This is a genomic window from Pseudomonas sp. D47 (genome assembly GCF_045447305.1).
Taxonomy (GTDB): Bacteria; Pseudomonadota; Gammaproteobacteria; order Pseudomonadales; family Pseudomonadaceae; genus Aquipseudomonas.
On record NZ_JBJGXU010000027.1, the window covers coordinates 1 to 55,133 of the forward strand.

The 55,133-nt window shown below is 59.0% G+C and carries 57 protein-coding genes and 5 tRNA genes (1 of these 62 running past the window's edge); 25 read left to right on the forward strand and 37 right to left on the reverse strand.

Annotated features, from left to right (window positions below):
• Positions 1–214 (reverse strand): hypothetical protein (locus tag ACI77I_RS18160; RefSeq protein WP_406998102.1); only part of this gene is annotated, 214 nt, incomplete at its 3' end.
• A gap of 1,203 nt (positions 215–1,417) precedes the next feature.
• Between ACI77I_RS18160 and ACI77I_RS18165 the strand changes: the two genes are divergently transcribed.
• From ACI77I_RS18165 to ACI77I_RS18175, 3 genes are all read left to right on the forward strand, one after another.
• Entirely contained in the window at positions 1,418–2,347 is a 930-nt protein-coding gene (locus ACI77I_RS18165) for a site-specific integrase (protein ID WP_406994409.1), read from the forward strand.
• 35 nt (positions 2,348–2,382) lie between these two features.
• Positions 2,383–2,682, forward strand: coding sequence for a hypothetical protein (locus tag ACI77I_RS18170; protein WP_406994408.1), 300 nt, complete (start codon positions 2,383–2,385; stop codon positions 2,680–2,682).
• 769 nt (positions 2,683–3,451) lie between these two features.
• Positions 3,452–4,174, forward strand: a complete 723-nt coding sequence (locus tag ACI77I_RS18175) for a leucine-rich repeat domain-containing protein (RefSeq protein ID WP_406998103.1) — start codon at positions 3,452–3,454, stop codon at positions 4,172–4,174.
• A gap of 322 nt (positions 4,175–4,496) precedes the next feature.
• On the opposite strand, the gene trfA is transcribed toward ACI77I_RS18175, so the two are convergent.
• The 6 genes from trfA to ACI77I_RS18205 all read right to left on the reverse strand — a co-directional run bounded on the left by trfA (position 4,497) and on the right by ACI77I_RS18205 (position 8,392).
• Positions 4,497–5,384: a plasmid replication initiator TrfA gene (gene trfA / locus ACI77I_RS18180; RefSeq protein WP_406998104.1), complete on the reverse strand. Its 888-nt coding sequence runs from the start codon at positions 5,382–5,384 to the stop codon at positions 4,497–4,499.
• 2 nt (positions 5,385–5,386) lie between these two features.
• Entirely contained in the window at positions 5,387–5,590 is a 204-nt protein-coding gene (locus tag ACI77I_RS18185) for a helix-turn-helix transcriptional regulator (RefSeq protein WP_406994324.1), read from the reverse strand.
• 116 nt (positions 5,591–5,706) lie between these two features.
• The gene (locus ACI77I_RS18190) at positions 5,707–6,456 is read right to left on the reverse strand and encodes a hypothetical protein (RefSeq protein WP_406994323.1); all 750 of its coding nucleotides are present in this window, start codon (positions 6,454–6,456) and stop codon (positions 5,707–5,709) included.
• Positions 6,453–7,673: a tyrosine-type recombinase/integrase gene (locus ACI77I_RS18195; protein WP_406998105.1), complete on the reverse strand. Its 1,221-nt coding sequence runs from the start codon at positions 7,671–7,673 to the stop codon at positions 6,453–6,455. Before ACI77I_RS18195 ends, ACI77I_RS18190 begins: the two co-directional genes overlap by 4 nt.
• A gap of 168 nt (positions 7,674–7,841) precedes the next feature.
• Positions 7,842–7,914 (reverse strand) — tRNA-Thr (locus ACI77I_RS18200).
• Between the two features lie 64 nt (positions 7,915–7,978).
• A complete protein-coding gene (locus ACI77I_RS18205; protein ID WP_406998134.1) occupies positions 7,979–8,392 on the reverse strand; it encodes a pilin in 414 nt (137 codons plus the stop codon).
• Positions 8,393–8,595: 203 nt separating this feature from the next.
• Here ACI77I_RS18205 and ACI77I_RS18210 point away from each other — a divergent pair, with 203 nt between their 5' ends.
• Genes ACI77I_RS18210 through yacG form a run of 4 tightly spaced genes read left to right on the forward strand, consistent with a single transcriptional unit; the run spans position 8,596 to position 11,484 of the window.
• Positions 8,596–9,804 carry a type II secretion system F family protein gene (locus ACI77I_RS18210; protein WP_406998106.1) on the forward strand — a complete coding sequence of 403 codons (1,209 nt, stop codon included), beginning with the start codon at positions 8,596–8,598 and terminating at the stop codon, positions 9,802–9,804.
• Complete coding sequence (locus ACI77I_RS18215; RefSeq protein ID WP_277933789.1) at positions 9,801–10,667, forward strand: A24 family peptidase; 867 nt, start codon at positions 9,801–9,803, stop codon at positions 10,665–10,667. The genes ACI77I_RS18210 and ACI77I_RS18215 overlap by 4 nt, the downstream gene beginning before the upstream one ends.
• Complete coding sequence (coaE, locus tag ACI77I_RS18220; protein ID WP_094948944.1) at positions 10,664–11,287, forward strand: dephospho-CoA kinase; 624 nt, start codon at positions 10,664–10,666, stop codon at positions 11,285–11,287. Before ACI77I_RS18215 ends, coaE begins: the two co-directional genes overlap by 4 nt.
• Complete coding sequence (yacG, locus tag ACI77I_RS18225) at positions 11,284–11,484, forward strand: DNA gyrase inhibitor YacG (RefSeq protein ID WP_094948943.1); 201 nt, start codon at positions 11,284–11,286, stop codon at positions 11,482–11,484. The genes coaE and yacG overlap by 4 nt, the downstream gene beginning before the upstream one ends.
• On the opposite strand, the gene ACI77I_RS18230 is transcribed toward yacG, so the two are convergent.
• The 3 genes from ACI77I_RS18230 to ACI77I_RS18240 form a co-directional block, all read right to left on the reverse strand.
• Positions 11,481–11,696: a hypothetical protein gene (locus tag ACI77I_RS18230; protein ID WP_406998107.1), complete on the reverse strand. Its 216-nt coding sequence runs from the start codon at positions 11,694–11,696 to the stop codon at positions 11,481–11,483. The genes yacG and ACI77I_RS18230 overlap by 4 nt on opposite strands.
• A gap of 66 nt (positions 11,697–11,762) precedes the next feature.
• Complete coding sequence (locus tag ACI77I_RS18235) at positions 11,763–12,452, reverse strand: energy-coupling factor ABC transporter permease (RefSeq protein WP_406998108.1); 690 nt, start codon at positions 12,450–12,452, stop codon at positions 11,763–11,765.
• Positions 12,449–12,916 carry an FAD/FMN-containing dehydrogenase gene (locus tag ACI77I_RS18240; protein WP_094948942.1) on the reverse strand — a complete coding sequence of 156 codons (468 nt, stop codon included), beginning with the start codon at positions 12,914–12,916 and terminating at the stop codon, positions 12,449–12,451. Before ACI77I_RS18240 ends, ACI77I_RS18235 begins: the two co-directional genes overlap by 4 nt.
• Positions 12,917–13,016: 100 nt before the next feature.
• On the opposite strand from ACI77I_RS18240, the gene ACI77I_RS18245 reads away from it, so the two are divergent.
• The 3 genes from ACI77I_RS18245 (at position 13,017) to ACI77I_RS18255 (ending at position 15,268) form a co-directional block, all read left to right on the forward strand.
• Positions 13,017–13,646, forward strand: a complete 630-nt coding sequence (locus ACI77I_RS18245; RefSeq protein WP_083360208.1) for a DUF1780 domain-containing protein — start codon at positions 13,017–13,019, stop codon at positions 13,644–13,646.
• A gap of 89 nt (positions 13,647–13,735) precedes the next feature.
• Positions 13,736–13,909: a DUF3094 family protein gene (locus ACI77I_RS18250; RefSeq protein WP_048724181.1), complete on the forward strand. Its 174-nt coding sequence runs from the start codon at positions 13,736–13,738 to the stop codon at positions 13,907–13,909.
• 60 nt (positions 13,910–13,969) lie between these two features.
• Positions 13,970–15,268, forward strand: a complete 1,299-nt coding sequence (locus ACI77I_RS18255; RefSeq protein ID WP_065900570.1) for an NAD(P)/FAD-dependent oxidoreductase — start codon at positions 13,970–13,972, stop codon at positions 15,266–15,268.
• A gap of 59 nt (positions 15,269–15,327) precedes the next feature.
• Here ACI77I_RS18255 and ACI77I_RS18260 read toward each other — a convergent pair whose 3' ends face one another.
• The 9 genes from ACI77I_RS18260 to rluD form a co-directional block, all read right to left on the reverse strand.
• On the reverse strand, positions 15,328–16,215 hold the full coding sequence (locus ACI77I_RS18260; protein WP_176462880.1) for a LysR family transcriptional regulator: 888 nt from the start codon (positions 16,213–16,215) through the stop codon (positions 15,328–15,330).
• Between the two features lie 31 nt (positions 16,216–16,246).
• Positions 16,247–16,981, reverse strand: coding sequence for a cysteine hydrolase family protein (locus ACI77I_RS18265; protein WP_406998109.1), 735 nt, complete (start codon positions 16,979–16,981; stop codon positions 16,247–16,249).
• A gap of 164 nt (positions 16,982–17,145) precedes the next feature.
• A tRNA-Pro gene (locus ACI77I_RS18270) sits at positions 17,146–17,222 on the reverse strand.
• 94 nt (positions 17,223–17,316) lie between these two features.
• A tRNA-Lys gene (locus ACI77I_RS18275) sits at positions 17,317–17,392 on the reverse strand.
• 5 nt (positions 17,393–17,397) lie between these two features.
• A tRNA-Pro gene (locus ACI77I_RS18280) sits at positions 17,398–17,474 on the reverse strand.
• A 10-nt stretch (positions 17,475–17,484) separates the two neighbouring features.
• Positions 17,485–17,560: transfer RNA gene (locus ACI77I_RS18285), tRNA-Asn, on the reverse strand.
• Positions 17,561–17,863: 303 nt separating this feature from the next.
• Positions 17,864–20,428 carry an ATP-dependent chaperone ClpB gene (gene clpB / locus ACI77I_RS18290; RefSeq protein ID WP_083360211.1) on the reverse strand — a complete coding sequence of 855 codons (2,565 nt, stop codon included), beginning with the start codon at positions 20,426–20,428 and terminating at the stop codon, positions 17,864–17,866.
• Between the two features lie 147 nt (positions 20,429–20,575).
• Complete coding sequence (gene pgeF, locus ACI77I_RS18295) at positions 20,576–21,301, reverse strand: peptidoglycan editing factor PgeF (protein ID WP_406998110.1); 726 nt, start codon at positions 21,299–21,301, stop codon at positions 20,576–20,578.
• On the reverse strand, positions 21,298–22,260 hold the full coding sequence (rluD, locus tag ACI77I_RS18300) for a 23S rRNA pseudouridine(1911/1915/1917) synthase RluD (protein WP_005784662.1): 963 nt from the start codon (positions 22,258–22,260) through the stop codon (positions 21,298–21,300). Before rluD ends, pgeF begins: the two co-directional genes overlap by 4 nt.
• A gap of 149 nt (positions 22,261–22,409) precedes the next feature.
• Between rluD and ACI77I_RS18305 the strand changes: the two genes are divergently transcribed.
• Positions 22,410–23,435, forward strand: coding sequence for an outer membrane protein assembly factor BamD (locus ACI77I_RS18305; protein ID WP_094948938.1), 1,026 nt, complete (start codon positions 22,410–22,412; stop codon positions 23,433–23,435).
• A gap of 125 nt (positions 23,436–23,560) precedes the next feature.
• On the forward strand, positions 23,561–23,794 hold the full coding sequence (locus ACI77I_RS18310; RefSeq protein WP_406998111.1) for a PP0621 family protein: 234 nt from the start codon (positions 23,561–23,563) through the stop codon (positions 23,792–23,794).
• Here the strand turns inward: ACI77I_RS18310 and thiO are convergent.
• The 5 genes from thiO to pilV all read right to left on the reverse strand — a co-directional run bounded on the left by thiO (position 23,781) and on the right by pilV (position 27,093).
• Positions 23,781–24,890 (reverse strand): glycine oxidase ThiO, encoded by a 1,110-nt coding sequence (thiO, locus tag ACI77I_RS18315; RefSeq protein ID WP_263274488.1) that lies wholly within the window; start codon positions 24,888–24,890, stop codon positions 23,781–23,783. The genes ACI77I_RS18310 and thiO overlap by 14 nt on opposite strands.
• Positions 24,891–24,952: 62 nt before the next feature.
• On the reverse strand, positions 24,953–25,354 hold the full coding sequence (locus ACI77I_RS18320) for a type IV pilin protein (RefSeq protein WP_263275082.1): 402 nt from the start codon (positions 25,352–25,354) through the stop codon (positions 24,953–24,955).
• Positions 25,355–25,365: 11 nt separating this feature from the next.
• A complete protein-coding gene (locus tag ACI77I_RS18325) occupies positions 25,366–25,857 on the reverse strand; it encodes a PilX N-terminal domain-containing pilus assembly protein (RefSeq protein WP_406998112.1) in 492 nt (163 codons plus the stop codon).
• A gap of 46 nt (positions 25,858–25,903) precedes the next feature.
• A complete protein-coding gene (locus ACI77I_RS18330) occupies positions 25,904–26,611 on the reverse strand; it encodes a PilW family protein (protein WP_406998113.1) in 708 nt (235 codons plus the stop codon).
• Positions 26,608–27,093, reverse strand: a complete 486-nt coding sequence (pilV, locus tag ACI77I_RS18335; protein ID WP_406998114.1) for a type IV pilus modification protein PilV — start codon at positions 27,091–27,093, stop codon at positions 26,608–26,610. The genes ACI77I_RS18330 and pilV overlap by 4 nt, the downstream gene beginning before the upstream one ends.
• Positions 27,094–27,299: 206 nt before the next feature.
• Between pilV and ACI77I_RS18340 the strand changes: the two genes are divergently transcribed.
• Positions 27,300–27,881 carry a GspH/FimT family protein gene (locus tag ACI77I_RS18340; RefSeq protein ID WP_094948931.1) on the forward strand — a complete coding sequence of 194 codons (582 nt, stop codon included), beginning with the start codon at positions 27,300–27,302 and terminating at the stop codon, positions 27,879–27,881.
• On the opposite strand, the gene ispH is transcribed toward ACI77I_RS18340, so the two are convergent.
• From ispH to murJ, 6 genes are all read right to left on the reverse strand, one after another.
• Complete coding sequence (gene ispH / locus ACI77I_RS18345; protein ID WP_406998115.1) at positions 27,835–28,782, reverse strand: 4-hydroxy-3-methylbut-2-enyl diphosphate reductase; 948 nt, start codon at positions 28,780–28,782, stop codon at positions 27,835–27,837. The two genes, ACI77I_RS18340 and ispH, sit on opposite strands and share 47 nt — an antisense overlap.
• A 193-nt stretch (positions 28,783–28,975) precedes the next feature.
• Entirely contained in the window at positions 28,976–29,413 is a 438-nt protein-coding gene (fkpB, locus tag ACI77I_RS18350; RefSeq protein ID WP_174244855.1) for an FKBP-type peptidyl-prolyl cis-trans isomerase, read from the reverse strand.
• A 7-nt stretch (positions 29,414–29,420) separates the two neighbouring features.
• On the reverse strand, positions 29,421–29,930 hold the full coding sequence (lspA, locus tag ACI77I_RS18355) for a signal peptidase II (RefSeq protein WP_094948929.1): 510 nt from the start codon (positions 29,928–29,930) through the stop codon (positions 29,421–29,423).
• Positions 29,923–32,754 (reverse strand): isoleucine--tRNA ligase, encoded by a 2,832-nt coding sequence (gene ileS / locus ACI77I_RS18360; protein ID WP_406998116.1) that lies wholly within the window; start codon positions 32,752–32,754, stop codon positions 29,923–29,925. The genes lspA and ileS overlap by 8 nt, the downstream gene beginning before the upstream one ends.
• Positions 32,755–32,768: 14 nt before the next feature.
• Positions 32,769–33,707, reverse strand: coding sequence for a bifunctional riboflavin kinase/FAD synthetase (ribF, locus tag ACI77I_RS18365; protein WP_094948927.1), 939 nt, complete (start codon positions 33,705–33,707; stop codon positions 32,769–32,771).
• Positions 33,708–33,826: 119 nt separating this feature from the next.
• Entirely contained in the window at positions 33,827–35,365 is a 1,539-nt protein-coding gene (murJ, locus tag ACI77I_RS18370; protein ID WP_242154289.1) for a murein biosynthesis integral membrane protein MurJ, read from the reverse strand.
• 253 nt (positions 35,366–35,618) lie between these two features.
• Between murJ and rpsT the strand changes: the two genes are divergently transcribed.
• The gene (rpsT, locus tag ACI77I_RS18375) at positions 35,619–35,897 is read left to right on the forward strand and encodes a 30S ribosomal protein S20 (protein WP_003171647.1); all 279 of its coding nucleotides are present in this window, start codon (positions 35,619–35,621) and stop codon (positions 35,895–35,897) included.
• Between the two features lie 295 nt (positions 35,898–36,192).
• Here the strand turns inward: rpsT and ACI77I_RS18380 are convergent, their stop codons facing one another.
• On the reverse strand, positions 36,193–36,678 hold the full coding sequence (locus tag ACI77I_RS18380) for a peptidylprolyl isomerase (protein ID WP_406998117.1): 486 nt from the start codon (positions 36,676–36,678) through the stop codon (positions 36,193–36,195).
• Between ACI77I_RS18380 and ACI77I_RS18385 the strand changes: the two genes are divergently transcribed.
• From ACI77I_RS18385 to ACI77I_RS18395, 3 genes are all read left to right on the forward strand, one after another.
• Positions 36,677–36,967 (forward strand): DUF3565 domain-containing protein, encoded by a 291-nt coding sequence (locus ACI77I_RS18385; RefSeq protein ID WP_406998135.1) that lies wholly within the window; start codon positions 36,677–36,679, stop codon positions 36,965–36,967. The genes ACI77I_RS18380 and ACI77I_RS18385 overlap by 2 nt on opposite strands.
• A gap of 79 nt (positions 36,968–37,046) precedes the next feature.
• Positions 37,047–39,146, forward strand: a complete 2,100-nt coding sequence (pta, locus tag ACI77I_RS18390; protein WP_406998118.1) for a phosphate acetyltransferase — start codon at positions 37,047–37,049, stop codon at positions 39,144–39,146.
• A complete protein-coding gene (locus ACI77I_RS18395; protein WP_094948923.1) occupies positions 39,147–40,046 on the forward strand; it encodes an acyltransferase in 900 nt (299 codons plus the stop codon).
• A gap of 235 nt (positions 40,047–40,281) precedes the next feature.
• On the opposite strand, the gene cysN is transcribed toward ACI77I_RS18395, so the two are convergent.
• The 4 genes from cysN to ACI77I_RS18415 form a co-directional block, all read right to left on the reverse strand.
• Entirely contained in the window at positions 40,282–42,180 is a 1,899-nt protein-coding gene (cysN, locus tag ACI77I_RS18400) for a sulfate adenylyltransferase subunit CysN (protein WP_406998119.1), read from the reverse strand.
• A 53-nt stretch (positions 42,181–42,233) separates the two neighbouring features.
• Positions 42,234–42,575 carry a four helix bundle protein gene (locus tag ACI77I_RS18405; protein ID WP_406998120.1) on the reverse strand — a complete coding sequence of 114 codons (342 nt, stop codon included), beginning with the start codon at positions 42,573–42,575 and terminating at the stop codon, positions 42,234–42,236.
• Positions 42,576–42,678: 103 nt separating this feature from the next.
• On the reverse strand, positions 42,679–43,596 hold the full coding sequence (gene cysD, locus ACI77I_RS18410) for a sulfate adenylyltransferase subunit CysD (RefSeq protein WP_017137614.1): 918 nt from the start codon (positions 43,594–43,596) through the stop codon (positions 42,679–42,681).
• A 269-nt stretch (positions 43,597–43,865) separates the two neighbouring features.
• On the reverse strand, positions 43,866–44,624 hold the full coding sequence (locus tag ACI77I_RS18415) for a Nif3-like dinuclear metal center hexameric protein (RefSeq protein WP_406998121.1): 759 nt from the start codon (positions 44,622–44,624) through the stop codon (positions 43,866–43,868).
• Positions 44,625–44,726: 102 nt separating this feature from the next.
• On the opposite strand from ACI77I_RS18415, the gene algW reads away from it, so the two are divergent.
• The 3 genes from algW to ACI77I_RS18430 all read left to right on the forward strand — a co-directional run bounded on the left by algW (position 44,727) and on the right by ACI77I_RS18430 (position 48,818).
• Positions 44,727–45,881, forward strand: coding sequence for a Do family serine endopeptidase AlgW (gene algW, locus ACI77I_RS18420; protein ID WP_094948918.1), 1,155 nt, complete (start codon positions 44,727–44,729; stop codon positions 45,879–45,881).
• Positions 45,882–45,989: 108 nt separating this feature from the next.
• Positions 45,990–48,089 carry a TonB-dependent siderophore receptor gene (locus tag ACI77I_RS18425; RefSeq protein WP_406998122.1) on the forward strand — a complete coding sequence of 700 codons (2,100 nt, stop codon included), beginning with the start codon at positions 45,990–45,992 and terminating at the stop codon, positions 48,087–48,089.
• A gap of 12 nt (positions 48,090–48,101) precedes the next feature.
• The gene (locus tag ACI77I_RS18430; RefSeq protein ID WP_094948916.1) at positions 48,102–48,818 is read left to right on the forward strand and encodes a DUF4198 domain-containing protein; all 717 of its coding nucleotides are present in this window, start codon (positions 48,102–48,104) and stop codon (positions 48,816–48,818) included.
• A 139-nt stretch (positions 48,819–48,957) separates the two neighbouring features.
• On the opposite strand, the gene hemH is transcribed toward ACI77I_RS18430, so the two are convergent.
• Positions 48,958–49,983 (reverse strand): ferrochelatase, encoded by a 1,026-nt coding sequence (hemH, locus tag ACI77I_RS18435; protein WP_406998123.1) that lies wholly within the window; start codon positions 49,981–49,983, stop codon positions 48,958–48,960.
• A gap of 14 nt (positions 49,984–49,997) precedes the next feature.
• Entirely contained in the window at positions 49,998–50,897 is a 900-nt protein-coding gene (locus ACI77I_RS18440) for a TIGR01777 family oxidoreductase (protein ID WP_406998124.1), read from the reverse strand.
• A gap of 212 nt (positions 50,898–51,109) precedes the next feature.
• On the opposite strand from ACI77I_RS18440, the gene ACI77I_RS18445 reads away from it, so the two are divergent.
• The 5 genes from ACI77I_RS18445 to phrB form a co-directional block, all read left to right on the forward strand.
• Positions 51,110–52,096 (forward strand): NAD(P)/FAD-dependent oxidoreductase, encoded by a 987-nt coding sequence (locus ACI77I_RS18445; protein ID WP_406998125.1) that lies wholly within the window; start codon positions 51,110–51,112, stop codon positions 52,094–52,096.
• Entirely contained in the window at positions 52,093–52,308 is a 216-nt protein-coding gene (locus tag ACI77I_RS18450; RefSeq protein WP_094948912.1) for a TIGR02450 family Trp-rich protein, read from the forward strand. Before ACI77I_RS18445 ends, ACI77I_RS18450 begins: the two co-directional genes overlap by 4 nt.
• A gap of 112 nt (positions 52,309–52,420) precedes the next feature.
• Positions 52,421–53,380 carry a YbgA family protein gene (locus ACI77I_RS18455; RefSeq protein WP_406998126.1) on the forward strand — a complete coding sequence of 320 codons (960 nt, stop codon included), beginning with the start codon at positions 52,421–52,423 and terminating at the stop codon, positions 53,378–53,380.
• A gap of 17 nt (positions 53,381–53,397) precedes the next feature.
• The gene (locus ACI77I_RS18460) at positions 53,398–54,327 is read left to right on the forward strand and encodes a MerR family transcriptional regulator (protein ID WP_242154275.1); all 930 of its coding nucleotides are present in this window, start codon (positions 53,398–53,400) and stop codon (positions 54,325–54,327) included.
• Positions 54,328–55,133 carry the 5' portion of a deoxyribodipyrimidine photo-lyase gene (gene phrB / locus ACI77I_RS18465; RefSeq protein WP_094948909.1) on the forward strand. It continues 637 nt past the right edge of the window, so only the first 806 of its 1,443 coding nucleotides appear in the window; it begins with the start codon at positions 54,328–54,330; its stop codon lies off the right edge, out of view. It abuts the gene before it with no gap.

Here is a 55,133-nt window from a genome sequence, read left to right on the forward strand (position 1 = left end):
CGGCTAGGCCACGAGCCATCCCACCATCAGCGACTTTCAACATAATCATGACGAGCCACATGATGCCTACGCTGAAGACCAGTGTTGAACTGCTGTTGTTAAGGGCGGTGAAAATCGGTTGGGTGGCTGCGAGCATTGTCATACCGACATCCTCCCAAAGCGCGAATATCCAGCTGAACCCCGCATACCCTTCAGGAGTTGCAGAGGCGCTCATACGGAACGCCTCTGAAACCAAGAACGTGCTGCTAGCACCAGTCTTACGACCCATAAACCGATCCACAGAAGGCACAACGTAAAACCGATGACTATCAGGTATTGAGCAAATGGGGCCACCAGCACATCGCCGGTTCGCTGCACTAGGTCGTACTGTTCCAAGACGCGTTTCCCGTACACACCAGGCATTAAAAACACCGCCACTATGTGGAGAAAACCAAAAGCAGGCCCTAGTACGATTCCGGTCCATCCGACCCACTTGGTGACCGCCGGCGCCCGCTCGTATACCGCGTCCAAAATTCCTGCGATTTTTTGTTTTGACATCCCCTCACCCTCATTTTTACTGGTCTTGGCTTCGGCAAGTTTTCAGCCTAAAGGGCGGCTCTTCCCTTCTCAATGCAACTCATTGCACTTACTACGATGCGTCAAATTTTTCCCGGCAAGCCCGCTATGTAACGCGCCTAACCGGCGCTTTACATAGCGGGCTAACTGGGTATCTATGATTTTGCGCAACACACACAACGCAACCCCAAACGATTGCGTCATCCACTGTGGCTCTCGTAAGCTGACCAAGCTCAAAACCGCCCTGCCCGGCCGCTCGTGCCCGTGTTATTCATGGGTGTAAGCAATGGCAGAGGGCTCCTGTCCTGCGTCATCGCAGACAGGGCCTTATCGATTACGCGTCGCGTCATCGCTCGCGCAACCGGCTTGGCCCCGACTAAATTATCGGGAACATCAACGACCAACAGAGGAGAAACGAAAACCTAACCAGGGTAGCCAAACCAACGATGGCAACCGCACCTGAACGGACAATCAGGAACCCGCTCGGAGACTCCGAGTAGGCGTGAACAGTCCCCGCCTGCACACCAGTGCAAAGGGGGGCGAACAGGCACACAACGAACCATCTTAGGATGGTGTGTCGCTGAACCGGAAACGGTCAGAAGTTCTTACACAACCAGAGAGCTTCTCATGAGCGAATTCGATGCGCAGATCATCGCTGCGCGCCTCAAGTCCGAGTCTAGGATTCGGAGAAAACCCCGAACTTATGCCCAACGGCGCTCGTTACTTGATAACTACAAGCACGAGCTGTTGCAGCTAGACGCAGTAGGTTGCAATGGAAGCGAGCTACAGCGCTGGATAGCCGAGAAAGGCATTACAGTCGAACGCTCGACCGTAAACCGCTGGCTACATCGGAACCGCCAGTATGGCTAAATTCGCCAAACCGGCGAAGCAAGCGGCGTCCGTGATGAAGCGACTGCAGGGCAGCCACATCAAATCGGTCAGCACCGTGCGGAACTATGAACAACGCCTAAAGCAGATCACTGTCCATCTCCAAGAGCACCGCTTGGGCAGCCTTCGTGATATGACTCCGACTCGTGCCCTCGAATATCTAAAACAACGTGCCGAAATCGTTGGCCAAAAGACGCTCGATATGGAGCGGCAAGCCCTGCAAGCGATGATGCAGCATGTCACTCATCAGCTCCCACCAGGTCTATCTCTGGCTGTCATCAAAAGCACCGCACCGGCAGCCCGAAAAGGAAAGGCGGGTCAGCCGACACTAGGTCGCCGATTGGCCGAGCAGTCGAGGTCATACACCCGTGAGCAAGTGACTCTCATCGCAGCTCGCCAGTCGCCACACAACGCCCTAGCAACCGAGATTTCCCATGCGTCAGGACTACGTGCCCATGAGTTACTAACGCTGCGCCGTATCCACCACAAAGCTCCAGATGCTCGCCCTGCGCATGGTTTGAAGTTTGCCGGTATTCGGGAAAACTCCATTGCTTACACTGTCTACGGTAAAGGGGGGCTTACCCGCGAGGTGCGCATTCCGATACACCTGGCCAGGCGCCTGGAAGCGACACGTCTACCAGAGGCACGTAGCGTTATAGATCGTGGTGTCCGCTACCAACAGTTCTACGAACTTGGCGGTGGTCAGCCCTGGAGCAAATCATTCGGTGCGGCTTCAAAATCAGCGCTTGGTTGGTCCAATGGAGCCCACGGGCTGCGTCACAGTTACGCCCAAGAACGCCTCAGTACAATGCAAAGTCATCTCACTCGTGAAGAAGCCAAGCGAGTCGTCTCTCAGGAGCTTGGGCACTTTCGTCCAGAAATTACCGAGGTCTATCTACGTTGAACATAAACATTTCCCCCGTATGGATCAGCAGCAGTTTGCTGTTCGTGATCGGTGCGCTTCTGATTGTGACCGGTGTACTCGTACTGCTATTAATCGAGAGCAAAAAGGCGAGAGCGCAGTTGGCGGCAACCCTAAATACCAGCGTGGCTCGGCAGAACGCCCGAATCCGGGAGCATCGCGCCGAAATCGAAGCAATCAACAAACAGTATCTGGGCAAGATGGCTGCGGCATCCAAGGATCATCATCACGAGCTGGAGAATCTAAGGGTCATTCTTTCCATCGCTGACCAAGATCTCGACGCGGCTCTAAAGGCCGCTTCTAAGGCTACCCAATAAGGCGCACACGTTGCCCAGGTCGACAGATCAAAGCATCAATAACTTCTTAAAGATTTGAAAGCAGTGGGATATCTGCCACCGTTAGCCCCCCCCCCGAGAGTCGAGCACTCTCGCGCTCTAAATGTGCAGTGACGGAGCCAGGCTCAAAGCGTTTTCCTAATGAAGTCGAATCCGATAGTGCCTCTTGCCGGCTGTGCATTAACACTCATTCACCCGCTTGGTTTTGCCGAATAGGCCGCGATTAATATTGATTAATAACAGATTACTATCCTCCGCAGAAATCTCTGCACGGCTGATTCCTTCTGGCCTAGCGGGCGATTTCCTTGCTAAGACCAGAGAGTGCTAGAACGGTATATACAGGGGTATCAGAACGGTATCAACGGGGTGCTAGAACGGTAGTCGGGAGTGCTGGAACGGCATGGCTCAGGGTGTTGGAACGGCATAATCGGGGGCGCTGGAACGGCATTCCCCAGACTGCTGGAGCAGCATAAGCAAGGGCGCTGGAACGGCATTCCCCAGACTGCTGGAGCGGCATAAGCAAGGGCGCTGGAACGGCTGCGTAATTGCATAGACTTGACCACCCATTTGCATTCAACTTGACCAGTCGTTTGCATCGGATTTGACCAGCGCACTGGGTGTGCCCTGACCGGCAAAAAACGGCCAATAGGAGCCGTTGGACAGCCTTGCTGCCACTCGATAGCTTCGGCGCCCTAAGCCTTGGGGAGGCTTCCCGTTTCGCCTCACGGAACAACTTATAAGGATGTGAGACATGATGCTATGTTTGGATGGCCAGTTTTCTGAACAAGAACTTTCCGAAAGGGACGAACTCGATCTACGGAACGTTTCAGCAAATATATGGCCGACGGTGCTCTCTCGGTGCAAAGCAAATGAACTACGCCTTTACAATCTTAAGCTTGCTTCACTTGAGGGAATTGATAGGTTAACTAATACACGGCGTTTGACGCTGGAATGGGCGAAAAAAATTGAAACACTGGAACCCGTTTCCGGACTGAGTGGTTTGACGTATCTGGCAATTGGAGACTTTCCAAGGCTGCGGCAACTCGACGGGCTTGAGAAGCTAAGCGAGCTGACAGAGCTGCGTCTGTCCGGTAGCCAGGGTGGAGGCTCGCCTCTCCGCCTTGAATCCATCGAGCCTGTTACTCGTATCTCCAAGCTCACCAGACTTTCACTGGCCAATGCGAAGTTCGAGGTCGATGACATCACTAGCCTCGTTCGCTGTACACATCTACGCCACTTGAGCTTGACGAACCAGTTCGATCGATCTCAGGTCGCTTTTCTCGCAAGCCGATTGAACAAGCAGCTCGCCGAGCCTCTAACTGCATACGTAAAAACACATCTACGTTGTATGAAGTGCAGTAGTCTGACGTCTATGTTTACGGGACGAAGAATGCCTTTCCTTTGTCCAGCGTGTGATGCACCGCGATTTGAAAAGCTCACTCGCCAGTTCGAACAGATGATGCACGATGCATGACAACTTCATTTGCTAGACGGTTCTATTGCTCGTTTTGGACCATTTTTCACTTGTGCAAGACTGTCCGCTTCGGGTCGACTTCTGCCAGTCAGGGCCACCCAGTGTGCTGGTCAAACCCGATGCAAACGACTGGTCAAGTCGAATGCAAATGTGTGGTCAGGTGGAGTGCAATTACCCAACGGCATTCCCCAGACTACTGGAGCGGCATAAGCAAGGGCGCTGGAACGGCATTCCCCAGTCTGCTGGAGCGGCATAAGCAGGGGCGCTAGAACGGCACGCCCCAGACTGCTGGAGCGACATAAGCAGGGGTGCTGGACCGGTATCAGTGCTTTTTGGCCAAGTGTCGCTGCTGTGAAGCACTAGGAGTGGTTTTGACTCGCACTAAGTTCTCTTCTAATTGATAACTAAATGGCTGCCCTGCTGCTGCACTCGCGCGCTCTACGGCCTCAAGGGATCGTCGCAAATCTTTTTTAAAATCAGATAGAGAGCTAGCCCGGCTTCCACATAAACTATGCAACGTCTCCACCTTGAAATCGTAGGGTTTTGCATGGGTTGAATAAAAGCCATGCACCCATTGCGCCAGTGGCTTCCCACGTAACGCTTTGCGGATAAGCCAATTCAAATCAGTATATTGGTCATCATGAAAGAACAGACCGAATTTGGGATTCAATCGAATGACATACATGCGTTCACTTCGCTCATCATGATCGCGGTAGACTTCCTGAATCAAACTGCCCTCATATGAATTTTTTCCTACTCTAACCTGCAACGCAGTTGCCTTGAGTCTACTTATACATTTATCTAGAATCGTTCGATTTTTTCCTGTATCAGTTTTTCCGAGTATTTTAAGAAGCCGATAGGCAGTTACCCTACACTCTGAGCCTAGCTCCTGCGCCCGCTCTAGATGCAGCACAGCTTCCCATACGTCTAGATCCACCTGATCAAGTAAGGCGCCGGTATAAAAAATGCTGATACCACCTAAAGCGTTGATTCCCACTTGCTCAACGTACGGACGGTGCCCTTTTTTGATTGCACCGAATAAAGCTGAGCGAAGAGCGAAATTGGGGACACGCCGAACCGAGTCTGACCAATTCGGCAATAACCTAAGTTCTTTCTCGACCTTGACCCCGAGCGGCTTGTCACGAGAGCGCTTTTGATTCTCTTCTAGCAGGGCAAAGATACGGCTAGAAAGTCGCGTATTTGTAGTCATTCTTAACGAACGGATGCGCTGATTTTTTCTGCAACCCAGATCTGCACTTGATCGGCAGGCCAAGCAACAGAATTTGCCCCAAGCGAAATACCGGCAGGGAACTCGCCGGCTCGAATTAGGCGATATATCTGAGATTTGCTCAGTCCCACCAAAGCACAGACGGTAGGAAGGCGAAGCAGTAGAGGTGAGACAGATTGACTAGCCATCTGGACGGGTCTCCTTGGGACCGGCTGGATGGCTAGGGATTTAATGACACCTCAAGTGAGAAGTCATGGGGATCCCCAAACTCCGACAGTGAGCCCCAAGTTCTCGCTATGAAACATCATGCACCAATCTTAAGCATGGACTGGGCACGCATGTACTTTCTCAACGTTTGATGATCTGTGGGTATATCCACTCCAGCATCTTCGGCAAGAGCTATCAAAGCAGAGTAAACATCAAAGTTTTTACGTGGCGGATTGTTGAGCCTAGAGGCATGGCACTTGATTTTATCTGCGCGCTTCTTACCATCGTAGTCATTTGGCAGCTCGCGATGGGCCTTATCAACCTCCTTAATAAGATCAACCAAACCATTCATGATCTTGTTTATGGTTCTCAGCTCTTGCTCCTTTAATTCACTCACTCTCTTATCTGTTTTAGTATTCTCACTTGCGTTACCACTCAATATAAATTCTGGGGTTTCAATCCCCGCTTCGAGAACCCACTTACCGAGGGCCGCTCTTGATAAGTACACAATGCCTGCTGGAATATCCTTAGCATCACTGTCGCTCACGCAGTAGCAACGGACGAGACCACTATCGCTCTCTGGCGGCGGATTGAATAAATTATCGAAGTACTCAATCAGCCCATTAAAGAATAGTTTATAAATTTTGGGTGAGCGCTGCGAGCCTCCCACTCTCCCGACCCAAAATATTTGGTCGGGAAGTACCATCTCCCCCCGCTTCACATGGTATTCTGAATATAAGCCTACAACTAGCTCATGCAGAGCAAATGCAGCTTCTTGAGAGCTGACTTTATAGTGACTAGCGTATTTCGGCACCAAATCAGATAGACGGATCACATCATAGTTCATGCGATATCCTTCACACCTGTAACGGAGGAAGAGCCGGCATTGATATGCGGCAAAATATTCAGATGGTCGGCATACCACTGAAGCATCTCTCGTCGCCCCTCCAGATACTGAGCATGGTTGTAAGTGCCGCGTATGCTGTTCTTATCCACATGAGCCAACTGAGTTTCGACCCACTCGCTGGAGTATCCGCGCTCATGCAAAGTGGTGGACATCGTGTGACGGAATCCATGGCCCGTAGCACGCCCGTCATAGCCTGAGCGCTTCAGTAGCTGGTTAATTGCAGCTTCACTCATAGGCTTCGCCGGGTCATTACGTCCAGGGAACGCGAGCGTGTAACCGCCAGTAATACTCTCTAATTCACGTAATGCAGCCACAGCCTGTTTGGAGAGCGGGACTAGATGAGCGCGACGCATCTTCATGCGCACAGCAGGGATGAGCCAGAGTGCGTTGTTGAGGTCAAACTCCGACCAAGGAGCGCCTCTCAACTCAGCCGTTCTAACACCCGTGAGAATCAGCAGACGTGTGGCGATCTTGACAATGTCATGCCCAGGACAGACCTGAATGCTGCTTATGAGCTTCGGAATCTCTTCAATAGGCAAGAAAGGATAGTGCTGGGTGGTTGGAGTCTGGAGCGCCCCTCCGATGTCCGCGATTGGGTTGTACTCAGCACGACCAGTGGCAATCGCGAAACGGTAGACCTCTTGGCAGCGTTGGCGAACTTTGCGCAGCTTCTCCAGAGCCCCTCGTGACTCTATGCGGCGAAAAACCTGCAACCATTGCATGGGCTTGATTTCGGTCAACGGCAAATTTCCCACCTTGGGGAAAATGTCCAATTCAAAAGCCTCGATAACGTCACTGGCATAACCTACCGACCAACGTGACGACTTATGTCGGTGCCACTCCAGAGCAAGGCCTTTGAACGTATTAGCGCGGGAGATTGCCGCCTGGGCCCGCACAGCCTTCCGCTCAAGCCCAGGATGCCGCCCTTGGGCCACAAGCTGGCGAGCTTCCGAAGCAAGCTGTCGCGCTTGGGCGAGGGTTACCTTGTCGATGGTGCCAAGTGAAATATGAGACTGTTTGCCATCCAAACGGAACCGGAAGCGCCAAGATTTACCCCCTGCCGCCCGCATCCAAAGGAATAAGCCACCGCCGTCGGCAAGGCCATAATCCCTATCTCTTGGCGCAGCATTCTTCACCTGCAAAGCTGTCAAAGCCATGCTGAGTACCTATAGATTATTGAACAACCTAAGGGTACTCGTGGAGGTACTCATAAGACAAGCGCTTGCGTGGAACTGGATGGCACCGCATGAAACGGAAGACCCTGAATATACTGACATTGAACAGCCAGTTGACACGGCCTGGCACTGTATGAACCCAGCTAATCGTGCCCGAGACAGGAATCGAACCTGCGACCTTCGCGTTACGAGTGCGCTGCTCTACCGGCTGAGCTACACGGGCAGTGGGCTAAAGCTAGCACCGCATTGGGCGGGCAGCAACTAACTCGCATGCCGCCCAGCAGCCGCTAGGCCCCGTCGGCGCCGCAGCCCTTGGCGATGTATTGCGCTTCAGCCGTAGTGGCACACTTCCAGCCCGTGGTGGCGCTGCGCGTCAAGGTAATGGTCTTGCCTTGCACGGGCGCCGTTGCATCGAGGATTTCACAGCTGATGGAACCGACGCCAGTCGCCACATCGCCTGCCACGTCAATCTTGCAATTGGCGGTGGGGCTGGTGCCACCGATCAAGGCAAGGGTCGGCACAGTGCCTTGGTTGAAGGTATCTTCGAAACCGGCCTTCAACGCGGAGATTTCAGCCAACCCCGCCGTGAACTTGGCCTTGGCCTGGTTATTGGTGTACATGGGCAAACCGATGGTTGCCAAAATGCCGATGATTGCCACGACGATCAACAACTCGATCAAGGTAAAGCCTTTCTGACGCATCACATTCACTCTCCAGATATAGAACCCATACCAAGGCGCGTCCTGCGCCTCGCGTTGTGCAACGGCGCCAGTGTACTCATCCGTGGGCAACCAATCGCGTGCAAGACGCACAATCTGACATTTTATCCTTCGCCACCGGCCTGTCCGAATCCATGACCTGACTAAGCTATAAATCTTCAACCACCCGCGTGCGGAAACGTGACATGAATGACGCTGCAACGATCTACGCCTGGGAAGGCATCAACCGCAAAGGGCGCAGGGTGTCCGGGCAAACCGTCGGCCATGACCTGGCGCTGATCAAGGCGCAGTTGCGCCAACAAGGAATCTTCCCCGGCCGCGTGCGCAAGAAAACCACGCGCCTGCCGAGCTTCGCCCCGCCGATAAAACCCGCCGATATTGCGCTGTTCACTCGCCAACTGGCGACTTTGCTGAAGGCTGGCATACCGCTGCTGCAAGCCTTCGACATTATCCGCGAAGGCTTCGACAACCGCCTGATACGCGAACTGGTAAAGGGTTTGAAACAGGAAATCGCTGCCGGCAACAACCTGGCGGCGGCACTGCGCAAGCAACCGCGTTACTTCGATGACCTGTATTGCAACCTGGTGGCTGCCGGGGAACAAGCCGGCGCCCTGGAAACCCTGCTGGAGCGGGTGGCGGTGCACCTGGAAAAAAGCCAACAGCTCAAGGCGCGAATCAAAAAGGCCATGACCTACCCCATCGCGGTGATCGTGGTCGCGTGCGTGGTCAGCAGCATCCTGCTGATTCATGTAGTGCCGCAGTTCCAGATCCTGTTTGCCGGGGTCGACGGCAAACTCCCCGGGTTTACCTTGGCCGTCATCGTCCTGTCCGAATTCCTGCAGCAGGCCTGGTGGATGCTCGTGCTGGGCCTGGGCGCTACATTTGCAAGCTTGCGCCAGGCCTACCGAGCCTCTCCTGGTTTTCGCCACTGGCTGGACGCAGGTTTGTTGAACACGCCGCTGGCAGGCACACTGCTGAAAAAAACCGCCGTCGCCCGTTATGCCCGCACACTCTCGACCACCTTCGCAGCAGGTGTGCCTTTGGTGCAGGCGCTGGACTCGGTAGCAGGCGCGGTGGGCAATGGGTTGTTCAAACAGGCGATCGAGCATATGCGTCACGATGTATCCACAGGCATGCAGTTGCATCAATCCATGGCCGGCAGCGGGCTGTTTCCCAGTATGGCGATCCAGATGACCGCAATCGGTGAAGAGTCAGGCACGCTGGACCGCATGCTGGAAAAAGTCGCCAATCACTTTGAGTCAGACGTGGAAAATCTGGTCGACAACCTCACCAGCCTGATGGAGCCACTGATCATGGTGGTACTGGGCGGCATTGTCGGCGCGTTAGTCATCGCCATGTACCTGCCGGTGTTCCAATTGGGGTCGGCATTTTGAGCCTGCTGCTGAGCGAGCAACCTTGGGTCTTCGTTGGGATGGCGCTGGTACTGGGCTTGATCGTCGGCAGTTTCCTCAACGTGCTGGTGTGGCGCCTGCCGAAGATGCTCGAGCGCGAATGGCGCGCCCAGGCCCAAGAGGTGCTCGGCTTACCTGCCGACCCGGCGGGCCCGACTTACAACTTGATGCACCCCAATTCCTGCTGCCCGCAATGCAAACAGCCGATTCGCCCGTGGGAAAATATCCCGCTGCTCAGCTATCTGCTGCTCAGAGGGCGCTGCGCCCAATGTCGTGAGCCGATCGGTGCGCGCTACCCCTTCACGGAGCTTGCCTGCGCGCTGATCTCGGCGACGGTCGCCTGGCATTTCGGCTTCGGCTGGCAAGCAGGTGCGGTGATGTTGCTGAGCTGGGGGTTGCTGGCGATGAGCCTGATCGATGTGGATCATCAACTGCTGCCCGACGTTCTGGTGCTGCCGCTGTTATGGCTGGGGTTGATCCTCAACAGTGCCGACATGCTGGCGACGCTGCCCGATGCGCTATGGGGCGCGGTGATCGGCTATATGAGCCTGTGGACGGTGTTCTGGCTGTTCAAGATGATCACCGGCAAGGACGGCATGGGCTATGGCGACTTCAAGTTATTGGCCCTGCTCGGCGCCTGGGGTGGTTGGCAGATCCTGCCGATGACGCTGCTGATGTCATCGCTGCTCGGGGTGCTCGCCGGGTTGATCCTGATGCGCTTGCGCAAGCCCCAGGCGTCGTTACCGATGCCGTTTGGTCCGTGCCTGGCGATTGCCGGCTGGATTGCATTGCTCTGGGGTGGTCAAATAACCGACTTCTATTTGCAGTCTGTCGGTTTCAGATGACCACTTCTGTTGCAACACCTTGGATTCTTGGCCTCACCGGCGGCATCGGCAGCGGTAAAAGCGCGGCCGCCCAGCACTTTGTCGACCTGGGCATTGACCTGGTCGACGCCGACCATGCCGCCCGCTGGGTGGTCGAACCCGGCCGGCCCGCCCTGGCGCGCATCGCTGAGCACTTCGGTGCAGGCGTGCTGCTGCCCGACGGCCAATTGGACCGCGCGGCGTTGCGCAACCTGATCTTTGAGGTGCCCGAAGAGCGCCGCTGGCTGGAAGCCCTGCTGCACCCGCTGATCGGTGAGGAAATTCGCAGCCACCTGGCCCGCGCTCGGTCGCCTTACGCGATCCTGGTATCACCGCTGCTGATCGAATCCGGCCAGAACAGCATGACCCAGCGCATCCTGGTGATCGACGTGCCGCAATCACTGCAGATTCAGCGTACCCTGCAGCGCGACGGCATCAGCGAACAGCAGGTGCAGGCGATTCTGAAGGCTCAGTCCAGCCGTGAAGACCGCCTGAACCATGCCGATGACGTGCTGGTCAATGACCAGGACCTTGCCTGGCTGCACAGCGAGGTCGAGCGACTGCACCACTTTTACCTTACTTTGCGTGGAGGCCGATCATGAGCCAACCTAAGACCGTCGACTGCCCAACATGCGGTGCACCCGTGGAATGGAAAACAGACAACGCCAACCGGCCGTTCTGCTCGGACCGTTGCAAACTTATCGACCTGGGCGCCTGGGCGTCGGAAGAGCACAAGATTCCGGTCAGCCCGGATGCCGAGGACGACCTGTTCTCCGAAGACCTGCCGCCGCGCCACTAAGACCGCATAAAGGCGTATTCCTGCTGGTCGTCGAGGTTCTCTGCAAGGTATTGCAGCTCGTCGGCCAAGTCTTCAAAACTGCGTACGCCCTTGCTCTGCTGCACCACCGCACTGAGCATGGCGCGCAGGGTCAAGCCTGGGTCAAAACCGATTTCCTGTGCAGCGTCCTGACTTCTGCGCAACTCCTGCCGTGCCCATTCGTACACACTCATGCCTAAAGCCCCTTCAAGATTTTCGCAAAGCATGGGCCTGCGCAGGTGCCCGGGATTTGATCTGGATCAACGCCGCGAATCGTCATCCTTCCACGGCGCCGACAAGTAGCGCGTGCGGTTAAAGGTCTCCAACCATTCAGGGCAGAACACCACCAGGGCGCTGACGACCATGCCGCTGATAAAGGCTTCGGGGAAGATGATCAGCCACAGGTAACCGACAAAATCCTCCAGCCATTCCGGCATTGCGAAACGGCCGTCGAACCACAGCAGGCCCAATGCGGCCAACAGGCAGAGCAGCGCCGACAGCGCGGCGGCAAAAAAACCCGAGCAGAAGATATACACAAAGGGATTGCGTGGTTGCGCCCGCTCAACCAGCACTGCGCAGGCCTCCGTGACCAGCACCGGCAACACAATCAGCAGCAGACCGTTGACGCCGACGGCGGCCAAGTCCTGGCGCCCCAGCAGCACAAGACCGAACTGCGCAGCCAACCCGCCGACGATTGCCAGAGGCCAATCGAGCAGCAGGGTCACAGCGGTCATGCCAATAAAATGGTAAGAAACGCCCGTATCAAAATCCCGCCGCACCAGCCACAACATGAACAGCGCAAACACCGTACCGAACAGCAGATGCTGGCGCCGTCGGTCGGCAAACAGCTCAACCCAGGGTGAGCGCAGGATTGCCCACATCACCACCGGCGCATACAACAGCCAGCCGACGCTGAGGGTTTCCGGCGCCAGCACGGCGGCGCTGATCACGGCTTCACCTGCTCCAGGGCCTGGCGCAGTTCAGCGGCTGAGCTGTATTCGTGTTGCGCGACCAGCTTGCCGCTATCGAGTTGCAGCCACAGCACTTTATCCACAGCCCCCGGATAACGCGGGGCGATACGCGCGTCACGGTCGAGCATGACCCGGTAGTTGTAGGCTTGCATGGCCGGCACGGCGAACAGCTTGGCGACCAGCCGGGGCATGCGCTGGATATCCGCAACAAACACCGCATGCCGCGCTTCGAGGTAGCCCTTGGGCTGGCCTTGCAACGCCGCGTCTAGCAACTTGGCGGCGTCCATGCTGCGAGCTACCAGCAGAATCTGTGCCTGATCATCCAGGGTGTAGGCTTGGTCGAACTGGTCGAGCAAGGTCCACGGCGCCACGCGCTCACCCACCTCGACGGCTTGGGCCCACAACGGTAAAAGGCTTAGAAACAGCACTGCGAAAAACTTCACTGCTTACTCCTTGGTTTGGATGATGGTCGAGTAGCCAGTCTACACCGGCCTTTTAAAGCAAGACTTCCTGCGGTCATCATTTGAACGCTAAGCTGCAAATATGGATGACTCAGATTATTTGCGCCTGCTCACCGTAGCGGCCGAACAAGCCAATGCGTTCCTGTCCAATGCCCGCAAATGGGAGCGTGAGCGTTGGGTCTGCCAGCGCCTGCTGCAAGGCTTGAATGTGCCCTACCGCGCCGAAGAGTTTCATGCCGCCGGTCAAGAGCCGCCGGATGTGCTGTTTCGCGACGCCAGTTTTGAGGTGTTTTTCGTGCTGGATGAAGGCCGACGCCTGAACGACGAATGGCGCGATGAACTGCTGCGCCGACGCAGTGCGTTTTCCCTGAGCCAACTGGTACGCCGCGAGGCCAAGCCGCGGCGCATTCCGGCCCATGAGTTCCTACTGCGCCTGGCACCGACGCTGCGCAAAAAAGCGCATAACTACAAAGAGCGCGGTATGGACCTGGGCGAGTTGGACCTCATCGCCTTCACCAGCCTCAAACGCGAAGTGCTGGACCTCAACAGCCACTTCCCGCCCCCCACCGAATACCTGCGCCAGGGCTGGCGCTCGTTGTCCCTGGTAGGGCCGACCTTTGCCCGGGTACTGTTCGCCCACCCCGACGCACCGGATTTCTTGCGCAACAACCTGGGGCGCAGCATAGTATTCGACGTGGGCATCAGCTTGTGACTCGGGTACAGGCTACGCTTGTGGCAATACCGCCACCCCCCTGACTGTAACGTGGCGCCCTTTTGCAACGTCTATCTGACGAGGCCTTTATGACCAGCCGCCTGAACCCCGATGACCAACAGCATGTCGAAGAGTACCTGCAACTCTCCCAGAACCAAGTCGAGCGCAAGCCTTTCCGGCCGTGGCTGCTCCTTGGTGTGGTGCTGGTAGTGGTGATCGGGCTCGGTCTGCTGAGCCGCCTTTTGAGTTACCTGACGCTATGAGCTGCCTGGCGCTCGCGGGGGTAACTGCTCCGATTTCTTTTAGCCTTGCGAGATATCCCCATGACCCATCGTATTATTATCGTCGGCGGCGGCGCCGGCGGCCTGGAGTTGGCTACCCGCCTGGGTAAGACTCTGGGCAAGCGCGGCACCGCCAGCATCACGCTGGTGGACGCCAACCTGACTCATATCTGGAAGCCGCTGCTGCATGAAGTGGCGGCCGGTTCGCTGAATTCTTCGGAAGACGAACTCAATTATGTCGCCCAAGCCAAATGGAACCACTTCGAGTTCCAGCTGGGGCGCATGAGCGGGCTTGACCGTGAACAGAAGAAAATCCAGCTGGCCGCCACCCTTGATGAAGAAGGCCGCGAACTGGTGCCTGCGCGCGTGCTGGGCTACGACAGCCTAGTGATCGCGGTCGGTAGCACCACCAATGACTTCGGCACCGAAGGCGCGGCGCAACACTGCCTGTTCCTCGACACGCGCAAACAAGCCGAGCGCTTTCACCAGCAGTTGCTCAACCACTATCTGCGCGCCCATGCCGGGCAGACCGATACCATTGAGCAGATCAGCGTCGCCATCGTCGGTGCCGGTGCCACCGGTGTTGAACTCGCCGCCGAGCTGCATAACGCCGCCCATGAGCTGGCGGCGTATGGCCTGGACCGGATCAAACCGGAAAACATGCACATCACCCTGATCGAGGCCGGCCCACGGGTATTGCCTGCGCTGCCGGAGCGAATTGGCGGGCCGGTGCATAAAACCCTGGAGAAACTCGGCGTCACCGTGCTGACCAACTCAGCGGTCAGCGAAGTGACCGCCGATGCCCTGATCACCAGCAGCGGCCAGGTCATCCCTGCCAGCCTGAAGGTGTGGGCCGCCGGGATTCGCGCGCCAGGTTTCCTCAAGGATATCGATGGCCTGGAAACCAACCGCATCAACCAGCTTCAAGTGCTCCCAACGCTGCAGACCACTCGCGACGAAAACATCTTCGCCTTTGGCGACTGCGCCGCCTGCCCGCAACCGGGCACCGACCGCAATGTGCCACCACGCGCCCAGGCCGCTCACCAGCAGGCTTCGTTGCTGGCCAAGTCGCTGAAGCTGCGCATTGAAGGCAAGGACCTGCCGTCCTACAAGTACACCGACTACGGTTCGCTGATCTCGCTGTCGCGGTTCTCCGCGGTGGGTAACTTGATGGGCAATTTGACTGGCAGCGTGATGCTCGAAGGCTGGCTGGCGCGGATGTTCTATGTGTCGCTGTACCGCATGCACCAGATGGCGCTGTACGGTTTTTTCCGCACGGCGATGCTGATGCTGGGCAGCAAGATTGGGCGCGGGACTGAGCCTCGGCTCAAGCTGCACTGATCGACTGAATGGCCACAAAAAAATCCCCCTATCGAGCGATAGGGGGATTTTTTATTGGGCTAACTCTGCTGGTAGAACTCGGCCATATAGTCGACAAACGCTCGCACCTTGGGCGCCAGATGCCGGGACTGTGGATAAAGGGCGTAGTAGTGCCGCTCGCCCAATGAGTAATTGGGCAGAATGCGCACAAGCTGGCCTAGCGCCAAATCATTGTGCACGGTGGCCTGGGTGAAGCACGCAATGCCCGCCCCCGCCAACGTGGCCGCGTGCAGCGCGCTGATAGTGTTGGTACTGAACCGCCCCGACGGCGTGACGTTGACTACAGCGCCGCGTGCCGCGCTCAGCTGCCAATCCGACGACGCCCCCACGAAGCTCAGCAAGTGATGCTTGTCGAGCTCCTGGGCCGAACGCGGTAAACCATGGCGGCCGATGTAGCCCGGCGAAGCCACCAGAACCTGACTGGAAACCGTCAACGTGCGTGCAATCAGCGACGTGTCCGCCAAGGCGCTGGAGATGCGTATCGCGACATCAAACCCATCGGCAACCAAATCGACGAATTGATCATCGCAACACAGTTGCAGCTCAATATCGGGATAGCGCCGCTGAAAACCCGGCAGCCAGTGCGGCAGATCCAAGGTCCCCACCACCAGCGGCACACTGACTCTCAGCACGCCTTCAGGGCGTTGGTGCCCATGGGCGATGGCCTGGGATGCGGCGTCGAGACGGTCGAGGATATCCACGCACGCAGCGTAGTACTGCTCCCCGGCCGCCGTCAGACTGAAGCGCCGCGTGTTGCGGTTGATCAGCTGGGCGCCCAGCTCAATCTCCAACTGCTGCAACTGCCGGGAAATCGTCGAGTGCGTGGTGTCCAGGCGCTCTGCTGCGGCAGAAAAGCCTTTTGCGTCAACGATGCACCGAAAGGCGCGCATGGCGGATAACTGGTTCATGCAACAGGCGGTCCCTGCGGGTTTTGGGGAATCAGTTAAGCGGCAACGCGATAATTTGCGAGGTGGTCAGCACCGAGCCGAAAGTGTCTTCAATTTCCGCCAGCGCCGAGTTGTGCAACTCATCCTTGGTTACCGAATGGCCATCGGCGCGTGTAATCGCCCGGGTCGCACTGGCATCGGATGCTACCACAACGTCATAACCCAACGGCGCGGCGTCCCGGGCGGCGCCGGCGACACAGGCGTGGGTCATCAGGCCACTGATAATCAGAGTCTTGACGCCGGCCTTCTTTAATTGCGCATCCAGGTCAGTGCTGGCGAATACGCTGACGGTGGTCTTCTGCACGAGCGTGTCTTGCGCACGCGGCTTCATCAGCGGGTGAAAATCAACGGTCTTGCCGTTCTTGGCGAATACCGCCGCGCCATCCGGGGCGATGTGCTGCACGTGAATGACCTGGATTTTTTCTTTGTCAGCGAATTTGATCAGGCGCTGGGTGTTTTCCAGAGCCTTCATGCCGTCCGGGATCGGCATGCGGCCGGTGAAGTATTCATTCTGGAAGTCGATTACCAGCAGGGCGGTGGTTTTCGGGTCCAGGCGTTCTGTGGGTTTGGCACCCAACATGGCGCGAATGGTGGGCTGCTGATTCGCGGCGGTGTCGGCGGCGACTGCGTAGTGGCCGAACCCCATCATCATGCCGAGGCCTACCAGTGTGGACTTGAGCATGGCAGGTAATGAGCGGACGGGATGAGTGGCAATAGCGAGGGTCATGGTGCGAGTTCCTGAGGTGAGTAAATTGACGAGGCCCAGTCTAGGAGCCCGTCATCACCGCACCAACGCACTAATCAGCACAATATTTGTTTGGAATTCGCACAAGCAGGCTAACCAACGGGCAAAAAAAATCCCCGTATCTTTCGATACGAGGATTTTTAATATGGTCGGGGTAAGGGGATTCGAACTCCTGACATCCTGCTCCCAAAGCAGGCGCGCTACCGGACTGCGCTATACCCCGGTAAAAAAAAGGCGACCTTTCAGTCGCCTTCTTCGATCAGTGCTTTTGGCCTCTGATCTTAAGATTCGATTCCAGCGTTAACTGGTCTCAAAAATGGTGGGTCGTGTGGGATTCGAACCTACGACCAATTGGTTAAAAGCCAACTGCTCTACCAACTGAGCTAACGACCCAAAAATGGTCGGGGTAAGGGGATTCGAACTCCTGACATCCTGCTCCCAAAGCAGGCGCGCTACCGGACTGCGCTATACCCCGGTTTTGAAATTGGCTCCGTGACCAGGACTCGAACCTGGGACCCAATGATTAACAGTCATTTGCTCTACCGACTGAGCTATCACGGAACTACATATTTCAAATGTACAACTTTTACCGCTTTGTAACCTTCTCTTCGACCCGTCCGTATCGCTACGTTCATGTCTCTGAGGCGCGCTATTCTACAATCTTAAAAACCCCTGTCAACCCTTTAAATTGCTTTTAAGACAATGATTTGCGCTTCTTTCTGATTTCTTCTTGGGGAGAAGAAACCCGCGGGCTGACGTTGCTGCGGGGCGCACTTTACAAGCCTTTGCCTTACAGTTCAACGCCCTATCGAAAAAAAAGGCCCCGCAATGCGGGGCCTCCTCTTATCGCCATACAGGCTGGGCTCAGTGGAAGACGATTTCGTCGTTTTCCACCGTGGCCGCGACGCTGGTCCCCGGCATGAAGCTGCCCGACAAGATCAACTGCGCCAGCGGGTTCTCTATCCAGCGCTGGATCGCACGTTTGAGAGGCCGTGCGCCATACACCGGGTCGTAACCCACCGCGATCAGCTTGTCCAACGCCTCGCTGCTCAGCTCCAGGTCGAGTTCGCGCTCGGCCAGGCGGCTGCGCAGGCGGCCCAACTGGATCTCGGTGATGCCCGCGATCTGATCCCGCGCCAAAGGCTCGAAGATCACCACTTCATCGACCCGGTTGATAAATTCCGGGCGGAAGTGCGAGGTCAGCGCATCCATGACCGCAGCACGCTGCGCCTCACGATCGCCGACCAGTTCCTGGATTTGCGAGGAGCCCAGGTTGGAGGTCATCACGATCACCGTGTTGCGAAAATCCACGGTACGCCCGTGGCTGTCCGTCAAGCGGCCATCTTCCAGCACCTGCAGCAAGATGTTGAACACATCCGGGTGGGCCTTCTCGACCTCGTCCAGCAAGATCACCGAGTAAGGCTTGCGCCGCACGGCTTCGGTCAGGTAACCGCCCTCCTCGTAGCCCACATAGCCTGGTGGGGCACCAATCAAGCGCGCCACCGAGTGTTTCTCCATGAATTCGGACATATCGATCCGCACCATGGCCTCTTCGGTATCAAAGAGGAACTCGGCCAAGGCCTTGCACAGCTCGGTCTTACCCACGCCGGTCGGGCCGAGGAACATGAACGAGCCGCTCGGACGGTTCGGGTCGGACAAGCCGGCCCGGGAACGGCGTACCGCGTTGGACACCGCCACCACCGCCTCTTCCTGGCCAATAACGCGCTGGTGCAACAGGCTTTCCATTTTCAGCAGTTTGTCGCGCTCACCTTCGAGCATTTTCGACACGGGGATGCCGGTCCACTTCGAGACGACTTCGGCGATTTCTTCCTCCGTCACCTTGCTGCGCAGCAACTGGTTCTCGCTTTTACCGTGCTGATCGACCATTTGCAGGCTGCGCTCCAGGTCCGGGATAACCCCGTACTGCAACTCAGCCATGCGGTTCAGGTCGCCTTTACGGCGTGCCGCTTCCAGTTCCTGACGGGACTGCTCGATTTTTTGCTGGATCTGAGCAGAACCCTGCACTTCGGCTTTTTCCGAGGTCCAGATTTCCTCGAGGTCCGAATACTCACGCTCCAAGCGCAGGATTTCTTCCTGGAGTTTTTCCAGGCGCTTCTTCGCCGCCTCGTCCTCTTCCTTCTTCAGTGCCTGGGATTCGACTTTCAGTTGAATCAGGCGCCGATCCAGGCGGTCGAGCACTTCCGGCTTGGAGTCGATCTCCATGCGAATGCGGCTGGCCGCTTCGTCGATCAGGTCAATGGCCTTGTCCGGCAACTGACGGTCAGTGATATAGCGATGGCTCAATTTGGCCGCCGCAATGATCGCGCCGTCAGTGATCGCCACCTTATGGTGGACCTCATAGCGTTCTTTCAGGCCACGCAGGATCGCGATGGTGTCTTCTTCACTCGGTTCTTCCACCAGTACTTTCTGGAAACGACGCTCAAGGGCTGCGTCCTTTTCAATGTACTGGCGGTATTCGTTGAGCGTGGTCGCACCAACGCAATGCAACTCACCCCGAGCCAGGGCTGGCTTGAGCATGTTGCCCGCGTCCATCGAGCCTTCGCCTTTACCGGCGCCGACCATGGTGTGCAGTTCGTCGATAAACAGAATGATCTGCCCGTCCTGCTTCGACAGCTCATTGAGCAGGGATTTCAGGCGCTCTTCGAACTCGCCACGGAACTTGGCACCGGCGATCAGCGAGCCCATGTCCAAAGACAGCAGGCGCTTGCCTTTAAGGCCGTCCGGCACTTCACCATTAATGATGCGTTGGGCCAAGCCTTCGGCAATCGCGGTTTTACCCACGCCAGGTTCACCGATCAGCACCGGGTTGTTCTTGGTGCGGCGTTGCAGCACTTGGATAGTGCGACGAATTTCGTCGTCACGGCCAATCACCGGGTCAAGCTTGCCTTCTTCGGCGCGCTTGGTCAGGTCGACGGTGTATTTATCCAGGGCCTGGCGCGACTCCTCATGGTTGGGGTCATTCACCGCTTCGCCGCCACGCAGGTTGTTGATGGCGTTTTCCAAGGCTTTCTTACTCACGCCCTGGCCCAGCAACAATTTGCCAAGCTTGCTGTTGTCGTCCATCGCGGCGAGCAGCACCAGTTCGCTGGAGATGAACTGGTCACCTTTCTGCTGGGCCAGACGATCCGCCTGGTTAAGCAGGCGCGCCAAGTCCTGCGACATGTTCACGTCGCCGGTAGGGTTTTGGATTTTCGGCAGTTGGTCGAGCTCTTTGCTCAACTCCTTGCGCAGGCTGTTGACGTCAAAGCCCACCTGCATCAGCAAGGGCTTGATAGAACCACCTTGCTGCTCCAGAAGCGCCTGCATCAAGTGCGCAGGCTCGATGGCCGGGTGGTCAAGGCCCACCGCCAAGGATTGAGAGTCAGATAAAGCCAACTGCAATTTGCTGGTTAAACGATCAATACGCATTAGTCACCTTCCTTTTGAGCAGGCCGGAGCTATAAACACATCCTGAATGAAGAAACCTGCCAGATACCCCTATAGATGGGGTGGATTCTGGAAGATTCAAGCGATCAATGGTCGATATGGACCAGGGTTGACCCAGATCAAGAGAGTCTAGCGGTCAAGCCAGATTAGGGAGGCAAACCGACCGGTGCGAGGGCTGCGGCGGTAAGAAAAGAAGCGCGGATCGGTCACGGTGCAGAAACCGCCACCATATATAGCGGTGACACCGCGCGCGGCCAGGCGCAGGCGTGCCAACTGGTAGATGTCGGCCAAGTACTTACCGGGGTTGTGGCTTGGAACGAAGGCTTCGGCGGTAATCGGCAGTTGCTCCATGAAGGCTTCACGCACTTCCGGGCCAACTTCAAAGGCTTGCGGCCCGATTGCCGGGCCCAGCCAGACCAACACTTCGCCGGGTTCGGTGTTCAAGCTTTCAAAGGCTGCTTCCAATACGCCTGCTGCCAGCCCGCGCCAACCGGCATGGGCGGCCGCCACGCGAGTACCGGCACGGTTGCAGAACAACGCGGGCAGGCAATCGGCGGTCATTGATGTGCAGGCAATCCCAGGCGTGCTGGTCCAACTGCCATCGGCTTCGGCGATGCGCGACGGGTCAGCCTCGACCACGGTTGTCCCGTGGACTTGGCGCAGCCACGCAGGCTGAATATCAAAGGCATCGGTCAGACGACGGCGATTCTCAAGGACGGCCTCAAGGCTGTCTTCGACATGATCGCCCAGGTTAAGGCTGTCGAACGGCGCCAGACTGACGCCGCCCGCTCGGGTGGTAACGCAGGCTTTCACCCCGGCCGGCGCGGGCCAGTCAGGAATCAGCCAGTCACTCATCCGATAAACGCCTCACGATCCTGCTTGAGCAGCGACAACAACCAGACCAGATCGTCCGGAAGAGGCGATTCCCAGCTCATCCGCTTACCGCTCGTCGGATGGTCCAGTTCCAAGAACCGGGCATGCAGTGCCTGGCGCGGGAAGGACTTCAGCGATTCAACCATGGTCTGACTCGCCGCCGGCGGAATACGGAAGCGACCGCCGTAGGCCGGATCTCCGACCAACGGGAAGTTAATGTGCGCCATGTGCACGCGAATCTGGTGCGTACGACCGGTTTCCAGCTTGACCCGCACGTGAGTGTGGGACCGGAAACGCTCGAGTACACGGTAGTGGCTGACGGCCTGTTTGCCGCCCTCCATGACCGCCATACGCTGGCGCTGCTGGCCGTGTCGGCCGATAGGGGCGTTGATCTTGCCACCCGCTACCACCACGCCGATCACGATGCATTCGTAGATGCGGCTGACGCTACGGCTCTGCAATTGTGTGACCAACTGCGTCTGGGCCTGGATAGTCTTGGCCACCACCATCAAGCCGGTGGTGTCCTTGTCCAGGCGGTGCACGATGCCGCAGCGCGGGACATTGATGATGTCCGGCACGTGGTGCAACAGGGCATTGAGCAAGGTGCCATCAGCGTGCCCGGCCGCCGGGTGAACCACCAGGCCTGCGGGTTTATTGATGACCAGGATGTCGTCGTCTTCATAGACGATATCCAGCTCGATGTCCTGGGCGACCCATTCTCCCTGGGCTTCCTGCTCGGCAGTCAGCTCAAGAATCGCACCACCATGAACTATGTCTCGCGGGCGGATAACCGCTCCATCCACAGTCAGGCGGCCGTCTTTGATCCAGGCGGAAAGGCGCGAGCGCGAGTGCTCAGCGAATAATTGTGCGGCGACTTGATCGAGGCGTTGGCCGCCCAATTCGGACGGCACCTCTGCGCGAAGTTCAATTTTATCGGACATGCTCAGACTAGGCGTGGCACAGCCTTTGGTTTCGGCTGCGCGCTTGTGGTTAAATACGGCGTCTTTTGCCCCGAGGCTTTCAACGGGGCGCTCATCATAACAGGACGGCCCCGCCCAAGACAGCGGCCGTCATAGGGACGCAAGCCGCCATGCAAGTGAAACACCTGCTGCTGATCGCCATCCTCGCCATGACTGCTGCTTGCTCGTCAACAAAGGAAGTCGTCGACGAAAACCTGAGCGAAGTCGAGCTGTACCAACAAGCTCAAAAAGACTTGGACAATAATAGCTACACCAGCGCCACAGCGAAGCTGAAGGCCCTGGAGTCGCGCTATCCGTTCGGGCGCTACGCCGACCAGGCACAGCTCGAGCTGATCTACGCCAACTACAAGAACGCCGAGCCTGAGGCTGCCAAGTCTGCCGCCGAGCGTTTTATACGGTTGCACCCGCAGCACCCGAACGTGGACTACGCCTACTACTTGAAGGGCCTGACCTCGTTCGACCAGGACGTTGGCTTGCTGGCGCGCTTCCTGCCGCTGGACATGACCAAGCGTGACCCGGGCGCTGCCCGCGACTCCTACAACGAGTTCGCCCAGCTGACCAGCCGCTACCCTAACAGCCGCTACGCGCCGGACGCCAAGCAGCGCATGATCTACCTGCGCAACCTGCTGGCGTCCTACGAGATTCACGTGGCCCACTACTACCTGACCCGTCAGGCGTACGTCGCTGCCGCCAACCGTGGCCGCTATGTAGTGGAAAACTTCCAGGAAACCCCATCCGTGGGTGACGGCCTGGCAGTGATGACCGAGGCTTACCAGCGCCTGCACCTGGACGCCCTGGCGACCACCAGCCTGGAAACCCTGAAACTCAACTACCCGGATCACCCAAGCCTGAAGGACGGCCAGTTCGTGCCTCAGGTTGCTGAAGCGGACAACCGTTCGTGGCTGAGCAAGTACACCTTGGGCCTGATCGAATCCCGTCCACCGCTGCCGCCGGGCGAAACCCGCGCCAACCAGGACGTGATGAAGCAGTTCCAGGATGCCAAGGAATCGATTCCTTCGGAGCTCAAGCCGCATGACGAAAACGGTGACGTGATCGAAGAGCAAGAGCCACAGGCCCTTGGCAACAACGAAGATCGCTCGTGGTTCAGCTACATGACGTTCGGCGTGTTTGACTGATTGCACCCGGCGTCATCAAGAAGGAGCCTTTCGAGGCTCCTTTTTTATTGCCGAGCATTATTGCGCTGTGCGCCTGCCACCACCTTGGCTAAACTGGCACATTCCCTGTCGAGAAACTGCCCATCATGCTCCGTCTACTGTTCTGGATTGCCGTCATTGCTGCCGCAGTATGGTTCTGGCGCAAATTCAAAAGCCCAGCCGCCAAACAGCAACGCGCCAGCGAGCCCGACGCCGCCTTGATGGTGCGCTGCGCCCACTGCGGCGTACACCTGCCGCAGAATCGCGCACTGAGCTCACGCCAAGAGTGGTATTGCACCCAGGCGCACCTGGAGCAAGGGCAGAAGTCTATCCAGCGTTGATCCGACCGGCGGGCGCATAGGGCGCCGGGTCGATGATCGGTGTACGCCCCAGCAACAAGTCGACAAACAACTGGCAGGATGCCGGGGCGAGCACCAGACCATTGCGGTAATGCCCGCAATTGAGCCACAGCCCTTTCACGCCAGGGACCTCGCCGATATAAGGAATACCTTCCGGCGAACCGGGCCGCAAACCGGCCCAGTGGCCCACAACCTCGGCGTCCGCCAACGCGGGAATCAACTCCACAGCTGACGCTTTGAGGCTTTCCAGCGCCGATTCGGTCGGGGTCTTGTCGAACCCTTCATGCTCCAGCGTGCTGCCGATCAGAATGTGCCCATCCCGCCGCGGGATCGCATAGCGACCTTTGGCCAACACCATGCTCGATAAGAAATCCGACGCGCATTTGTACAAAATCATTTGGCCTTTGACCGGTTCTACGGGCAGTGACAAACCCAACGTGCCCAGCAACTCCCCGCTCCAGGCACCGGCAGCCAGTACGACCTGATCGCCAAGAACCTGCCCCGCAGCCGTGTTCACACCCACTACGTCTTCACCCTCAAGAACAAACCCAGCCACTTCGCACTGCTCATGGATGGTCACGCCGGGCAGCGCCAACAACGCCGACTTGAGGGATTTAACCAGGCGCGGGTTGCGCACATTGGCCACGTCCGCCATGTAGATCGCCTGGGAATACCCCCCGCCCAGCACCGGCACCGCATCATGGGCGGCCGACACATCAACTTTGCTCAGTGGTCGGCCTTCGCGTGCAGCCCAAGCCAGTGCCTCGGCCTCATCATCCAGGTCCAGCCAGTACAAGCCTGTGGTATGAACCTCTGGATCAATACCGGTGGCGGCGAACAATCGCTGCGCCAGTTGCGGGTAAAAATCCTGCGACCAGTGGGCCAGAGCAGTGACCGCCGGGCTGTAGCGCCACGGATACAGTGGCGAAACAATTCCGCCACCCGCCCAAGAAGACTCCTGACCGAGGCCCGAACGCTCCAGCAGCACGACGGCCTGCCCTTGGGTGGCCAGGTTGTATGCCGTCAACAACCCGATTACTCCACCACCGACAATCACCACTTGCTGTTGCTTAGCCATCATTTGATCCAGCCGATAAAAAGGGAAAAGCGCACACGGCGCCCAATCATCCAGCACTCTCATCATTGCCCCCAGCACGCCTTGCGCGACATTTCAGGTGCCGCGCCCGGGTTGCTGCGCACACCCGAGCTGGTCAGGCTAAAGGCACCGCAAGGGTCGCCCACCATGACCGAGTCGACAACAGGCGTAGCCACCAGGCGAAATTCCTGGGGGTTTAATGCAGCGCTGATTCTATAGCGATCATTGCCCGCACTGACGCCGCGTGCATCAATAAAAGTGCCGTTGCGCGTGTAAAAACGCTCCAGGTAGTGCACTTGCTCGGACAACAACGCGACGATTTCTGCGCGATAGGCTTTTTTTACATGGCCGGTGTACCCGGGGTAAGCAATCCCGGCCAAAACCGCGATGATCGCTACAGCGATCAGTAACTCGATCAGGGTAAAACCTTGGCAATCCTTGCCCATTGATACGTACCTCATTGAAGTTGTCGCCATAAAACCCGACGAAATCGCGGGCCTGCCTCTTCGTTCACCTGGGCATACACCGTTTCCAAGACCGTGCGCGATTGGCCACTGAGCCCAACCGCCGTCACGCGGTACAACGCTGCAGCCGTTTGCGGCGGTAAACCCTCCAGCCCTATGCTCTGCCCCAGCGATTGAATGCCATACAAGCCGCCAGTCAAGGCAAACCAGCTGACCGCTGAAACAGGATTCGCCCCAACGCCCATTACCGAAAACGACTCCCCCGGCGGTGCGCAGGTACTGATCGACTTGCACAACGGCAGCACCACCCCTACGCGCCGGACAATCGACTCCCCAAGCCGCAAGCCGCTTTCGGCACTTTGAAATGATTGGTTGCGATGCCAGACGCCGCTGGCGATCTTTTGCTGGGACACGGCCCCTTGCATCGAGGCCAGGCCGATCAGTGACAACACCAACAAAAACACCAGACTAATTAGCAGGACCATGCCCGTCTGTCGCCGATAAAAGCAGTGATAGCTCTGCATGGTCGCCCTACCCCAACCGATTACGCAGCGCCGCCACGACACTGTAGGCCTGATCCTGAGCACGCCCGGTCGGGTCTTGCAGCGTCATCTGTATACGTACGCTACGTATCAGCGACTCGTCAGCCGGGCTGGGGTCATAGCGCACGACCTGAGTCGAACCGGGTTTGGCCGCTACACCAAAACTGATGTCGAGCGCCTGTACGTTATCGACCAGCACCGTCCTGGCGGGCGTTGCGGGCGTGCTGATCTTCAATTGCCCTGCTTCAAAGGTGTAGGTGAGCTGGCGTATCGCAAACCGAATTTGGCCGGGTGCTGGCGGCGGCGAGCTGCCCGCATAGGCTTGGGCGGCGCTGGTGCAGTCGGAGAGTACCGTCCAATCAGGCTTGCCACCCTCACTTGCTGCATCGGCGGTGACCACCGTCAATGACTTGGAGCTGCCTGTGGCACTCCACCCAACCGGTCGATCAAAGACCGTTGGCGCGTTATCGATGTAGGCCGTCGCCAAGCAGCCAAACATGCCCGCCTGGCGAATATCCTGAATCATCTTGCCTAGCACAAAGCGCGCATCATCCTGCAGCAGCATGGCGGCCTGCTGACTGGCGTGGGTAATCCGGGCACTGATGGCTACTTGGCTGACACCGAGTATCAGCACCAACCCGACTGCCAGCGCCAGCAACAGCTCCACCAGGCTGAAGCCCCGCGAAAGGCGACTCATTGCGTCACCCCCAACTCGCCGGCAATGCGACTGGTGAGGGTGAAGGTTTCTCGCGCTCCACCGGTGTTCGCGCTTCTGGCGTCATCCCAGGTAATGCTGACGGTTACCTCGCTGCCGCTGACCACCACGGAACCTTTGGCGCTGGCCCCAGCGAACCCGGCGATATTGGCTTCGAAATCATGCAGGTCCACGTCACGCACGCTGGCGCTGGAGGTAATGGGCGGTGCACCTTCAGTTCGGCCCCATGAGTAATTGACACCCGAGTTGGCGCGAACCCGGTCCAGCATGTCGTAGGCAATGAAACTGGCCTGGCTGATCATCCTTGCACCGTCGGTGTACTTGAGCGCATTGAGCTGAATCACCGCCGCACCCAGCAGGCCAACCGCGAGAATCAGTACCGCCACCAGCACCTCGATCAACGTCATGCCGGATTGGAGCCTGGGTAAAACACAGGCAGCGTGTGTGTTCGGGTAAGCAAGCATTACCGTCGTCATCCCTGTCGAAGGCCGAAAAAAAGCAGGAAAACCCTGCTGTGCGGCCCAAGACTAGCGCCGGTTTTTGACTCGTGCTGCTTCCGGAATAAAGGGAAATACTTTGGACATAAAGGCCATCATCCACCACCAGGACCGAGAGGCTATACCTATGCCTGTCACCGGCAACACTGACCACGTCCACGGAGGGACGGCACATGAGACAACACGGATTCACCCTGATCGAACTGCTGCTCAGCCTGGTTCTGAGTGGCATCCTGGCGAACCTGGCAATACCAGGTTTTAAAGGTTTGCTTGAATCGCAGCAGCGACAAACTGCTGCGCAGGCCCTGGCCGGCGGGCTGCGCTACGCACGCACCGAGGCCATTGCACGCAATCGTGCGGTGGTCATTTATGCGCGGGATGAGGACTGGAGCCAGGGATGGCGGGTGATACTGGACGAGAGCGGGCGCGGCAACCTGGACGACGACAACCCGGTACTGCTGGAGCGACAGGACAGCGGGCGAATACCGATCGTGGGCAATGGGCCGGTGAAAAGCCAAGTGCGCTTCAGCGGGTTGGGCGAGCCGATATTTTCAGCGGGAGGTTTCCGCGCGGGCACCGTGCATGTGTGCGACGCGGACAAGGCGCAAAGCCTGTTTCAGGTGGTGCTCGCGCCCAGTGGACGCATCAGCCTGCGCAGTGAGGCCACCGAGCAGGCGTTGTGCCGGAATGATTCCGGCACCTTTGCACTCACAGCAGCGAGCGAACCCGCAGTTCCTTGGGCATGGAGAACGTGATGTTCTCTTCACGACCGGCCAATTCATCGGCACCGGTGGCGCCCCAGGCCTGCAGTTGCTGGATCACACCACGCACCAAGACTTCCGGAGCCGAAGCGCCGGCCGTAATGCCGATACGCTCAACACCGTCGAACCAGCTGCGCTGCATGTCTTCGGCGCCGTCGATCAGGTACGCCGGTGTGGCCATGCGCTCAGCCAACTCGCGCAAACGGTTGGAGTTGGAGCTATTAGGGCTGCCGACCACCAGCACTACATCGCATTCATCGGCCAGTTGCTTGACCGCGTCTTGACGGTTTTGCGTGGCGTAGCAGATGTCATCTTTGCGCGGGCCGCCGATGGCTGGGAAGCGCGTGCGCAGGGCATCGATCACACGACTGGTGTCGTCCATCGACAACGTGGTCTGCGTGACAAAGGCCAACCGCTCGGGGTTTTGCACCTGCAAGCTGGCGACGTCTTTTTCGTCTTCCACCAGGTAGATGGCGCCGCCATTGCTGGCGTCGTATTGGCCCATGGTGCCTTCGACTTCCGGGTGGCCGGCGTGGCCGATCAGGATGCATTCACGGCCGTCGCGACTGTAACGTGCGACTTCGATGTGCACCTTGGTCACCAGTGGGCAGGTGGCGTCGAATACTTTCAGGCCACGGCCGGCAGCTTCGGTACGCACGGCCTGGGAAACGCCGTGGGCGCTGAAGATGACGATAACGTCGTCCGGCACTTGGTCGAGCTCTTCGACAAAAATGGCACCGCGTGCGCGCAGGTCTTCAACCACGAATTTGTTGTGGACAACTTCATGGCGCACGTAAATCGGCGGCCCGAAGACTTCCAAGGCGCGATTGACGATTTCGATCGCCCGGTCCACACCGGCGCAAAAGCCACGGGGGTTGGCGAGTTTGATTTGCATGCTGTGCCTCGTGTCTTGCAGGGCAAGAAATTGGATCATTGCAACCGCAGGCGCGGCTGGTCTCTATTTAACAACACGAATCAAATGTGGGAGCGGGCTTGCTCGCGAAAGCGGTGCGTCAGCCAACATATTTGCTGAATGTGCCTCAGCATTCGCGAGCAAGCCCGCTCCCACACTTGCTATGTTTCGTCAGTTAGAGCGCTTTAACGTCGAAGATTTCAACGTCAAACGTCAAGGTTTTACCGGCCAGCGGGTGATTGAAGTCGATGGTCACTTGCGCGTCATCAAAGGTTTTCACCACACCGGGCAGCTCGGTATTCGCCGCATCGTTGAAGATCACCAGCAAGCCTTCCGACAGGTCCATGTCTTGGAACTGCGAACGCGGGATGATCTGCACGTTTTGCGGGTTGGGCTGGCCAAAGGCGTTTTCCGGCAGGATCTGCAGGGTACGCTTGTCGCCGGCCTTGAAACCGAACAGGGCCGCTTCAAAACCCGGCAGCAGGTTGCCATCGCCCACCTTGAAGGTCGCCGGGGCTTTGTCGAACGTACTGTCGACCGTGTCGCCATTCTCCAGGCGCAGTGCAAAATGCAAAGTGACTTCCGTGTTCTGGCCGATGCGTTGCTCAGCCAATACCTGATCAGTCATTGACGGTCTCTCCGGTTTTCTTACTTTTGAACATGTCCAACGCCAGCATAATTGCACCGACGGTGATGGCGCTGTCGGCAAAGTTGAACGCCGGGAAATACCAGCGGTTCTGCCAATGCACCAGGATAAAGTCGATCACATGGCCCAAGGCAATGCGGTCGTACAGGTTGCCCAGCGCGCCGCCCAGCACCAGGGCCAAGGCGATAGCCAGCCACGTGTCATCGCGGCCCAAGCGTTTGAGCCAGACTACCAACACCGCACTGACCACCACGGCGATCACGGCGAACAGCCATCGCTGCCAGCCACCGCCATCAGCGAGGAAGCTGAAGGCGGCGCCGGTGTTGTAGGCCAGGGTCCAGCTGAAGTAGTCAGGAATGACCACGATCTGCTGGTACATCTGTAAGGCGCCTTCGAAATGAGCCTTGCTGAGCTGGTCGATAACCAGCACCAGCACGCTCAGTACGAGCCAGCCCAGACGTCCGAAACGGCTGGCTTTAGGCATAATGGCGAACCTCGCCGGCACCGCTGATGTTGTCGACGCAACGACCGCAGATTTCCGGATGCTCAGGGTTCATGCCAACGTCTTCACGGCAGTGCCAGCAACGCGCGCACTTAGGGAAGGCCGACTTGACCACTTGAAGCTTGAGACCAGGCACTTCGGTAGCCACGGCGTCCGCTGGCGCCTGGGCAAACGGTGCAAGGCTGGCGGTCGAGGTGATCAACACGAAGCGCAGTTCGTTGCTCAGTTTGGCTAGGTCGGCGGTCAGGCCTTCCTCGGCAAACAGGGTGACTTCGGCCTGCAAGTTGCCGCCAACGGCCTTGGCCGCGCGCTGCACTTCCAGCTCCTTGTTCACCGCAACTTTGACGGCCATCACGCCTTCCCAGTACTCGCGGCCCAGTTCGAAGTCTGCCGGCAGTTCGGTCAAGCCTTCGTACCAGGTGTTGAGCATCACCGATTCGTTACGCTCGCCCGGCAGGTATTCCCACAGCTCATCGGCGGTGAAGGCCAGGATCGGCGCGATCCAACGCACCAGCGCTTCAGAGATGTGATACAGCGCGGTCTGCGCCGAACGGCGCGCCTTGCTGTTGGCGCCGGTGGTGTACTGGCGATCCTTGATGATGTCGAGGTAGAAACCACCCAGCTCCTGCACGCAGAAGTTGTGGATCTTGGAATACACGTTCCAGAAGCGGTATTCGCCGTAGTGCTCCTGCAACTCACGCTGCAGCAACAGGGTACGGTCCACGGCCCAACGGTCCAAGGCGAGCATTTCCTCGGCTGGCAGGATGTCGGTGGCCGGATTGAAACCGGTCAGGTTCGACAGCATGAAGCGTGCGGTATTGCGGATACGGCGGTAGGCATCGGCGCTACGGGCCAGAATCTGGTCCGACACGGCGATTTCGCCCGAGTAATCGGTCGAGGCCACCCACAGACGCATAATGTCGGCGCCCAAGGTGTCGTTGATCTTTTTCGGCTCGATCACGTTCTTCAGCGACTTGGACATCTTGCGGCCCGTCTCGTCGACGGTGAAGCCGTGGGTCAGCAGTTCGCGGTACGGCGCGTGGTTGTCGATGGCGCAACCGGTCAGCAACGACGAGTGGAACCAGCCACGGTGTTGGTCCGAGCCTTCCAGGTACAGGTCGGCACGCGGGCCGGTCTCGTGGCCCATCGGGTGCGAACCGCGCAGCACGTGCCAGTGAGTGGTGCCGGAGTCAAACCACACATCGAGGGTGTCGCTGATCTTGTCGTACAGCGGCGCTTCGTCGCCCAGCAGTACGGCGGCGTCCAGTTTGAACCAGGCTTCGATGCCTTCCTGTTCAACGCGCAGGGCCACTGCCTCCATCAGTTCGACGGTGCGTGGGTGCAGTTCGCCGCTTTCCTTATTCAGGAAGAACGGGATCGGCACGCCCCAGTTACGCTGACGGGAGATACACCAGTCCGGACGGTTGGCGATCATCGAGTGCAGGCGCGCCTGGCCCCAGGCCGGTACGAATTGGGTGTCTTCGATGGCTTTCAGCGAGCGCACACGCAGGGTGTCACCGCTGACCGGCTCTTTGTCCATGCCGATGAACCACTGCGCGGTGGCGCGGTAGATCAGCGGGCTCTTGTGACGCCAGCAGTGCATGTAGCTGTGCTTGATGGTTTCGGTTTGCATCAGCGCACCGACTTCACGCAGCTTGTCGATGATCGACTGGTCGGCCTTGAAAATGAACTGGCCGCCGAAGAACTCCAGCGAAGGCGCATAAACGCCGTTGCTTTGCACCGGGTTGATGATGTCATCGTTGACCATGCCGTACTTCTTGCAGATCACAAAGTCGTCCACGCCATAGGCGGGCGAGCAGTGAACCACGCCAGTACCCGAACCCAGCTCAACGTAGTCAGCCAGGTACACCGGCGACAGACGGTCATAGAACGGGTGACGGAAGTTGATCAGTTCCAGCGCGGTGCCGGTAGTGGTGGCGATCACCGAACCTTGCAGCTCGTAGCGAGCCAGGCAGGCCTCCACCATTTCCTCGGCCAGCACTAGCAGGCGATCACCGACGTCCACCAGGGCGTAGGTGAATTCCGGGTGCACGTTAAGCGCTTGGTTGGCCGGGATGGTCCACGGGGTGGTGGTCCAGATCACGATGGCAGCCGGCTTGCTCAGGCTCGCCAGGCCAAAAGCCCCGGCCAGCTTGGCGTCGTCGGCGATCGGAAAGGCCACGTCGATAGTCGAGGACTTCTTCTCTTCGTACTCGACTTCCGCTTCGGCCAGGGCCGAACCGCAGTCAAAGCACCAGTTCACGGGCTTGAGGCCCTTGAACACGAAACCGCCCTTGACGATTTCGGCCAAGGCGCGGATTTCCCCGGCCTCGTTCTTGAAGTTCATGGTCTTGTACGGGTTGTCCCACTCGCCCAATACGCCCAGGCGGATGAATTCGGACTTCTGCCCTTCGATTTGCTCGGTGGCGTAGGCACGGCACAGTTCGCGGGTTTTATCCGCGCCCAGGTTCTTGCCGTAGGTCACTTCGACTTTGTGTTCGATCGGCAGGCCGTGGCAGTCCCAGCCCGGGACATAAGGTGCGTCAAAACCCGAAAGGGTTTTGGAGCGCAAGATCATGTCCTTGAGAATTTTGTTCAGCGCATGACCGATGTGAATCGTGCCGTTGGCATAAGGAGGGCCGTCGTGCAGGACGAATTTCGGACGATCCTTGCCAATTTCGCGCAACTTTCCGTACAGGCCAATACTGTCCCAGCGCTGCAGGATCTGCGGTTCGCGCTGTGGCAGGCCGGCCTTCATTGGGAAGGCGGTGTCCGGAAGGTTTAGCGTGGCTTTATAGTCGGTCATTTAAGGCTCTTCGGTTAGCGATGGGCGCTAGGTGCGGCTAGTGCACGGGCGGCGGCGACATCCGCATTGATCGCCGTTTTCAACGCCTCAAGTGAGGCGAAACGCTGCTCTTCACGCAGCTTCTGGTGGAAAACCACCGTCAAACGCCGGTCATACAAATCACCGGCAAAATCCAAAAGGTGAACTTCCAGGTGGGCCTTGCCATCACCTGCAACCGTGGGCCTGACGCCTATGTTGGCGACTCCCGGCCACGATTGGCCGTCGATGTCGACACTCACCAGATAAACCCCGGTGAGCGGTACACGACGGCGCTTGAGTTGCACGTTGGCGGTTGGCGTGCCCAGTTGGCGCGCCAGCTTCTGGCCGTGCAGTACCCGCCCGGCAATGCGGAACGGGCGACCGAGCAAACGCTCAGCCAAGGCGAAGTCGGCAGCGGCCAGGGCGTTACGCACCTGGGTACTGCTCACGCGCAGGCCGTCCAGTTCGACGGTTTGCGCGGCTTCGACGGTAAAACCTTGAATCACACCAGCGTGCTGCAGGAAATCGAAATCGCCGACGCGGTCGCAACCGAAGCGGAAGTCGTCGCCGACTTCCAGGTGCTGCACGCCCAGGCCGTCCACCAGGATACGGTCGACGAACTCGGCGGCGCTGAGGCTTTGCAAGCGCTGGTTGAAAGCCAGGCAAAGCACACGGTCCACGCCCTCTTCGGCCAGCAACTGCAACTTGTCGCGCAAGCGGGCCAGACGTGCCGGCGCCGTTTCCGGGGTGAAGAATTCCCGTGGCTGTGGCTCAAAAATCACCACGCAGCTGGGCACGCCCAACTCGACCGCACGTTCACGCAGCCGGCCCAGGATAGCCTGGTGGCCACGGTGAACACCGTCAAAGTTGCCAATAGTGGCGACGCAGCCCCGATGCTCGGGGCGCAGGTTGTGGAGACCTCGAACCAGCTGCATAACGCGCTTCTTGCTCATAAAGTGGTCGATTATAACCACACCCAGCCCCGGACGACAGGCAACAGCGCAGGCCAAATGGATCGAATCGATAAAACAACCGTTTTATCGCCGGAAAGTCTCTAGCTCAGCGACTTGCGATTGAAATCCCGCAGGCGAAAACCCTGCAGCAGCAACATCCCGAAGTACACCACCACACCGGCGACCACCAATACACCCAGGCGCAGGAAGCGCTCCAGCATATGGCCTTGGTCCCAGGCCGGCATAAAGTGCATCAGGCCAAGCAATACCGCCGACATGGCTGCCACCGCCACCACCAGCTTGAGCGCAAACATGCCCCAGCCTGGCTGCGGTTGGAACATCTGCTGCTTGCGCAGTTGATAAAACAGCAGGCCGGCATTGATGCAGGCACCGACGCTGATGGCCAGGGCCAAGCCGGCATGGGCCAGCGGGCCGATAAACACCAGGTTGAGCAGTTGCGTGACGATCAGGGTGAAAATCGCGATTTTGACCGGCGTGCGGATGTTTTGCTGGGCGTAGAAGCCCGGAGCCAGCACCTTGATCACAATAATGCCGAGCAGGCCGACGGAATAAGCCACCAGCGCGTGCTGGGTCATCAATGCATCATGTGCGTCGAATTGGCCGTATTGGAACAACGCGACGGTCAGCGGCTCGGCCAGGATCCCCAGCGCCAGGGAGCACGGCAGCACCAGCATAAAGCACAGGCGCAAGCCCCAATCGAGGATGCGCGAGTACTCCTGGCGGTCCTTGCTGGCATAGGTGCGCGCCAGGGTCGGCAGCAAAATCGTGCCCAAGGCCACGCCGAGCACACCGGACGGTAACTCCATCAGGCGATCGGCGTAATACATCCACGACACGGAGCCTGAGACCAACAACGAGGCGAACGCGGTGTTGATGATCAGGGAGATCTGACTGACGGAAACCCCGAGGATCGCCGGCAGCATGTTGCGCATCACGCGCCATACGCCGGTGTCTTTGAGGTTCAGGCGCGGCAGCACGAGCATGCCGATCCTTTTAAGGTGCGGCAGCTGGTAGAGCAACTGCGCCAGGCCGCCGGCCAGCACGGCCCAGCCCAGGGCCATCACCGGCGGGTCGAAGTACGGCGTGAGGAACAGCGCAAAAATAATCATGCTGACGTTCAGCAAGGTCGGCACGAAGGCCGGCACCGAAAAGCGGTTCCAGGTGTTGAGGATCGCCCCGGCCAGGGACGACAGGGAAATCAGCAATATATAAGGAAAGGTCACCCGCAACAGATCAGTGGTCAGCGCGAATTTTTCCGGGGTGTTGGCAAAACCTGGCGCAGTGGCCCAGATCACCCAGGGCGCGGCGAGCATGCCGGCGATGGTCACCAGCATCAGCACCAGGGTCAGCAGACCCGAAACGTACGCAATAAAAGTGCGGGTCGCCTCTTCGCCCTGCTGGGTCTTGTATTCGGCCAGGATCGGCACGAAAGCTTGGGAAAAAGCCCCCTCGGCGAAGATCCGCCGCAGCAGGTTGGGCAGTTTAAAGGCAATAAAGAACGCATCCGTGGCCATGCTGGCGCCAAAAATACGCGCCAGCAGGGTGTCACGCACGAACCCTAATACCCGGGAAATCATCGTGATAGAGCTGACGGCAGCCAACGACTTGAGCAGATTCATTGAAAGAGTTTGCGCCTATAGATAAAGAGCAGGCGAACTAAGCGCCCACTTATGCGATACTGCGCGCCTGCAACAGCACAGAGCCAAAGCTCGCGAGTTTACAGGTCAAGCGCCGGAAATAAATCACCCGCCTCTTCAGATCGACCACTCAGCAGTTCGCATCAGCCGCCCTTGACAACCCATCAAGTCATCGGCATGATTCGCGGCCTATTTTGTTTGCTATTTCCTAAAAAGTCTTTCGAGGAGCTCGACGGTGGCCAACACACCTTCCGCCAAAAAACGTGCAAAACAGGCTGAGAAGCGTCGCAGCCACAACGCCAGCCTGCGATCCATGGTTCGTACCTACATCAAGAATGTAGTTAAAGCCATCGACACCAAAGACGCTGAAAAAGCCCAAGCTGCTTACGTTCTGGCCGTGCCAGTTATCGACCGTATGGCCGATAAAGGCATCATCCACAAGAACAAGGCCGCTCGTCATAAGAGCCGCCTGAATGGCCACATCAAGGCTCTGAACGTCGCTGCAGCAGCCTAAGTGGTAATAACTGCCGCGTAGCCTAGGTTACGTAACAGTTAAGAAATGCCCCGTACCGAAAGGTCCGGGGCATTTTTGTTTGTGCCTCATATAGACGGCGCGCGCAGTTCAAAATGTGGGAGCGGGCTTGCCCGCGATAGCGGTGGGTCAGTGACATATAAGGTGGCTGACACGCCTCCATCGCGGGCAAGCCCGCTCCCACGCGTGGGCCGCGGGGTGTGAGATAGATATTTTCAAAAAAAAAACGCCCCGAACCAGTCGGGGCGTTTTTGCTAGCAGCTGATTAAACCATCAATCAGTGCTGGTGACCGCCTTCACCGTGAACGTGGCCGTGAGCAACTTCTTCTTGGGAGGCGTCGCGGATCGCAACGATCTTCACTTGGAAGTTCAGACGCTGGCCAGCCAGTGGGTGGTTACCGTCGACAGTCACGTCGTCGCCGTCCAGGTCGCGGATGGTGACGATCTGCATTTGGCCGTCCGGCGCGGAAGCGTGGAACTGCATGCCCACTTCCAGTTCGTCAACGCCTTCGAACATGCTGCGGCTCAAGGTGCTGACCAGTTCGGCGGAGTATTCGCCGTAAGCCTCTTCAGGTTCTACGGCGACGGTCAGTTCGTCACCGACGTCCTTGCCTTCCAGAGCCTTTTCCAGGCCCGGGATGATGTTACCTGCGCCTTGCAGGTAGACCAGCGGCGCGCCGCCGGCGGAGCTGTCGATGACCTCACCAGCGTCGTTGGTCAGGGTATAGTCGATGGAGACAGCCTTGTTAGCGGCGATCGTCATGGGGCGAGACCTTTTGCATAAGAATGAAGAACGGACAAGTCTAAACAAGGATTTGCCCGAAAGCGAACACAACCCGGACAGACGGGGTCGATCAACGGCATCCTTCATCATCGGCTTTCGCCAGGATGACGACCAGCACTGGGTTGCCGAGCTGTCCTGCGGCCACACCCAACACCTGCGCCATCTGCCGCCCTGGCAGTCCCGCGCCTGGGTACTCGACCCCGCGCAACGCGTTGAAAAAATAGGCCAACCCTTTGCGTGCGGCTGGTGTGCGCAAGAGCACGAATAACGATAACCTTGGTGCCTGATTCCCGGTAGGCGCTCAACCATAGAGCGCCACCGAAGCCATGCACCTCCAGAGAATTCGCATGCAGACTTTTTTTATCGCGCCCACCGATTTTGGTGTGGGTCTGACCTCCATCAGCCTTGGGCTGGTGCGCACCCTTGAACGGGCCGGGCTGAAAGTCGGCTTTTTCAAACCGATTGCCCAGCCACACCCTGGCGACACCGGCCCCGAGCGCTCCACTGAGCTGGTGGCCCGCACCCACGGTCTGAAACCGCCGCAACCGCTGGGCCTGGCCCACGTGGAGCGCATGCTCGGCGACGGCCAGCTCGACGAGCTGCTCGAAGAAATCATCACCCTGTATCAGCAAGCCGCTGTGGGCAAGGACGTGCTGATTGTCGAAGGCATGGTACCGACCCGCAGCGCCAGCTATGCGGCACGGGTCAACCTGCACTTGGCCAAGAGCCTCGACGCGGAAGTGATCCTGGTGTCGGCGCCGGAAAACGAAGTGCTCACCGAGCTCTCCGGCCGCGTGGAATTGCAGGCCCAGCTGTTCGGCGGCCCGAAAGACCCGAAAGTGCTGGGCGTGATCCTCAACAAAGTGCGCACCGACGAAAGCATGGAAGCGTTCTCGGCGCGCCTCAAAGAGCATTCGCCGCTGTTGCGCAGCGGTGAATTCCGCCTGCTCGGCTGCATCCCCTACCAGCCCGAACTCAACGCACCGCGCACCCGCGACGTGGCCGACCTGATGGGCGCGCAGATCCTCAACGCCGGCGACTACGAAACCCGGCGCATGACCAAGATCATCATCTGCGCGCGCACCATGCGTAACACCGTGGAATTGCTCAAGCCCGGCGTGCTGGTGGTAACCCCGGGCGACCGCGATGACATCATCCTCGCCGTCAGCCTGGCCGCGATCAACGGCGTGCCGCTGGCTGGGCTGCTGCTGACCAGCGACACACTGCCCGACCCGCGTATTATGGATTTGTGCCGTGGTGCGTTCCAGGCCGGGCTGCCGGTGCTGTCGGTGAGCACGGGCTCCTACGATACGGCGAACCAACTCAACAGCCTCAACAAAGAAATCCCGATTGATGACCGCGAGCGCGCAGAAATCATCACCGATTTCGTCGCCAGCCACCTCGATGCGCGCTGGCTGCACCAACGCTGCGGCACGCCACGGGAGATGCGCCTCTCGCCGGCCGTGTTCCGCTACCAGTTAATCCAGCGAGCCCAAGCCGCCAACAAGCGCATCGTGTTGCCCGAAGGCAGCGAGCCACTGACCGTGCAAGCCGCCGCCATCTGTCAGGCACGCGGCATTGCGCGTTGCGTGCTGCTGGCTAAACCTGCGGATGTGGAAGCGGTCGCCCGCGCCCACGGCATTGAGTTGCCTGAAGGCCTGGAGATTCTCGACCCTGACCTGATTCGCCAGCGTTATGTAGAACCGATGGTCGCGCTGCGCAAGAGCAAGAGCCTCAACGCGCCGATGGCCGAGCAGCAACTGGAAGACACAGTGGTGATCGCCACCATGATGCTCGCGCTGGATGAAGTGGACGGCCTGGTTTCCGGGGTTATCCACTCCACCGCCAACACCATCCGCCCTGCCCTGCAGCTGATTAAAACCGCGCCCGGCTGCACGTTGGTCTCATCGGTGTTCTTCATGCTGTTCCCGGAGCAGGTGCTGGTCTACGGCGACTGCGTGATGAACCCGCACCCAAGCGCCGCAGAACTGGCGGAAATAGCCCTGCAAAGTGCCGACTCGGCGGCCGCGTTCGGCATCACCCCGCGCGTGGCGATGATCAGCTACTCCAGCGGCGATTCGGCCAGCGGTGAGGAGGTCGAAAAAGTCCGTGAAGCCACCCTGCTCGCCCACGAACAACAAAGCTCGCTGCTGATCGACGGGCCGTTGCAGTACGACGCCGCCGCCAACGAAACCGTGGCCCGGCAGTTGGCGCCCAACAGCCTGGTCGCCGGTAAAGCCACGGTGTTTGTGTTCCCGGACCTGAACACCGGCAACACCACGCACAAGGCGGTGCAACGCAGCGCCGATTGCGTGAGCCTGGGGCCAATGCTGCAAGGCCTGCGCAAACCGGTAAACGATCTGCCGCGCGGTGCCCAAGTGGATGACATCGTGTACACCATCGCACTCACTGCGATTCAAGCCGCCAACCGACCTATGGATATCTAAATGCTGGATTTTCTACCTGCCGCCGTGCGCGGGGTGATCGCGTCCTTATTGTTGGCGCTGAACACGATCCTGCTGTGCTCGTTTCTGTTTATCGTCGCGCTGTTCAAAGCGCTGCCGTTTGCCAAGCGCTTCAGCGAATGGCTGATGAACCACACCCACGAAGCTTGGGTGACCAACAATAAGGGCTGGATGAACCTGGTACGGCGCACGCGCTGGCACCTGACCGGCCTTGAAGGGCTGGACTATGAGCACTCCTACCTAGTGACCAGCAACCACCAGAGCTGGGTCGACATCATGGTGTTGCAATACGTGCTCAATCGCCGGATTCGCCCGCTGAAGTTCTTCCTCAAGCAGGAACTGATCTGGGTGCCGGTGATAGGCCTGGCGTGGTGGGCGTTGGGCTTTCCGTTCATGAAGCGCTACACCAAGGCCTACCTGGAGAAGCACCCGGAGAAGAAAGGCAAAGACCTGGAAACCACCCGCAAGACCTGTGCGAAGTTTCGTGACAACCCGGTGGGCATTTTCAACTTTGCCGAAGGCACACGCTTTACGCCAGGCAAGCATGCCCAGCAGAAGTCGCCGTTTCGCTATTTGCTCAAGCCTAAGGCGGGCGGGATTGCGTTTGTGCTGGATGCCATGGGTGAGCAGCTGAAGTCATTGGTCAACGTGACCATTCACTACCCTGGCGGGCGCCCAGGGTATTGGGATTTGCTGTGTGGGAATGTGAAGGATGTGGTGGTGCACTTTGAAGAGGTGCAGATTCCAGCCGGGTTTATCGGCAAGAATTATGAGCAGGATGGCGAGTATCGGTTGGCGTTTCAGGGGTGGATTAACCAGCTGTGGGAAGACAAAGACCAACTGCTCGCCAAACTGCACACAGATTTCCCAGACCGCCACTGATCAACATGTGGATGCAATTTAATGTGGGCGCTGGCTTGCCTGCGATAGCGGTGGGTCAGCCAAGTAAAAATAAACTGACCGTCCGCCATCGCAGGCAAGCCAGCTCCGACATTGACCGAGTCAACATTTGAAGTTGTGACGCAGAGCGTCACAGGATGCATTCCCACGCAGAGCGTGGGAACGATCAGCCCGCCACCGAGTGCTCGGTGGCGGGCTTTTTTTGTGGCGGCGAGGTTTAGATCGCGCCGCGCTGACGCAACAGTTCCAGCACTTGCTTGACGCTGTCTTCCAGCGACAGGGCCTGGGTGTCGATCACCAGATCGGCATTCAACGGCACGTCGTACGGGAAGGATTCGCCCGGGATGTTATCCCCACCCGCGGCGTACAGGCCTTGCGGATCACGCTCGGCGCACACCAGTGGCGAGGCCTGGACGTAAACCGTCAGCAGGCGATCGGAGCCAATCAGCGCCTTGGCCTGTTCGCGGCCTTCGGCATCCGGGGCAACGAAGGCGGCCAGGGTCAGCAGGCCTGCTTCGTTGAACTGGCGCGCGACGTGAGCGGCACGACGCCAGTTTTCAGTACGCCCGGCACGGTCCTGCGGCAAGCCTTTGTTCAGGTCATGACGCAGGTTCTGGCCGTCCAGTACGAACACCGCACGGCCCATGTCGAACAGCTTGCGCTCAACCGCGTAGGCCAAGGTACTTTTGCCCGCGCCCGACAGGCCGCTAAACAACACGGTGGCCGGCTGCTGGCCGAAGCGCAGGGCGCGTTCTTCGGTGGCGACATGAGCGAGACCGCCGTGTTGCGCAGAACCGCCATGATTGACCGGCGGCGCGATGATCATGCCTGCGGCCACAGTGCCATTGGTCAAACGGTCGATGACGATAAACGCACCGGTGGTGCGGTTGCTGTCGTAACCGTCCAGCGCGATGGCGGCGTCGAGGCTGACCTTGACCCGGCCGATCTCGTTCAACTGCAGCGAACTCGCCGGGCCTTCGGCCAGGGTGTTCACGTCCACGCGGTGCACGATGCTGGTGATGGAACCCGGCACGTAGCTGGTCGCGCGCTTGATGTCGTATTTCTTGCCCGGCAGCATCGGCTCTTCGGCCATCCACACCAACATGGCGTCGAAGGCGTCAGTCACTTGCGGCACGTTGTCGGCATGCACCAGCAGGTCGCCACGGGAGATGTCGATCTCGTCTTCCATGGTCAGGGTCACGGCCTGGCCTGGGCCGGCGTGTTCCAGCTCACCTTCGAAGGTGACGATGGATTTGACGCGGCTGCTCTTGCCCGACGGCAGCACTACAACCTCGTCGCCCTTGTGCACGATGCCGCTGGCTAACGTGCCGGCGAAACCACGGAAGTTCAGGTTCGGACGGTTGACGTACTGCACCGGGAAACGCAGGTCGGTGTAGTTGCGGTCGTTGGCGATCTCGACAGTTTCGAGAATCTCCATCAGCGACTGGCCGGTGTACCAAGGCGAATGCTCGCTCTTGTTCACCACGTTGTCGCCCTTGAGCGCCGACATCGGTACGAAGGCCATGGTGCTTGGCTTGAAAGCAATACCGTCGGCGAACTTCAGGTAATCGGCCTTGATCGACTCGAAGATGCTTTGGTCAAAGCCATTGATGTCCATCTTGTTGACGGCGATCACGATGTGCTTGATGCCCAGCAACGAGGCGATATAGCTGTGGCGACGGGTCTGGGTCTGCACGCCGTAGCGGGCATCGATCAGGATAATCGCCAGGTCACAGGTGGATGCACCGGTGGCCATGTTGCGCGTGTACTGCTCATGGCCGGGGGTGTCGGCGATGATGAATTTGCGTTTGGCGGTGGAGAAGTAGCGGTAGGCGACATCGATGGTGATGCCCTGCTCACGCTCGGCCTGAAGGCCGTCGACCAGCAAGGCCAGGTCGATATCGTCGCCAGTGGTGCCGGATTTCTTCGAATCGCGGGTGATGGCTTCCAAGTGATCTTCGTAGATCATCTTGGAGTCGTGCAGCAGGCGCCCGATCAGGGTGCTCTTGCCGTCGTCGACGTTGCCGCAGGTCAGGAAGCGCAACATTTCCTTGCGCTCGTGCTGGCCCAGGTAGGCGAGGATGTCCTCGCTGATCAAATCAGATTGATGGCTCATTGCATTCAAGCTCCAAGCTGTAAGCTTCAAGCGGCAAGCTTGTCGGCGTACAGCTAGTCAGAAATTTTGTTGATCAGGCCGCAGAGCATTTTTGAGCGCTCGCGAGTTTCTGTAATCCAGTTTTCAGCCAGCGGGCGGGCGATGTAAGTGATGTCACGGCCAATGAAAATCTGAGTACGTAGCTCCCCACAGGAAGCTTTTACAATCCAAAGAAAGTGAGCTTTCTCTTTGTTGCTGCGACGTTCCATACCTTCCGCAATATTGGAAGGTACCGAAAGTGCAGACCGGGTGGTTTGATCCTTGAAACCGACCCCCCCGCAGCCCGCAAACTCTTTATAGATTTTCACCGCCAAACACTTGCTTCTCTGCCAGACAATCAGTTTCTCGAAACCCATTACGAGTCACTCAATAGCGGCTCGCAACAACCGGCTGCAAGACCAAACTGCAAAATTACGCATACCGCCTCTAACTTGCAGCTTGCCGCTTGTAACTCGAAGCTTAAAAGTACCCCTGACGTTTTTTATCTTCCATCGAGCCTGCGCCATCGTGGTCGATGACCCGGCCCTGGCGCTCGGAAGTTCGCGTCAGGAGCATTTCCTGAATGATGTCCGTCAGCGTTTCGGCTTCGGACTCCACCGCGCCCGTCAACGGGTAGCAGCCAAGGGTACGGAAACGTACTTTCTTTTTGACGATTCGGGCTTTGTCTTCGTCGGACAAGTGCTCGAGGATGCGGTCGTCGTCGATCATGATCAATGTGCCGTTCTTCTCGATCACGTCGCGCTCGGCGGCGAAGTACAGCGGCACAATCGGGATGCCTTCCAGGTAGATGTACTGCCAGATGTCCAGCTCGGTCCAGTTGGACAGCGGGAACACGCGGATCGACTCACCCTTGTTGACGTTGCCGTTATAAACGTTCCACAGCTCCGGGCGCTGGTTCTTCGGGTCCCAGCGGTGTTTGCTGTCGCGGAATGAGTACACGCGCTCTTTGGCGCGGGATTTCTCTTCATCACGACGGGCACCGCCGAACGCTGCGTCGAAACCATGCTTGTCCAAGGCCTGCTTGAGGCCTTCGGTTTTCATGATGTCGGTGTGCTTGGCGCTGCCGTGGGTGAACGGGTTGATGCCCTGCGCCACACCATCGGGGTTGACGTGGGTGATCAGGTCCAGGCCAAGCTCTTCGACCATTTTGTCGCGAAACTTGTACATCTCCTGGAATTTCCAGCGGGTGTCGACGTGCATCACCGGGAACGGCAGCTTGCCCGGGAAGAAAGCCTTGCGCGCCAGGTGCAGCATCACGGCGGAGTCTTTACCGATCGAGTAGAGCATCACCGGGTTGTCGAACTCGGCGGCGACCTCGCGGATGATGTGGATGCTTTCCGCCTCCAGCTGTTTCAGATGCGTCAGTTTGTCGACCATGGCTACTCACGGAAAAACGATCTTATGGACGGCCAGCGGGCCGTGTTCGAGCGGGGCATGCTAGCACAGCGCCTACTTCTATTCAGGGCGCCAGCTAGATCGAAACGGTATATGAATATGCCGCGAGGTTTGGCCCAACTCGGTCGAATGTGGGAGCGGGTTTGTGTGGGAGCTGGCTTGCCTGCGATGCAGGCACCTCGGTGTATCAGTGACACACAGTTGATGCCATCGCAGGCAAGCCGGCTCCCACATGTTGTCCCTCGCCGAGGTTAGATCGGGTTCGGGCAATCGATGAACAAATGCTCCAGGGCAAACCGCCGAGCCAGGTAATCGCCCAGCGCTTGGACGCCGTAGCGCTCAGTGGCGTGATGCCCGGCAGCAATAAAGCTGATGTCGTTTTCCCGCGCACTGTGGAAGGTTTGCTCGCAGGCTTCACCGCTCAGGTACAGGTCGACACCGGCGGCAATCGCCTGGTCGATATAGCCCTGGCCACCACCGGTGCACCAGCCGACGCGGCGGATCATCTCGCTGCCTTCGATCAACAGCGGCTCACGGCCCATCACATCCTGCACACGACGCGCGAAGTCGCGGGGCGACAATGGCTCGGCGAGAGAACCGACCAGCCCGACGATTTTCGGATTGCTCGGGTCCAGCGGGCCCTCGACAGTGATGTCCAGCTGACGGGCAAGTTGCACGTTGTTGCCCACGTCCGGATGCAGATCCAGCGGGAGGTGGTAGGCCAATAAACTGATGTCATGCTTGAGCAGGGTTTTCAGGCGGCGCTGCTTCATGCCGGTGATGCACGGGTTTTCGCCCTTCCAGAAATAACCGTGGTGCACCAGCACCAAATCAGCTTGGGCTTCGACGGCGGCATCCAGCAGGGCTTGGCTTGCGGTCACGCCGCTGACGATGCGCATCACCTGCGGGCGGCCCTCGACCTGCAGGCCATTGGGGCAATAATCGGCAATTTTTGCACTGCCAAGGTAGCGGTCCGCTTCCTCGACGAGGGTGGTAAGGGGGACGGCCATAAAAGACTCCTAAATATCCCGTTCCGAGGCGCTCGCAGCCTCGTATAATGCGCGACATTATGGGCGCTCTCCCGCCCCCTGCAACCTGTCAGGACTTACTTGATGCTCAAGGCACTGCGTTTTTTTGGATGGCCATTGTTGGCTGGCGTGCTGATCGCGATGATGATTATTCAGCGTTACCCCCAATGGGTGGGCTTACCCAGCCTTGATGTGAACCTGCAACAGGCCCCGCAGACCAACTCGGTGGTGCAAGGCCCGGTGACCTATGCCGACGCCGTGGTCATCGCCGCGCCCGCCGTGGTTAACCTGTACACCACCAAGGTCATCAACAAACCGGCGCATCCGTTATTTGAAGACCCGCAGTTTCGGCGCTATTTCGGCGACAACGGGCCCAAGCAGCGCCGGATGGAATCCAGCCTCGGTTCCGGGGTGATCATGAGCCCGGAAGGCTACATCCTCACCAACAACCATGTGACCACCGGCGCCGACCAGATTGTGGTGGCCCTGCGTGACGGCCGCGAAACCCTGGCCCGCGTGGTCGGCAGCGACCCGGAAACTGACCTTGCGGTGCTGAAGATCGACCTCAAGAACCTGCCCTCGATCACCATTGGCCGCTCCGAAGGGCTGCGCGTCGGTGACGTCGCGCTGGCCATCGGCAATCCGTTCGGCGTCGGCCAGACCGTGACCATGGGCATCATCAGCGCCACCGGGCGTAACCAGTTGGGGCTCAACAGCTACGAAGACTTTATCCAAACTGACGCGGCGATCAACCCGGGCAACTCCGGCGGCGCATTGGTGGATGCCAATGGCAACCTGACCGGCATCAACACGGCGATTTTCTCCAAGTCCGGCGGCTCTCAGGGCATCGGCTTTGCGATCCCGGTGAAGCTGGCGATGGAAGTGATGAAATCGATCATCGAGCACGGCCAGGTGATTCGCGGCTGGCTGGGCATCGAAGTACAGCCGCTGACCAAGGACCTGGCCGCGTCGTCCGGCTTGACCGGGCGCCCAGGCATCGTCGTCGCCGGTATCTTCCGCGACGGCCCGGCGCAGAAAGCCGGCCTGCAATTGGGCGATGTGATCCTGAACATCGACGGCGAACCCGCCGGTGATGGCCGCAAGTCGATGAACCAAGTCGCGCGGATCAAGCCGACCGACAAGGTGTCGATCCTGGTAATGCGCAACGGCAAAGAGATCAAGCTGTCGGCAGAGATCGGTCTGCGCCCACCACCTGCCCCGGTGAAAGAAGAGGAATAACAGCTGCGGGAGCCCTTTCCCGGGCTCCTGTTACCTAATATTTCAAAAGAAATCCATTCTCATCGGTCATGTTATATTGTTTCAATATCGCTATTGGAACGCTCTATCATGCCGTCTCGAAGATTCGCCCCCGTGGCTGGCCTGGCCTTGGGTTTGCTGCTCGACCCCGCCTACGCCGACGACAACACTGTAGAACTGGACACTATCAACGTCACCAGCGACGCCTATGAATCCGCCACCGGCCCGGTCACAGGTTATCGCGCCACCCGTTCCGCCAGCGCCACCAAGACGGACACCGCACTGCGCGACATCCCACAATCAATCAGCGTGATTCCTGCCACGGTGCTCAAAGACCTGGGCAGCACCAGCGTGGAACGCGCCCTGGAGTTTGCCGGCGGCGTGTCCAAGCAGAACAACTTCGGCGGCCTGACGCTTTACGAATACAGCGTGCGCGGCTTCACCACATCGGAGTTCTACCAGGACGGTTTCAGCGCCAACCGTGGCTACCCGAGCACGCCGGACGCGGCCAACATCGAGCGCATTGAAGTGCTCAAAGGCCCCGCTGCCAGCCTTTACGGGCGCGGCGACCCCGGCGGCACGGTGAATATCGTCACCAAAAAACCCCAGCCGCAAGCCTTCACCACCGTGCAAACCAGTGCCGGCAGTTGGGACCGCTATCGCACCGCGCTGGATGTGAACACCCCGCTGGACAGCGAAGGCCGCCTACTGTCGCGCGTGAACCTGGCGGTGGAAGACAACCACAGCTTCCGTGATCACGTCGACGCCAAGCGTGTATTCGTCGCGCCGTCGTTCAGCTGGCAGTTGGACCCGGACACCAGCCTTCTCGTAGAAAGCGAGTTCGTGCGCCACAGCTCCACCTTCGACCGAGGCATCGTCGCCAACCATGGCATGTCCCGCTCCACCTTCCTCGGCGAGCCCAACGACGGCAATATCCGCAACCACAACAACCGCATCCAGGCCGCGTTGGAGCATCACCTTAATGACGCCTGGAAACTGCGCCTGGCCAGCCACTACAAACAAGGCAGCCTGTGGGGTGACGCCTCGGAAAGTCGTGCGCTGAATGCCGACGGCCATACCGTCAACCGCCGCTACCGCGAACGCTCCACCGGTTGGCACGACAGCATCACCCAGCTGGAACTGCGCGGCCTGTTCGACATTGGCAGCTGGCAGCACGAACTGTTGATCGGCAGCGAATACGAGGACTACCGCAAGAAGGAGCGCGTGTCGGCGATTGCCGGCAGCCTCTACCCCATCGACATCTATAAACCGATCTACGGCCAGACCAAACCCAATGGCGCACGCACCGGCACCAACGCCTTCGAACAGACGAAAAGCCAGGCGCTGAACCTGCAAGACCAGATCGTCTTCACCGACCGCCTGCGCGGCATGCTCGGTGCGCGCTTCGAACACGTCGAGCAAAGCACCGTCGACTTCACCCGCAACCACGCCAAGAGCCGGCAAACCCACGACGCCCTCACCCAACGCGCCGGTTTGCTCTACCAACTCACGCCGCAAGTCGGTGTGTTCGCCAACGCGTCAACCTCGTTCAAACCCAACAACGGCTTGGACGCTGGCGGCAAATCCTTCACGCCGGAAGAAGGCGTGGGGTATGAAGTGGGGATCAAGAGCGAGCTGTTCGACGACCGCCTGAGCACCACCCTCGCCGCCTTCCATATCGAAAAGGAAAATGTCCTGGCCTTGGACCCGGCCACCATCAACAACAGCCGCGCCATAGGCAAGGCGCGCAGCCAGGGCTTTGACCTGCAACTGAGCGGGCAAGTGACTGACGCGGTAAGGGTCATCGGCGCCTTCGCCTACATCGACGCCGAAGTGACCAAGGGCGACAAAGCCATCCCCACCGGCAGCCGGATTCTCGGCGTGGCCAAGCGCAGCGGCAGCCTGCTGGGCGTGTATGAATTCCAGGATGGCGCGCTACGCGGCTCGGACCTCGGCGCGGCGTTCACCTACGTCGGTGATCGCTCCGGCGAAGCCGGCAGCCAGTTCGAACTGCCCGCCTACCACACCGTCGACCTGCTGGCGCATTACAAGGCCAGCGACAACGTCACGGTGGGCCTGAACCTCAACAACCTATTCGACGAAAAGTACTACGAGCGCTCCTACAGCAACTACTGGGTCACGCCCGGCGAGCCGCGCAACGTCACCGTCAGCCTGACCCTCAACCTGTAAAAGGACGCCCCCATGCAAGCCTTCAAATCCTTGGCCGTGATCGGCCTGCTGTTTGCCAGCCAAGTCTCGGCCCACGGCCTGTGGACCGAACAACGGCGCGGCAATATCGAAGTGATCTACGGCCACGGCGCCGAAGACAATGCCTTCAAGGCACAGAAAATCAGCGGTGCCTGGGCGTATGACGCCAGCGGCAAGATGATCCCGGTCACCGTGGAGCGCCTCGCCGACCACGCACGCCTCAAGCCGCTCAAATCGCCCGCCGTTTTAGCCGTGGCGTTGGATAACGGGATGTGGTCGCAGACGCCAGACAAGAAGTGGATCAACCAGGGCCGTAGCCAAGTGCCTGGCGCGATTGAGTCGACCCAGACCTTCAAATACAGCCTGGCGATTTACCAGCCGGGGGCGAAGTTGCCGAAGCTGGATCAGATCAAGCTGCTGATCCTGCCGGAAGTTGATCCGCTGACCGTAGGACCGGGCAGGTCACTGCCGGTGCGGGTGCTGCTGGATGGCAAGCCGGCGGCGGGGATAAAGTTGGTGGGCGATTATCGCAATGCGCCGAACACCTTGAGCACCGAGACCGACAAGGATGGCCGGGCCGAGGTGCTGGTGCGTAATGAAGGGTTGAATGTGATTACGGCGCAGGTGGAGCTGCCGCTAAAAGATGCTGATGTGGCAACGCGCGGGTTGTTCACTTCGCTGACGTTCCTCGGTGAACCGCATCACGAATAACACCAAAGTCTAGAGTGGGCACAGTCAGTGTGGGAGCGGGCTTGCTCGCGAAGGCGGTGGGTCAGCCAATACATTAGGTGGCTGACACACTGCATTCGCGAGCAAGCCCGCTCCCACATTTAGTCCTCACTCGGCTGGGCTAGAGTGCCAACGGCGCCCTTTCGCACAAGGTGTTCAGCGCCGCCGCCCACTGCGGGTCATCATTCAAGCACGGCACCAACACCAACTCCTCGCCACCCGCTTCGCGGAACTGCTCCAACCCGCGGTCACCAATCTCTTCCAGCGTCTCAATGCAGTCCGCGACAAACGCCGGGCACATCACCAGCAGCTTTTTCACGCCTTGCTGGGCCAACGCCTCAAGGCGGGCTTCGGTGTAGGGTTCGATCCACTTCGCCCGGCCCAGGCGCGATTGGAACGCCACCGACCACTTGCCCTCCGGCAAGCCCATGCGCGCGGCAAAGTCCCGTGCAACGCTGAAGCATTGGGCGCGATAACAGGTAGCAAGCACCTCAGGCGAGGCGTTCTGGCAGCAGTCGGCATCCTTGAAACAATGCCCGCCGGTAGGGTCGAGCTTTTTCAGATGGCGCTCAGGCAAGCCGTGAAAACTCAGCAGTAAATGATCGTAATCCTGTTCTACGTACGGCCGGGCGCTCGCGACCAGCGCATCGAGGTATTCCGGCTGATCGTAGAAAGGTTGCAGGATCGAGAACTGCACCTTGAGCTTTTTCTCACGCACCACGCGCCTGGCTTCTTCAATCACCGTGGTCACGGTGCTGTCGGCAAACTGCGGGTACAACGGCGCCAGGGTGACTTTCTCAATGCCCTGGGCCGCGAGGCGCGTCAACGTCGTTTCAAGCGATGGCTCGCCATAACGCATCGCCAGTTCCACCGGCCCCTGCGTCCACTGCGCAGTCATTTGCTGTTGCAGGCGGCGGCTCAGGACTACAAGCGGCGAGCCCTCGTCCCACCAGATCGACGCGTAGGCATGCGCCGACTGCTCGGGGCGCTTGATCAGGATCAGCGACACCAGCAAACGCCGCACCGGCCACGGTAGGTCGATCACGTAAGGGTCCATCAGGAACTGATTGAGGTAGCTGCGCACATCGGCCACCGAAGTGGACGCCGGTGAACCCAGGTTGACCAGTAACAACGCGTGATCCGTCATGCAACATCCTATGGCTAGAGGCGGCTGGACAAGTCTTCCAGGGCCGCATGCAACTCAGTGAACTGAAAAGTGAAACCGGCAGCCAGCAGCCGTTCGGGAACGGCCCTCTGCCCGCCCAGCAACAACCCGGACAATTCGCCCAACAAGGCCTTCAAGGCGAACGCCGGCATCGGCATGAACGCAGGGCGGTGCAGCACCCGGCCCAATGTCTTGGCAAAGTCGTGGTTACGCACCGGGTGTGGCGCGCAGGCATTATAAGGACCGCTGGCATCTTCCTTGTGCAGAAGAAAATCAATCAGGGCGATTTGATCTTTGATATGCACCCACGGCATCCACTGCCGACCATTGCCGATAGGCCCGCCCAGCGCCAGTTTGAACGGCAGCAGCAGCCGCGACAAAAAGCCGCCCTGCGCCGCCAACACCAGGCCGGTGCGCACCAGCACCACGCGGATGCCCATGGCTTCGGCTCGCAGGGCGGTTTCTTCCCAGGCGATACACAACTGGCTGGGGAAGTCGTCCTGCACCGGGCCGCTGGCCTCGGTCAATTCACGTTCGCCACCGTCGCCGTACCAGCCCACCGCCGAACCTGAAATCAGTACCGCCGGTTTTTGCGCCAGCCCGTCCATCCACGCCAGCAGGGTTTCGGTGAGGCTGATGCGGCTGCTCCACAGTAACGCCTTGCGCTTTTTGGTCCACGGGCGATCGGCGATGGGTGCACCGGCCAGGTTGACCACCGCATCCACGTTGCCGATTACGTCTTGCAAGCGGCCGACACCCAACACCTCAGGGCCGCACCATTTGGCGACGGTGTCCGGTTCGCGGCTCCACACGGTCAGGCGATGCCCTTGGGCAAGCCAACGTTGGCAGAGCTGACGACCGATCAAGCCTGTACCGCCGGTCAGCAAAATGTGCATGGAACACTCCTCATGTAACGTTCGCCGCCGATCACTGGTCTATTTTATAAGCAGGGATCATTTGTAGTACGGCGCGGCTTTTCGTTTAAGCCCACGCTTTAACCATAGGCCACGCCGTAAGAACAGGTACGCCAAAACTTATACCAAAAAACAATATTGTACAGCTATTGGTGTCGGCGTAGTCTGTACCCAACGGTAAAACGAGGCCTCCCATGACTGTTCCCATCGCGATCATCGGCACCGGCATCGCCGGTCTCTCCGCCGCCCGAGCGTTGCAAGACGCGGGGCACGTCGTACAACTCTTCGATAAAAGCCGCGGCAGCGGTGGCCGCATGTCCAGCAAGCGCAGCGACGCTGGCGCACTGGACATGGGCGCGCAGTACTTCACCGCCCGCGACCGGCGCTTCGTCAACGAAGTGCAGCGCTGGCAAAGCCACGGCTGGGCCGAGCAGTGGAAGCCGCAGCTGTACAACTTCAAGTCCGGGCAACTCACGCCCTCCCCCGATGAGCAAATACGTTGGGTCGGCACGCCGCGCATGAGCGCGATCACCCGCGCATTGCTCGACGACTTGCCGGTGGAGTTCGGTTGCCGCATCACCGAAGTGTTCCAAGGCAAACAGCACTGGAACCTGCTCGACGCCGACGGCGGCAATCACGGCCCCTTCAGCCATGTGGTCATCGCCACGCCGGCGCCCCAGGCCACCGCCCTGCTGGCCGCCGCGCCCAAGCTGGCGAGTGCCGCCGCCGGGGTAAAAATGGACCCGACCTGGGCCATCGCCCTGACCTTCGACAAACCCTTGGATACACCGATGGAAGGCTGCTTCGTGCAAGACAGCCCCCTCGATTGGCTGGCGCGCAACCGCAGCAAACCTGGGCGCGACACCACCCTCGACACTTGGGTACTGCATGCCACCAGCACCTGGAGCAAGGCGCACCTGGACCTGCCCAAGGAAGCCGTGATCGAACACCTGCACGGTGCCTTCGCCGAATTGCTGCACAGCGCCATGCCCGCGCCGTCGTTCAGCCTGGCGCATCGCTGGCTCTACGCCCGACCGTCCAGCGCCCATGAATTCGGGGTGCTGGCCGACGCCGACCTGGGCTTGTATGTATGCGGCGACTGGTGCCTGTCCGGGCGCGTCGAAGGCGCTTGGCTCAGCGGCCAGGAAGCTGCGCGCCGCTTGATCGAGCACCTGCAATGAACCGCATCAATCCCGCTAAATTGCTGCTGTCGAAGTGGACAGCAGCGCGCCCGCGCAATAAGGAAAAACACTTTCTGGTCACCGAACTGTTTCGGGATGAAGAAGGCACCGTGCTCGAAATCGAGCTGCAAGCTGTCATGACCCGCCGTGCGGAACGCCTGACCTGGCAAACCCTGCAGAACGCTGAGGACTGGCGAATCGGCTGGAAATAGCTCAGCCGAAAATACTTATACAAACTATTTGACTTGTACAGCTTCGAATCTATGATGAGATTTCGTTGTACAAGTTTTATAGCGTGTACAGGAATTATGCAGAGGTTCGGCCATGTCCAGCACCGTCAAACCAAAGATTGCCATCAGCGCCTGCTTGCTGGGCGAGAACGTGCGCTTTAACGGCGGACACAAACAATCCCTGCTGTGCAGCCAAACCCTCACCGACTACTTCGACTTTGTGCCGCTGTGCCCCGAAGTCGCGATCGGCCTGGGCATCCCCCGCGAACCGATTCGCCTGGTAGGCGACCCGGCCCGGCCGCAGGCCGTCGGCACGGTGCGCCGTGAGCTGAATGTCACCCAGCCGCTGGACGATTACGGCCAGCAGATGGCCCAGGAACACACTGACCTGTGCGGTTACATCTTCATGCAGAAATCGCCGTCGTGCGGCCTGGAGCGGGTCAAGGTTTACCGCGACAACGGCACGCCCGTCGACGGCGGCGGGCGTGGCATTTACGCCCAGGCGTTTTGCGCGCGCCACCCCAACCTGCCGGTGGAAGAAGACGGCCGACTGAATGACCCAGTGTTACGGGAAAACTTCCTGACCCGGGTCTTCGTCTACGCCAGCTGGCAGCAACTGCTGGCTGAGGGCCTGACCCGCCACCGCCTGTTGGCCTTTCACTCACGCTACAAATACTTGCTGATGGCCCACAGCCCGGTGCATTACAAAAGCCTCGGCCACCTGCTCGGCAGCATGGGCAAGGCCACTGATCTGGACGCGCTAGCCGCCAACTATTTCAGCGAGCTGATGACCGGCCTGAAAAAGTGCGCCACCCGTGGCACCCATACCAATGTGCTGCAACACATCAGCGGCTACCTCAAGCAGGCCATCAGCGCTGACGACAAGCAGGAAATGCAAACCGTCATCAGCCAATACCGCAGCGGCATCGTGCCGTTGGTGGTGCCGCTGACCCTGCTCAAACACCACTTTCGCCAACACCCTGATCGCTACATTGCGCAGCAGGCCTACCTGCAGCCGCACCCGGAAAACCTCAGCCTGCGTAATGCGATCTGACCCATGAAAAGACCATCATGAAAGCTGCCCCCCAAGACGAACCCGGCGTAGACATCGCCCAAGCCCTCCAAGACGGCTGGCTGCCAATACGCGAAGTGGCGCGCCAGACCGGCGTCAACGCCGTAACGCTGCGCGCCTGGGAACGCCGCTATGGCCTGATCGTGCCGCAGCGCACGCCCAAGGGTCATCGGCTGTTCAGTGCCGAACATGTACAACGCATCCACACCATCCTCACCTGGCTCAACCGCGGTGTACCGGTCAGCCAGGTGAAAAGCCTGATCGACTCCGCCCAAGCCAGTCCCGACACCGTCGAAAACGAATGGCACGCCCTGCGCCAGAACCTGGTGAATGCGATCAGCGAGTTGGCCGAACGCAGGGTCGACGACGCCTTCAACCAAGCCATGGCGTTGTACCCGCCGCGTACCTTATGCGGGCAATTGATGCTGCCGCTGCTCAAGGCGCTGGAGCAACGCTGGCAAGGCCAGTTCGGCGCGCAGATGGAGCGGGTGTTTTTCCTGTCCTGGCTGCGCAGCAAGTTTGGCGCGCGCATCTACCACAACAACCGCCAACTGCAAGGCGCCCCGTTGCTGTTGGTCAACCACTCCGACCTGCCGCTGGAGCCGCACCTGTGGCTCAGCGCCTGGCTGGCCAGCAGCGCCGACTGCCCGGTGGAAGTCTTCGACTGGCCATTGCCGGCGGGCGAACTGGCCCTGGCGGTGGAACACCTGCAACCGCGCGCCGTGCTGCTGTATTCGAGCAAGGCTATCCATGTGCCGGCACTCAGTAAACTTTTGGGCGGTGTCCGCTGCCCAACCTTGATTGCCGGACCAACGGTATGCATCCACCAGGCAGAGTTGGCCGTATTAACCCGTGACACCCCTGAATTGTTCGTGGCCGAAGACCCGTTGTCGGCCCACCAGATACTGATCCAGCGTGGAATTGTTTAAATGCACTTGATCTGGCTGCGCACCGACCTGCGCCTACACGACAACACCGCCCTCGCCGCCGCAAGCCAGCGAGGCCCCGTTGCAGCCGTGTACCTGATCACCCCCGAACAATGGCGGGCCCACGATGACGCGCCGTGCAAAGTCGACTTCTGGCTGCGCAACCTGCGGCACCTGAGCCAGGCGCTCGGCGAGCTGAACATTCCCTTGCTGATCCGCACCACCGCGACCTGGGACCAGGTACCCGGCGTATTGAGTACGCTGTGCCGGGAACTGTCGGTTGAATCGGTGCACGTCAACGAGGAGTACGGCATCCACGAAAGCCGTCGCGACACCGCCGTGGCCCAGGCGCTGGAAGCCGATGGCGTGACGTTCCACCGTTACCTGGACCAACTGTTCTTCCAACCCGGCAGTGTGCTGACCAAGACCGGCACTTATTTCCAGGTGTTCAGCCAGTTCCGCAAGGTTTGCTACAACCGCCTGCACAGCGCCCTCCCGCGTCAGGTGGCAACCCCGAACGCCCAGGCGCCCACAGAGCTGAAAAGCGACCCGGTCCCTGAGCAGGTCGAAGGGTTCGCGCCACCCAGCGAAAGCTTGCGCGCCCTCTGGCCGGCCGGTGAAGACGAAGCGCGCCGCCGCCTCGATGCCTTCGCCGATCAACAAATCAGCTACTACAAAGACGAGCGCGACTTCCCGGCCAAACCCGGCACCAGCCAGCTTTCGGCTTACCTCGCCGCCGGTGTGGTTTCGCCGCGCCAGTGCCTGCATGCCGCCTTGCAAGCCAACCAGGGCGAGTTCGAAAGCGGCGA

What these genes read in the sequence shown, in the direction of transcription:
- cysN (WP_406998119.1), bottom strand. Translation starts at nt 42,180, where the DNA reads ATGAGCCATCAATCTGATTTGATCAGCGAGGACATCCTCGCCTACCTG.
- ACI77I_RS18165 (WP_406994409.1), top strand. Translation starts at nt 1,418, where the DNA reads ATGGCTAAATTCGCCAAACCGGCGAAGCAAGCGGCGTCCGTGATGAAG.
- murJ (WP_242154289.1), bottom strand. Translation starts at nt 35,365, where the DNA reads ATGAATCTGCTCAAGTCGTTGGCTGCCGTCAGCTCTATCACGATGATT.
- ACI77I_RS18445 (WP_406998125.1), top strand. Translation starts at nt 51,110, where the DNA reads ATGACTGTTCCCATCGCGATCATCGGCACCGGCATCGCCGGTCTCTCC.
- ACI77I_RS18255 (WP_065900570.1), top strand. Translation starts at nt 13,970, where the DNA reads ATGACCCATCGTATTATTATCGTCGGCGGCGGCGCCGGCGGCCTGGAG.
- coaE (WP_094948944.1), top strand. Translation starts at nt 10,664, where the DNA reads ATGACCACTTCTGTTGCAACACCTTGGATTCTTGGCCTCACCGGCGGC.
- ACI77I_RS18330 (WP_406998113.1), bottom strand. Translation starts at nt 26,611, where the DNA reads ATGAGTCGCCTTTCGCGGGGCTTCAGCCTGGTGGAGCTGTTGCTGGCG.
- ACI77I_RS18305 (WP_094948938.1), top strand. Translation starts at nt 22,410, where the DNA reads ATGCAAGTGAAACACCTGCTGCTGATCGCCATCCTCGCCATGACTGCT.
- ACI77I_RS18230 (WP_406998107.1), bottom strand. Translation starts at nt 11,696, where the DNA reads ATGAGTGTGTACGAATGGGCACGGCAGGAGTTGCGCAGAAGTCAGGAC.
- pilV (WP_406998114.1), bottom strand. Translation starts at nt 27,093, where the DNA reads ATGCTTGCTTACCCGAACACACACGCTGCCTGTGTTTTACCCAGGCTC.
- ACI77I_RS18310 (WP_406998111.1), top strand. Translation starts at nt 23,561, where the DNA reads ATGCTCCGTCTACTGTTCTGGATTGCCGTCATTGCTGCCGCAGTATGG.
- ACI77I_RS18450 (WP_094948912.1), top strand. Translation starts at nt 52,093, where the DNA reads ATGAACCGCATCAATCCCGCTAAATTGCTGCTGTCGAAGTGGACAGCA.
- ACI77I_RS18195 (WP_406998105.1), bottom strand. Translation starts at nt 7,673, where the DNA reads ATGGCTTTGACAGCTTTGCAGGTGAAGAATGCTGCGCCAAGAGATAGG.
- ACI77I_RS18190 (WP_406994323.1), bottom strand. Translation starts at nt 6,456, where the DNA reads ATGAACTATGATGTGATCCGTCTATCTGATTTGGTGCCGAAATACGCT.
- yacG (WP_094948943.1), top strand. Translation starts at nt 11,284, where the DNA reads ATGAGCCAACCTAAGACCGTCGACTGCCCAACATGCGGTGCACCCGTG.
- ACI77I_RS18175 (WP_406998103.1), top strand. Translation starts at nt 3,452, where the DNA reads ATGATGCTATGTTTGGATGGCCAGTTTTCTGAACAAGAACTTTCCGAA.
- ACI77I_RS18185 (WP_406994324.1), bottom strand. Translation starts at nt 5,590, where the DNA reads ATGGCTAGTCAATCTGTCTCACCTCTACTGCTTCGCCTTCCTACCGTC.
- ACI77I_RS18425 (WP_406998122.1), top strand. Translation starts at nt 45,990, where the DNA reads ATGCCGTCTCGAAGATTCGCCCCCGTGGCTGGCCTGGCCTTGGGTTTG.
- cysD (WP_017137614.1), bottom strand. Translation starts at nt 43,596, where the DNA reads ATGGTCGACAAACTGACGCATCTGAAACAGCTGGAGGCGGAAAGCATC.
- ACI77I_RS18415 (WP_406998121.1), bottom strand. Translation starts at nt 44,624, where the DNA reads ATGGCCGTCCCCCTTACCACCCTCGTCGAGGAAGCGGACCGCTACCTT.
- ACI77I_RS18250 (WP_048724181.1), top strand. Translation starts at nt 13,736, where the DNA reads ATGACCAGCCGCCTGAACCCCGATGACCAACAGCATGTCGAAGAGTAC.
- ACI77I_RS18325 (WP_406998112.1), bottom strand. Translation starts at nt 25,857, where the DNA reads ATGGTCCTGCTAATTAGTCTGGTGTTTTTGTTGGTGTTGTCACTGATC.
- ACI77I_RS18395 (WP_094948923.1), top strand. Translation starts at nt 39,147, where the DNA reads ATGCTGGATTTTCTACCTGCCGCCGTGCGCGGGGTGATCGCGTCCTTA.
- ribF (WP_094948927.1), bottom strand. Translation starts at nt 33,707, where the DNA reads ATGCAGCTGGTTCGAGGTCTCCACAACCTGCGCCCCGAGCATCGGGGC.
- thiO (WP_263274488.1), bottom strand. Translation starts at nt 24,890, where the DNA reads ATGGCTAAGCAACAGCAAGTGGTGATTGTCGGTGGTGGAGTAATCGGG.
- ACI77I_RS18320 (WP_263275082.1), bottom strand. Translation starts at nt 25,354, where the DNA reads ATGGGCAAGGATTGCCAAGGTTTTACCCTGATCGAGTTACTGATCGCT.
- ispH (WP_406998115.1), bottom strand. Translation starts at nt 28,782, where the DNA reads ATGCAAATCAAACTCGCCAACCCCCGTGGCTTTTGCGCCGGTGTGGAC.
- ileS (WP_406998116.1), bottom strand. Translation starts at nt 32,754, where the DNA reads ATGACCGACTATAAAGCCACGCTAAACCTTCCGGACACCGCCTTCCCA.
- clpB (WP_083360211.1), bottom strand. Translation starts at nt 20,428, where the DNA reads ATGCGTATTGATCGTTTAACCAGCAAATTGCAGTTGGCTTTATCTGAC.
- ACI77I_RS18440 (WP_406998124.1), bottom strand. Translation starts at nt 50,897, where the DNA reads ATGCACATTTTGCTGACCGGCGGTACAGGCTTGATCGGTCGTCAGCTC.
- ACI77I_RS18245 (WP_083360208.1), top strand. Translation starts at nt 13,017, where the DNA reads ATGGATGACTCAGATTATTTGCGCCTGCTCACCGTAGCGGCCGAACAA.
- ACI77I_RS18210 (WP_406998106.1), top strand. Translation starts at nt 8,596, where the DNA reads ATGAATGACGCTGCAACGATCTACGCCTGGGAAGGCATCAACCGCAAA.
- pgeF (WP_406998110.1), bottom strand. Translation starts at nt 21,301, where the DNA reads ATGAGTGACTGGCTGATTCCTGACTGGCCCGCGCCGGCCGGGGTGAAA.
- ACI77I_RS18205 (WP_406998134.1), bottom strand. Translation starts at nt 8,392, where the DNA reads ATGCGTCAGAAAGGCTTTACCTTGATCGAGTTGTTGATCGTCGTGGCA.
- ACI77I_RS18455 (WP_406998126.1), top strand. Translation starts at nt 52,421, where the DNA reads ATGTCCAGCACCGTCAAACCAAAGATTGCCATCAGCGCCTGCTTGCTG.
- ACI77I_RS18260 (WP_176462880.1), bottom strand. Translation starts at nt 16,215, where the DNA reads ATGAACCAGTTATCCGCCATGCGCGCCTTTCGGTGCATCGTTGACGCA.
- ACI77I_RS18265 (WP_406998109.1), bottom strand. Translation starts at nt 16,981, where the DNA reads ATGACCCTCGCTATTGCCACTCATCCCGTCCGCTCATTACCTGCCATG.
- pta (WP_406998118.1), top strand. Translation starts at nt 37,047, where the DNA reads ATGCAGACTTTTTTTATCGCGCCCACCGATTTTGGTGTGGGTCTGACC.
- ACI77I_RS18405 (WP_406998120.1), bottom strand. Translation starts at nt 42,575, where the DNA reads ATGGGTTTCGAGAAACTGATTGTCTGGCAGAGAAGCAAGTGTTTGGCG.
- ACI77I_RS18380 (WP_406998117.1), bottom strand. Translation starts at nt 36,678, where the DNA reads ATGACGATCGCCGCTAACAAGGCTGTCTCCATCGACTATACCCTGACC.
- ACI77I_RS18340 (WP_094948931.1), top strand. Translation starts at nt 27,300, where the DNA reads ATGAGACAACACGGATTCACCCTGATCGAACTGCTGCTCAGCCTGGTT.
- trfA (WP_406998104.1), bottom strand. Translation starts at nt 5,384, where the DNA reads ATGACTACAAATACGCGACTTTCTAGCCGTATCTTTGCCCTGCTAGAA.
- ACI77I_RS18430 (WP_094948916.1), top strand. Translation starts at nt 48,102, where the DNA reads ATGCAAGCCTTCAAATCCTTGGCCGTGATCGGCCTGCTGTTTGCCAGC.
- ACI77I_RS18460 (WP_242154275.1), top strand. Translation starts at nt 53,398, where the DNA reads ATGAAAGCTGCCCCCCAAGACGAACCCGGCGTAGACATCGCCCAAGCC.
- ACI77I_RS18385 (WP_406998135.1), top strand. Translation starts at nt 36,677, where the DNA reads ATGGGGCGAGACCTTTTGCATAAGAATGAAGAACGGACAAGTCTAAAC.
- algW (WP_094948918.1), top strand. Translation starts at nt 44,727, where the DNA reads ATGCTCAAGGCACTGCGTTTTTTTGGATGGCCATTGTTGGCTGGCGTG.
- hemH (WP_406998123.1), bottom strand. Translation starts at nt 49,983, where the DNA reads ATGACGGATCACGCGTTGTTACTGGTCAACCTGGGTTCACCGGCGTCC.
- lspA (WP_094948929.1), bottom strand. Translation starts at nt 29,930, where the DNA reads ATGCCTAAAGCCAGCCGTTTCGGACGTCTGGGCTGGCTCGTACTGAGC.
- rluD (WP_005784662.1), bottom strand. Translation starts at nt 22,260, where the DNA reads ATGTCCGATAAAATTGAACTTCGCGCAGAGGTGCCGTCCGAATTGGGC.